Genomic DNA, 57,671 nt, shown 5'->3' with positions numbered 1-57,671 from the left:
ATAACCATTTATAAAGATTCTTTGCGTGTTTGCAATTACAATTTCTTCTTGCAGTGAAATATCTGTATTTACGTTCTTGAATCCATCAATGCTTAAAAAAGCAAGGTCCACTTCTGGGTTTACCATAACAACCTTTGCTACATGCCTATCTTTTTTATGGTCTTCAACGGCAACTATTTTTTCTCCTTTGATCACATGGTAATTGGTAATGATGTGGTCATGGCCGCTTACCGTAAACCCGCTTCCGGTTCCAGAGGCTGTTACTATTTTAAAAACTGATTTTCTTATGTTTTCCACGTTATTTGGTTTTTGGTTAGCTGAATAATTTTGAGAAGAGGCTCCTTTTTTCTTTTTGCTTTTGACCTGAATTCCCTGCCGTACCATTCAAAAAGGCATTGAATGTATTGAGCAAAATAGGCCTGGCATCATGCAGCTCCTTACCGGAAACTTTTTCCAAGGTATCGTATATAACATTTTGGTGATGCTCCTCCAAATTGTAATTGTAAATCATTTTTAAAAAGGAATATTGCAGATAATAGCAGAGCATCAAATTGTTATTTTCCTTTACATAAGAATTGACATATTGTTCCAAGTTCTTGGCATAGTCCTGCAAAATTTCGTTGGAACTTCGCCATTTGAGGGAAATCAATGCCTTGGCATGGTATATATCTTCCATAAACTCTTCTTTGGGTTTGGCAAGGAGCTTTTGCATAAAGTTCACTCCTTTATCAATCCTATGGTTAAAATCAATCTGCCCATCGAAGAGATTATTGACATATTCTTCCAATTTGGTTCTTAGCGTTCCATGGACACAGGGAATATTGACGATTTTCAACAAGGAAATCACGATAATGTCCCATTGGAAGTCGTTCCATCTTTTCTCTTTAAAAAAGAGGCTGTAATTGTTATAGTCTTCCAAAATATCACTGATTTGTTGCCATACGGTCTCCTTTTCCATTTCGGATAATGGAGTGATACTTGACTCTTTGTAGAACTCAGCCTTGTATTTTTCTATGAATTCATCATCATAATTATCGGCATAAACACTTATTTCCCTTAATAGGTCATATACTTTATAGGGTTGACAAAGCTCTAGTGGTGTTTCATATTCAAACCAAAGTACATTGTCCCTAAGATGGATTTGTGCCAATGTCAATGGATTGAAATTGATTTCTGCCACGCGCCGGAACAGGGCAACTTTGTTTGTTTGTTCAGTAACCTTAACAAAAGGTGCCCTGATTGTGAAGGTGTCTTGCGTAATCGAAATGGAAATCTCAGCGGAACCTTGACCTTGAGTAATTTGAATATCATCCTCCGTACTATGGTCTTTAAGTACATTTGAATTGATATAGTTGATGGTTTCGATCAATGCCGTTTTATAGTTTTTGGCATCGTAGGCATCAATAGCCTTGCTCCAGTAAGAAACGTCCATTAGTGGGTCGTCCTCACTTTTAATAGGTCTTGTGAACCTAGGAAGTACATGTTTCATTATTATAGGTTAAGAAATTACAAATCAGATTTGGGTGAGGTTGATTTGTATTTTTTAGTGAGGTCGTACTATAATAGTATGGCTAATATCGCCTTTTTTTTGAAAAAACCTATAGTTGGACAAATTATTTTGGATGGTAATATAAAGTAAATCAATTGACTAATGTTATTGACTTACCGCGGCCTCGAGTAAACGAAGTTGTTTTTTATAGGCGTTGAAGCTTGCTTCAATCCCAATAGGAAGTGTTGAGTTTTGGGGAATATGGCCAAAACTCATTCCATATACCGCAGGAATGTTCAAAGGTTTTATTCTGTCCATGATCACTTCTCTCAATGTAAAGTTTTCAGTGGTTCTTTTACGGTCACAGCCTTTGCAGACACCGAAGATAATCCCCTTGGCCTTTAAAAAACTGTCTACTTCAGAAAGTTGTGTCAACATACGATCCATTCGGTATGGCGCTTCTTCCACATCTTCCAAAAAAACAAGTTTATCCGTAAAGTCGAGTTCGTAAGGCGTTCCGATCATGGCGGTGACCAAGGTCAGACTGCCACCAATCAGCTCTCCTTGCGCAACGCCGGGAGTAATGGTGTAGCGGTAGTATTCGCTATTTCGATATTGCTTAGGATCCTTTAATATGGCATTTTTAATAGGCATAGTTTCTTGTGGCTCCATCAATACCTTTTTAAAATAAGCTTGACTGTACTCATCATCGAGTGTCTTGCCCACGGGGCCATGGAATCCCACAAGGCCTGTTTTTTTGTAAATGGTATTGATCAATGCCGTAATATCGCTGAATCCTATCAATGCCTTTGGATTGTCCTCGATAGCATCATAGTCCAGCATACCTAAAATGCGTGTACATCCATATCCGCCACGGGCGCAGAGAATTGCATCGATATCGGGATTTGCGAACATTTCGTTCAAATCGGCAGCCCGTTCCTCATCTGTATTGCTGAAATAACCATAGTTTCCTTTGATGCGGTCGGTATAGAAGGTTTTAAAACCCATTTTTTCCAAGGTGTCAACAGCAAGGTAGAGCTCTTCCAATTTTATGGCAAAACCTGGTGCCACTAGGCCAATGGTATCACCGGGGCTTAATTTTTTAGGCTTTACTTTGGTTTTGGCAAAGGAGTCGTTGCCCCAACTTGTTTGATGCAAAAGGGTTGCAGCTCCAAGGACTGTAGCGGATTTTAAAAAACTTCTTCTTTTGGACATTTACATTGGATTTTGGCAACGCAAGGATAAAAATGCACAAAAATTAGAAGAAAAACACGAACTAATCACTGTTTCTTTCTGACCGTCTTAACTGTCGTTGGATTTTTTTGATAGCAGATTCGATGGACTTTTCAGGTTCGATGATATTATACTCTCCCCAAAAGTCTGGGTCGGAAAACCCGGTGGCCTCATCACTCAGGATAATTGATTTTCGGATTCGCTGACGATACTTTGGTCTTTCGTCCTTGCTTACCGTTTCCCAGTCGGTAATGGCCATTTCAGCGGTCATACTATACTGTGAGTTGAACCATTTGTCTGCCCAATCCACTTTGAACTCCATAAAAACACTACTGTAGCCATAGTGCCATTTACCATTTTTTTCACGGTAATCCACCCGGTAAGATACTTCGGTGGGCCAAACATCTACTTTAGCAGGCTTTCTGCGAACAAAAAGTTGCGCGGCTTGGTCTCTATCGGTAATGTTCAATGAAAAAACGGCACCGGTCAGAATTTTATTCTCTACATCGATATACAGTTCCCCTTGGTACAATGGCTCCAAAATTCCTTCATGCTGGTTGAACCTGATGACATAGATCAATCTATCATTGGTTCTTACGGAACGGTCAAAAGTAAATTTGTAATTGGTAAGCGATTCTTCCGAGAATATGTACTCGGGATACTTCATCATATCCACGTAAAGTGTATTGTAGGGCCCTCCTTGCAGTTTCAGCGCTACAGTATCCAATTTACTGTAATCTGTACTTTTTCTGGCCTTGTAGAGCTCAACGGCATCTTCCCTGACTATATTATATGGCGTTTTGTATACATTCACAACCGCTTCGGCCAAGGAAACGTTCTTTCTACGTCTTTTTATGGTTTCCCTGTAAAATGCTGTCATTAATGATGGGTCCTGAAAGTAATTCTCGTCCCTGTTTTTCAGTGTTTCCTTCACTAGGCCCATGGCATCCTTGGGTGCATTGATATTTATTTCGGAAAGTTGTGTCACTGAAACTTCTAAGGATATTTCGTTGCCTTCACGTTCCAAGTCCGAAATGGGCAATGTTTTTGTTTTGTAGCCCAAAAAGGAGACTACCAAGTTTTTGCTGATATGCTCTTTGGGCACCTTAAGTAGAAAATTTCCCTCCGTATTGCTAATGGTACTAATGTTTGTACCCTCTACAGTGAGTGTAGCAAAGACAAGGGCTTTATTGCTCGAAGCTTCTTTAACCTCCCCACTATACTCATTGTAATCAAGCTCGGCATTATTTTGCTGAAATGCCAAGGATGACTGAGGCACTAGCATGACCAAGGCAGCAATTATACATAAGAATGTAGCCTTGAATTGTATGGGTGAAAACATTGATGGAGTTTTTATTGGCATATCCGCAATTTTTCCTTGTTACTTTTACTAAATGTACAAAAAAAAGGAGGTATGTATCAATGCTTTTTTCGTTAAAAAAAGCGAATAATACCCTCAAAATCAGATAAAAAAACTAATCTACCATAAAAATTGCATTGGCAAAGAACAATTTTCCGTTTTCCCAAAACCCTCTAAATAATGGATTGTCCACCATATAAATAACCTGGCCCCGGCCATGGTTTTCAATACCGAAGATTAATGACTCCGAAATCTTTTTCCTTGCTTCCGCTCCGGCAAAGCCTGAAAATGGTTTTGTGTTTTGTTCAAGATATACTGCATTCCCGTTGTCCAGATATTGATAAGCGCTGCTGCCCAGTTTTAGGGAGAAATAGTCAGAGCCATATCCGTAGGCTAAAGGGTTGGAGTTGTCTACTTTGGTTTTGAAGATAGCCCCTGTAATGGCCCCTTTGATACGTTCCCGCTCCCAGTCCTTGTATGGTTGTGGAGTGTTTTCATCATTTTCTGTTTCTTCCAATTTCTTTTTTTGGATGCCAAATCCTTTTTCGCCATCAAGGGCATCAATGGAGCCGCCCATAGCAATGATTTTTCCACCTTTTCTTACCCAACCTTTAAGCTCGGTAAGCTCGTCCTCATTAAAGTAGTTGCCGTAACGTCCATCAGGCAACACAAGGACATCGTATTCATATAGGTCTACTCGGTCGGCGTACTCATCGTCTATTACGGTAAGCGGGTAGTGCAATTGCTGTTCAAAAAAGTGCCAAATCTCACCAAATCGAAGTGTGGAGGTAGGCCCTCCGGACAATACGGCAATTTTAGGTTTGGAAATCATTTGAATGGATGAAGAACCAAAGTCCTTGCCCGAATCTACAAACCCTGTTCCTGTAGATGTAATGTCTTTTTTGAATTTTGTAGCAATGGATTGCAGGGTCGGAATAAAGTCTTCTTTATTTTCATTATCGCCCTTGGTGATGATCAACGTGCCTCTTTCAAAGGACCTCCCCTCAATAGTAAAAGGGTGGTCCGCTTTTCGAACCCTGATTCCTTCTTTTAGCAGAGCCGCTAAAAAGCGGGCGTCATCCATACTGTTCCAATCGGTCAAATAAGCATAGCTTCCACTCGCAATGTTCGAGGAGGGCACAGTTTCCTGGGTATTTTGCGAAGCAATTGCTGATGTTGATGCAATCGCATCCAAGCCGTATGCATAGGGCAACGACCACGCGGTAATGTCATAGGTCAACGAATCGGACAGTTTAGCGTTGGGTTCGAAAAGTACTTTTACCAATGTTCCCTTAGGTTGGTCTGTAGATACCACCATTCCATTTTTGTTGATGGAAAGGCTGCCGTTGCTTCCAGAACCATAGCTATGGCCCTTGTAAGACCCACTTGTAAGGTCGCCGTATTCAATGTTATGTTTTTCCAAAAGGGATTTAAGAGCATCCAATTTGTTCTTCTTTCCTTTGAGTACGTAGCTTTTATATTTAAAATCTTTGTTTTGATGGAACTCTCTGAATTCTTGGTTGAGTTTTTCCGCGTTTTGGGAAGATACTTCCACGGTAGAAAGCCCAGTGGTAAAGTGATGGGCAATTCTGTCTTTCAATGTTAGTGTATCGCCGATGGCGGTTACAATGCCCAAACCGGCTTGTCCGCTGCCCCCTTGTTCATAGGTCATGCCAATGGCGCCATTATAAATAGGGTAGGTGTCTCCGTAACTTGGGTAAAGCAGGTCAAAGACTTCTTTGGTAAAATAGAACCACCCGTTGGCATCAAAATATTTTGCGTGGTTTCTACCGAGGGTAACCTGAAAATCACGTTGAAAATCCGTTATCACTTCGTGATAGGGTTCCGCCGCTGGAGCAAAATAATATGGGCTGTTCACACCCTGCTCATGAAAGTCCACGTGTACATGGGGCAACCATTGATTGAACATTTTTAACCGTTGCTGGCTTTCAATCTGTGTGAGCCAGGCCCAATCGCGGTTAAGGTCGAACATATAGTGGTTGCTCCTGCCGCTCCACCATCCTTCGTGGTGCTCCTTACTGTTGGGGTCTACTTGGTAGGGCGTGTTTTTATATTGATTGTACCAATTGCTGTACCTGTCCCTGCCATCGGGATTGATACATGGGTCCATGATTACCACCGTATTTTCTAAATATGAACTTTTTTTGGTCAAAAGTTCATAAATGGTTTTCATGGAAGCTTCCGTGCTCACACTTTCGTTCCCGTGCACGTTATAGCTCAACCAAACAATTGCTTTGGAGGAATTTCCTGCACCCTCCGTGTCTTTTAAATGTTCCTGACGAATGGTCTCCAGATTGGCCAGGTTTTCCGCTGAAGACACATAGGCCAAAATCAATGGGCGGCGTTCGTTGGTCTTTCCGTAGACGGTAAGCTGCACCCTGTCCGGAGCGGACTCGGCCAAGTACTCATAGTAATCCACTACTTCATGGTGTCTTGTGAACTGGGTTCCGAGTTCATATCCCAAAAACTCGGATGGGGATTTTAACTGTTGTGCGGATAAAGAAATTGATGCTAATAGAATAAGGGAAAATAAAAATCTGGTCATGCTCGGTTTAATTGGTTTTACCAAATCTAATAATAAATTGAGCCAGAAACCTAATTTTATTGGGGTGGGACCGCTAAAATTGCATAAAATTCAATTAACGTATTTTTGGGATGAGAAATAAAGAAGAGACTTATCTTTGAACACCTCATTACTGTTTTAATGGAAGTAGAATGTATACCCTTTAAGGAGACCGGTTATTTTTCCCAATTAATTTGCGACTATTTAGATCAGAAAAAGGAACTGACATCCTTTTATAATAGGTTTCCCTTGTTGGAGAATTTTGAGGGCCAGATCAAAGAAAAAGCGTCCAACTACCCCAAGACAAACAGAACTGTTCTGGTCAATTCTTTGAAAAACCAGTATAAAAATATAGAGATCTCCAATGACACTCAGGAAAATATTGATGCGCTAAAGGATGAGAAGACCTTTACGGTGGTTACGGGGCATCAATTAAATCTTTTTACCGGCCCATTGTATTTTCTTTATAAAATTGTATCCACCATCAATTTGGCTAAAAAACTCAATCAAGAACATCCAGACCATCACTTTGTCCCGGTATATTGGATGGCCACTGAGGACCACGATTTTGATGAGATCAATTATTTCAATCTACATGGAAAAAAGGTGCTATGGAACAAAAAAGCATCTGGAGCGGTAGGAAGATTGTCAACAGAGGGGTTGGAAGATGTATTTGACATATTTGCAGCGGAACTTGGAAATTTAGGGTTGACGGATAGCCTAAAGGAACTTTTTAGGTCGAGTTATCTTGAACATTCCAACTTGACCGATGCCACTAGATATCTTGCCAATGCCCTTTTTGGGGAACAGGGATTGGTAATTGTTGACGGAGATGACAAGGATTTGAAAAAACTGTTGGTTCCCTATGCCAAAAAGGATATTCTTGAACATACACCATTCCAAAACATTTCTGAAACCATTGATGCCTTAGGAAAGGTGTCTACGGACTACAACATACAGGTAAACCCTAGGGAAATCAATTATTTTTATCTAAAGGATGGTCTGCGGGAAAGAATCGTGGAGAAAAATGGAAAATACGGGGTCGTTGGCACTCAAATCCAATTTTCCAAGGAAGAACTTCTTTCCGAGCTTGAAGCCAATCCTGAACGTTTTTCGCCCAATGTGGTGGCGCGACCATTGTACCAAGAAGTGATTCTGCCCAACCTTTGCTACATTGGCGGGGGAGGTGAGCTAGCCTATTGGCTGGAGCTCAAATCTTATTTTGATGAGATGGGGGTAACGTTCCCAATGTTAATGTTGCGTAATTCAGCCTTGTTGATAACGGAGAAACAATCTGAAAAAGTAGAGAAAATGGGATTGAAGGTTTCTCATTTATTTATGAAGCAGCATTCGCTCATCAACAAAAAAATACGTGATATTTCCAATATTGATATTGATTTTTCACCACAGAAAAGGTTGTTGGAAGAACAGTTTCAACATATGTACGATATAGCGGAACAGACCGATAAAAGCTTTTTGGGAGCAGTAAAAGCTCAGGAAGTAAAACAGAAAAAGGGGTTGGACGCCCTTGAAAAACGTTTGTTAAAAGCTCAAAAGAAAAAGCTGAAGGATCATGTGATACGATTGACCGACCTTCAAAATGAATTTTTTCCGAACCAATCTTTGCAAGAACGGCAACTGAACTTCTCTGAAATTTATTTGGAGATGGGCGATGCCTTGATTCCGATGTTATTGGATAAGCTAGATCCATTTTCCAAGGATTTTATTGTCCTAAGGCACACTTAGCCAAAGTTTATAGGACATCACTAAAAAAATCAAAAAAAAAATTAAACCTAGGTAGGGTATTTACATTTTGGATTGTTCCATAGGTGTAAATAGCTATGAAAATTTAAATTTTGAGTTGGTTAACTCATATGTTTAGGTTGGTTTTGATTTTATTGAAAAGCTCCGGAGTGGTTCCCGGAGTTTTTTGTTTTTATAATCAAAGCGCTTAAAATAAATCCTTGAAATGTGATTTTACCGCGAAGAGGGTTGCCTCCTTCATGGTGTCAAAACGTATATCGGCATGACCTACCCGTTCTTCTGGGCCAATACCTACGCTATGGAAGTTTCCTGCTTTTGCGGCATCGATTCCTTTTTCTGCATCTTCAAAAACAATACAGTTTTCAGGACGTAGTCCTAATTTTTCAGAGGCGAACAAAAAAATATCTGGAGCAGGCTTGCTCTTGGAAACACTGTTTCCATCACCGATTACATCAAAATAATGAGTGGCCTTGAGTTGTTGCAATACCTTGTTGGCATTTTTACTTGCACTTCCCAGCGCAACGCTGAAACCTTCCGACCGCAAATGTGTAAGCAGCTCCCTGGCACCTGGCAGGTAGTCCTCTTGGGTCATACCATCCAGGCTATTGACATAGATGTCATTTTTTTTGGTGGCAAGTTCAACTATCGTGTCTTCATTCAAGGATACGCCATTATGGTCCATGATGACCTTTATAGAATCCATTCTGGAAATACCCCTCAGTTTTTCGTTTACCTCGCGGTCAAACTCCCAGCCCATTTCATCCGCTAACTTTTTCCAAGCATCATAGTGCAGTTCGGCGGTGTCGGTTATAACACCATCCAAATCAAAAATGAATCCCTTAATCATGGTTGGTTCAATTTAGACCGCAAAGAAATAATGAAATCAATTAAGAAAAAAACTATATAAGAGAGAACGCTTATTAAAAATATAATGAGGAGCAGCCCAAACAAATGAAGTTGTTAATAACCCGTTGGAATTACTTTTGGGAAAAACTTGTCATAAATAACCTTTAAAAGATACTTTTGCAACTAAAGCAAATTGCTATTTTTGCCCATGCATAACAACGTACTCATCCTAGACTTTGGTTCCCAGTATACTCAGCTGATCGCAAGACGCGTAAGGGAACTCAACATTTATTCAGAAATTAAGCCGTACAATAAATTGCCCAAGGATTTATCGGAGTATAAGGCCGTTATCCTTTCGGGGTCGCCATCTTCGGTACGTTCCGAACAGGCGCCGCATCCTGATCTTTCAAAAATAAAGGGGAAAATGCCTTTGTTGGGGATTTGCTATGGTGCGCAATACCTGTCCCACTTTCATGGTGGAAACGTGGCACCTTCGGCAACACGTGAATATGGCCGAGCTAACCTCTCTTATGTAAAGGAAGGAGAGGATTTTTTAAATGGCATAGGTGAAGGGAGCCAAGTATGGATGAGCCACAGCGATACCATAAAAGAACTGCCCGAGGGAGCGGTTCGGTTGGCCAGTACCCACGATGTGGAGAATGCCGCCTATAAAATAGCAGGGGAAACTACCTATGGAATTCAGTTCCACCCAGAAGTATACCACACCACCGACGGAAAAAAACTGTTGGAAAACTTTTTGGTGAATATTGCTGGATTGCAACAGGATTGGACCCCTGATGCTTTTGTGGAAACAACCGTTGAGGAGCTTAAGAAAGAGATCGGAGATGAAAAAGTAATACTCGGTCTCTCAGGTGGGGTTGATTCCAGTGTCGCGGCCATGTTGCTGCACAAGGCCATAGGCGATCACCTATACTGCATCTTTGTGAACAACGGGCTTTTGCGTAAGAACGAGTTTGCAGATGTTTTGGATCAATATAAACACATGGGACTTAATGTAAAGGGTGTTGATGCTTCGGCACGCTTTTTGGATGCCTTGAAAGGTGAATCGGACCCAGAAGGAAAAAGAAAGATCATCGGAAGGGTCTTTATAGAGGTTTTTGATGATGAGTCACACAAAGTGGAAAATGCAAAATGGTTGGCACAAGGAACCATCTATCCAGATAGAATTGAATCCGTTTCGGCCAGTGGCGGACCATCAGCAGTAATAAAAAGTCATCACAACGTTGGAGGATTGCCCGACTACATGAAGTTGAAAATAGTGGAGCCCTTAAAAATGTTGTTCAAAGATGAGGTAAGGCGAGTTGGGGCAAGTATGGACATGTCCCCTGAAATTTTGGGAAGACACCCCTTTCCAGGACCTGGTTTGGGAATCCGTATCTTGGGGGATATTACAGCGGAAAAAGTGGCCATTTTGCAAGAAGTGGATGCCATTTTTGTTGATGGTTTGAAAAAATGGGGACTTTATGACAAGGTTTGGCAGGCCGGAGCCATGCTTTTGCCCGTAGATAGTGTTGGGGTAATGGGAGATGAGCGTACGTACGAAAAATGTGTCGCGCTTAGAGCGGTCGAAAGTACCGATGGTATGACCGCCGATTGGGTGAATTTGCCCTACGAATTCCTGCAAAAAACCTCTAACGATATAATAAACAAGGTTAAAGGCGTTAATAGAGTGGTGTACGACATTAGTTCAAAACCACCGGCAACTATAGAATGGGAATGAAAAAATATATGTTACAACTGGTTTTTACCATGGTGCTCTTTTTTGCTATGGTACCGGTTTCTGCGCAAAACTATGCAACACACGCTGTAAAAGAAGGGGAAACACTTAAAAGCATTTCCCAAAAGTACAGGGTTACGCCCTACAGCATATTACAGGCAAATAAAGAAATCAAGAGTGCTTCCGATGTCAAGGAGAATACAATTCTTATAATTCCTTTGAATGGCAAGCCTGTAGAAACTAAAACCAAGACCAAGGTAGAGGAGGAGCAAGAGGAAGAAGTGAAGCCAATCCGTTTTATACGCCACAGGGTAAAACGCAAGGAGACCATATTCGGTATCACAAAAAAATACAATATCACCCAAGATCAGTTAAAAAGATACAATACCAATTTGTATTCAGAGACACTTGATCGTAAAATGATTCTTCAGATTCCGGTTTTCCCGGAAGTTGAACCCGATGAAGAAAAGGAACTGGATTTTGAGGTTTATACCGTACAACCTAAAGAAACACGATGGAGTGTGGCGCACAAATACGGTATAAGTGTGGATAGCCTTTTGATTTTGAACCCCGAACTGGACAAGACCACCAATTATTTGGCAGCAGGTCAAGAATTGAAACTGCCCAGACCAAAGGGAGACAGCTTAAAAGGACAAAAAACAGACCTGTTCACTTCGTATACGGTGCCGCCTAAAATGACACTTTACAGCTTGGGAAGAGAATATGGTATTCCAACAGATTCCATAGTGAGGCTCAATCCTGAGATTATGAAACAGGGCGGTCTCAAAGAAGGCATGGTGGTAAGGCTTCCCAAAAAGAGAGATACCAAAGGAGAAGTAAATACGGAGAACTTTATTTTTTATGAAGTTAAACCCAAACAAAATATTTTTAGGATTACCCAAAACCTGAAAATCACGAGAGAAGAGCTATTCCGTTTGAACCCAGCGCTTGAAAATGGATTGAAGGCGGGAATGGTGCTAAAATTGCCCAAAGAAAAAGCCAAAGAGCTCGAAGTGAAGAATGCCTTGGTTCTGGATAAAATCAATTTGGTGGACAGTATCAATGTGGAGAATAGGCCCAAGTTGGTCTTTATGCTTCCCTTTAGATTGGACAAGGTAAACGTGGCGGATACCGAAAAAGCCGAGGAATTGATTAAAAACCGTAGAGATCTGGCACTAAGTCTTGGATTTTATACCGGCGCAATGGTCGCTTTGGATTCCATTAAAAAACTAGGGGTTTCAGTAGATGTGAAAACTTATGACACACAATTGGACCAAGCTAAAGTGAAGGAAATTCTTTTCAGGGAAAATTTGAATGGAGTTGATGCTATTATCGGACCATTGGCTGCCGGGCCGTTGGACGAGGTGGCCGTACAGGCCGCTGCAAAAAAAATTCCGGTGATCGCACCCATTTCATCGGATAGTAAGTTGAGCCATAACAATGTGTTCTTCTCCGTGCCAAGAGATGCCGTGCTCAGGGATAAGCTACTATCTTACATGGAAAAAATCCATAAGAACGAGAATGTAATCATCATTGCCGATTCTACCCATCAGGTAGCTCACGATTCTATTTTGAGCAAGTTTCCGGCAGCGCAAATTGCCAAAATCATTGACAACAAATCATTGCATTTGGACCGCTTCCTTATCCAACTTTCCAATGAGAAGGAAAACTGGGTTTTCTTGGAAACCGACCAGCCCAATATGGTGGCAAGTGTCACTTCCATATTGAACTCGGCCAATACTCGAATAGGAGAAACCGAAGAAGGAAAGCAAACAAAGGTGCGTATGTTCACTACCAGCTATAATGGGGCATTCGAGGACGATGCCGTATCAAAAACGCATTTGTCAAACCTTAGATTTACATATCCTTCATTTTACAAGGAAAGTGAAAACGATTCCTTTGTAAGAGCATATACAAAGAAGTACGATGGGCTCGTACCGGATAGATATGCGGTAAGGGGATTTGATGTGACAATGGATGTTCTGCTTAAGCTTGCCTACAAGAAGAATCTTTTTGAAACTTCCAAATATATCGGACTTACCGAATATGCAGGTAATGGTTTTGATTATTTGAATGATTGGACCTCTGGTTATTTTAACAGGGCATGTTATATCATGGAGTACAATAACTTAACGATTAAGGAAGTAGAGCAAAAAAATGACGTCAAAAGTAACTTATAACGGAAATCTTCGCACCACATGTGTTCATCTGCGCTCGGGTAACGAATATATTACAGATGCCCCTGTGGACAATAATGGTAAGGGAGAAGCCTTTTCGCCCACCGATACCGTGGCCACTGGACTTGCCAATTGTATGATGACCATGATGGGCATTAAGGCGCGTGATTTGGAAGTGGACCTGAACGGAGCCACCGCCGAGGTAACAAAGCATATGGCGGCCAATCCAAGGAGGATATCCAAAATCGAGGTGAAATTTGAAATGCCCTCAGCTATTTCCGAAAAGCATAGAAAAATATTGGTGCATACCGCCAATACCTGTCCCGTACATTACAGCTTGCATCCAGATATTGAAAAGGTAATCGAATTTAATTGGACAAAATAGCTCCCATAGTATGTATTTTTCTACTTGGTTTTTTTGGATTGGCGCAAGAAATCGAGCAGGGAGTTCCATGGAGCGAAGATATAAGGCTTACTTGGGCCGATTTTAAGGGAAAAGTACCTCCCGCAGAAGAATCTGCGGCCACCACTGCAAGTGGTATCAGCTATTCCTATTCCGCAAATTTACTGCATCACGAGGTTCATTTGGATTTTGAAGTGAATGCCTATTTCTATCCAAACGAATCGTGGTATAGGCCAAAGCTGTGCAATGAAAATACGTTGGCGCACGAACAGCTACATTTTGATATAACCGAGATCTTTGCCCGTAAGATGCGGGAAAAGCTACATAGAACATCTTTTTCCGATGATGTAAAGGCAGAGGTTAAGAAGATATATAATGATATCCTAAGAGAACTTCAAGAATACCAAGAGCGGTATGACTGGGAAACCAACTTTTCTCGAAACCGTGAGAAGCAGCAGGAATGGAACCAAAAGATTATGATGGCTCTTATGGATAGCTCAAGGCGCTGAATCATGAAAAAGGTCGAACGCCCACCATCCTAATTATTACTTGTTTTGGGCTCTTGGGCTAAATATCACACCTCGTAAAAGCATCTTTTAACGCCGCGATCTTATCCTCCCAGGTTACTATAAATTCTTGGGCCACATAGCCCTTGAAACCCGTTGCATGTATTGCTTTTATGATCGCAGGATAATAGAGCTCCTGTGTCTCATCTATTTCGTGTCTACCTGGAACTCCTGCACAGTGGTAATGTCCAAAATATGGATGGTAGTTTTGTATACTTCGGATGATATCGCCCTCTTGAATCTGCATATGGTAGATATCGAACAATAGTTTAAAGTTGTCACTACCCAAGTGCTTGCAAAGTTCTACGCCCCAAATGGAATTGTCGCACATATAGTCCGGGTGGTTTACTTGGTTAAATAGCTCCATCTGGATAACCACCCCATGTTTTTCTGCCAAGGGCATGATCTGCGATAGTCCGTCAACACAATTTTGCAGACCCACGTAGTCGTTCATGCCATTTCGGTTGCCGCTAAAACAGATAAGGTTGGTGTAACCGGCTTCGGCCACTTTAGGAATCATTTCCGTATAGTTTTTTATAAGCTGCTCGTGGTATTTGGGATTGTTCCAACCTTCGGTCAAACTAATTTCAGCCCCATTGCACATGGAACAATGTATGTCGTACTTCTTCAATATGTGCCATCTATCCGGTCCCACCAAATCAATGGCCTTAACGCCGAGCTCGTTGAGGGTCTTTAAAAAATCCTCCAAGGGGATGTCATTAAAGCACCATTCACAAACGCTGTGGTTAATATTGTTCTTGAGTTTAAATTCTTTGTTTTGGCCTTGGCCGTAAGCCATGGCAGAGGTTGAGGCCAGACCTGCGGACCCGACTGCGGCCGTGGCTATAAAATTTCTACGTTTCATTTTACGGATTTGTTCTGGGAAAGATAGTATTTTAGACCTAGATATGGAAATACACCCCGATTCAAAACAATTGTTGGAACTGGCACATTATAAGATGCCGTTCGGTAAGTTTAAGGGGCGCTACCTTGTGGATTTGCCTTTGCCCTATCTGGTATGGTTTCGTCAAAAAGGTTTCCCCGAAGGGAAATTGGGAAATTACTTAAATATCATGTTGACCATCAAGGATAACAACCTGGAACCCATCATTAGAAAGTTGCAAAAAGATTTTCCTCGTCAATCTACCTGATTTTTGCCCAGCAATTAGTAATTTTACGCCCCGTAATAGAATGATCAATATGTCAGATACCAAGTACATTTTCGTTACGGGAGGCGTTACCTCTTCATTGGGTAAAGGAATTATCGCCGCATCCTTGGCTAAATTACTACAGGCCAGGGGATACCGAACCACCATCCAAAAACTGGATCCATACATCAATGTTGACCCGGGAACACTTAATCCGTATGAGCATGGCGAATGTTATGTGACCGATGATGGTGCCGAAACCGACTTGGACCTTGGCCATTATGAGCGTTTTTTGAACGTACGTACGTCACAGGCCAACAATGTTACCACAGGTAGAATTTATCAAAGTGTTATTGAAAAAGAGCGTCGTGGGGAGTTTTTGGGCAAGACCGTTCAGGTTGTGCCACATATTACCAACGAAATTAAGGAACGCATCCAAATTTTGGGAAAAAGTGGCGATTATGATATCGTTATTACCGAAATTGGTGGAACCGTAGGGGATATTGAATCGTTACCTTACATAGAATCGGTTCGTCAATTGTTATGGGAATTGGGGGAACACAACGGAATTGTGGTGCACCTTACTTTGGTGCCTTTCCTTTCCGCTGCCGGTGAGTTAAAGACCAAGCCGACCCAGCACTCCGTTAAGACTTTGATGGAGAGCGGAATCAAGGCAGATATATTGGTATGTAGAACAGAGCACCATATCTCGGAAGACATTAAGGAAAAGCTGGCGCTATTCTGCAATGTGAAAAAAGAAGCCGTAATACAATCCATAGATGCATCTACCATTTATGATGTTCCTTTATTGATGCAAGAAGAAGGTTTGGATACTGTGACCTTGGAAAAATTGGCGCTCCCCAATACCACCGAACCCAATTTGGACCAATGGAAAGAGTTTTTACAGCGTCATAAAAATCCGAAGGACAAGGTTGTGATCGGGTTGATAGGAAAGTATGTCGAGTTGCCCGATTCATATAAGTCAATACAAGAAGCATTTATCCACGCTGGAGCGACAAATGAAGTGGAGGTTGAGGTAAAATCGATTCACTCCGAACACCTGTCCGCAAAAAATATTGAAAAGAAGTTGCAGGGGCTGGATGGCATTTTGGTAGCACCAGGTTTTGGTGAACGGGGTATTGAAGGCAAGGTAAATGCCGTTACCTACGCTCGTGAGAACAACATTCCTTTCTTGGGAATCTGTTTGGGCATGCAAATGGCCGTAATAGAATTTGCGAGAACCGTTCTTGGCCTAAGTCAGGCCAACTCTACTGAAATGAACAGTGAAACGCCGGACCCGGTCATTAGCTTAATGGAAGAACAAAAAAACATTACCGAAAAAGGTGGTACCATGCGTTTGGGAAGTTGGGACTGTCACCTTAAAGAGGGAAGTTTGGTCCATGGTGTATATGGCACTTCGGATATCGAGGAACGTCATAGGCATAGGTATGAGTTCAACAATAAGTACAAGGAACAATTGGAGGAAGCTGGTTTGGTCGCTTCTGGACTTAACCCAAAAACGGGTCTTGTGGAAGTTGTGGAAATTCCATCCCATCCTTGGTTCGTAGGGGTACAGTATCACCCCGAATATAAAAGTACCGTCGCAAGTCCGCATCCATTGTTCGTGGGCTTTGTAAAGGCAGTTCTGAACCATAAACAGAAACAAAACAGTGCCAGTTTGGCATAAAACAGGCTTTTGGGCATATATTTGTCACCTGAAATACCAATACATATTTCTACTAAATAATATTCATGGAAGAAAAGAAGCTGGATATTAAATCCATTATTGGATTTGTACTGATTTTTGGGATACTCATTTTTATGTTTTTCCAAAATCAGCCAACGCCAGAAGAGCTTGAAGCTCAAAAAGCAGAACAAGCACGAATAGAAGCTGAGGCAGCCAAGAAGGAACAAGAGGTCAAAACGGCTCCTGTTAAAGAAGCAACGACCGTCGACCTTAACGATTCCACTGCTGTTGCCAACTACAAAAATACAGTTGGGGCCTTTGGATTTACCCAAACTTCAGATGGGACCACCATTTTGGAGAATGAGGTGCTATATTTAGAAGTTGCCAATAAAGGGGGGCAGATAGTAGAGGCAAAAATGAAAGAATTTGTCACCTATGATTCCATTCCCGTTTATTTGGTGAAGGATGGAAATGCCAACTTTGCATTGAACTTTACCACATCGGATAACCGAGTATTGAGCACGGCCGATTTATATTTTGAGCCATCCCTAACCCAAAGCGGTGATAATAAGGTGCTATCCATGAAGGCAAAAGTTGCCAACGGCAAATTTTTGGAGTACCGCTACGAGATGAAGCCCAATGAATATTTGGTGGATTTTACCATGCGCTCCCAAGGTTTGAACGGGGTTTTTAACACCAGCAAACCTGTTACTTTGGAGTGGGACCTTAAAGGAATCCGACATAACAAGAGCGTACAGTACGAAAATAGATATACCCGTTTAACGTATAACCATGATGATGGTGATATCAGTAAACTTTCGGAGAGCAGTGATTTTGACGAAGAGACCGAGGAGGATGTAAAATGGCTATCGTACCGTCAGCATTTCTTTAGCTCCATTCTGGCAACCGACAACCATTTTAAAACTGCAGATTTAACTTCTACCAATTTGGTAGAGGAAGAAAGCAAAGAGCTACGTTTTACCAAAGAATATAGCACAAGGGCGCCTTTGGAATTCCAGGGGGGTGAAATATCGCAGAACATGCACTGGTATTACGGGCCTACGGACGTAAAAGTACTGGATGATTACAAGGATTTGGGATTGGCCGACTCCATTCCATTTGGATGGGGGATTTTCGGGTGGATAAACAGATACGTATTTACACCGTTCTACACCTTCTTAAGTTCGTTCTTGCCTTATGGAATTGCCATTGTGATTATGACCATTTTAGTACGATTGGCATTGTCGCCGGTGACCTACAAATCCTATTTGTCGCAGGCCAAGATGAAGGTGTTGAAACCTGAGATTTCGGAAATCAACGAAAAGTACAAGGACAACGCCATGAAAAAGCAGCAGGAGACCATGAAGGTCTACAATAAAGCAGGTGTAAGCCCTATGAGTGGATGTGTTCCCGCTTTATTGCAGTTGCCTATTTTCTATTCCCTGTTCATGTTTTTTCCAACGTCGTTTGCGTTGCGCCAGAAACCTTTTTTATGGGCCGAGGATCTATCATCTTATGACACCATTTTTGAATTGCCGTTCACCATACCATTTTATGGAGACCACGTTTCCCTGTTTCCGATTTTGGCATCCATTGCCATTTTCTTCTACATGCAGATGACCACTGGTCAGAGTATGCAAATGCAGCAGCAGCCCGGTATGCCGAACATGAAGTTCATTATGTATCTATCGCCTATTATGATGTTGTTCTTCTTCAACAACTATGCGAGTGGGTTGAGTTTATATTATTTTATCTCCAACTTGATTACCATCTTTATTATGTTGGCCATCAAGAACTACATTCTGGATGAAGAAAAGATTCATGCACAGATACAGGAGAACAAGAAAAAGCCTAAAAAAGAGAACAAGTTCCAGCGTAAGATGCGCGAAATGATGGAACAGGCCGAAGAGCAAAAGAAATCAGGAAGAAGATAACCTGAAAGTAGCTTTTGGCATAAAAAAGAACTCCCCCAAGGTTGCCTTGGGGGAGTTACCATTTACAGGTATAGTTTGGAAAGATTTGGGACTCCAAAGATGCGGCATTACCTAGACTGAAAAAATTAATAGTTGTAAAACAGTCGCTTTTTGTTGGTAAATATTCTGATGTTGATGTGTCATCGATAAACGGTAACCTGTATACGATAAAAAGCCCCCTCAATTAATTTTGAGGGGGCTTTTAAACACTATCTATCAATCAAAAATCAGTTAGTTTGATGTATCCGGTATAAGTACGGTATCCACTACATGAATAACACCATTGATGGCTTGTACATCCACGGCATCTATACCAATGCCTGTGTTTCCAGCACCATCAGTAATGTCTGCTATATTGTCTCCAGTACCTGGCAAGTTTATGGTAATCATATCACCTTCCAAAGTTGTTGCCGTAGCGCCGTCGCTGAGGTCGCCTGAGCGAACATTGGCTCCTGCCACTACATGATGCTGAAGTATCGGGGTCAAGTCAGCTTCACCAGGAATACTTGCAAGAGCAGCAAACGCATCATTTGTGGGTGCGAACACGGTAAATGGATCGCTACCCGCACCATCTTGAGCGGACAATACACTTACAAAATCAGTACTTGGCGTCAATTCAGTCAATGCTTGTACCAAAGTAGAGAAGGTAGGGTCGGCTGTAGCAAAGGTCACCACAGTAGGCAGGTCGATTACTGCATCTACAGTGTGAATAACCCCATTGCTGGCTACAATATCTGCCATTACCACATTGCTGGTTCCATTTAAGGTTACACCATCATCAGTATTAATGTAAAGGCTTAAATTTTCGTCCACATCAAATTCTGCCGCCGTAGTTACATACGAATTGGTTAAATCAGAGGAGAACGCTGCAGCTCCCACCACAACGTGGTTGGATAAAATTGCATTGATATCATTGGAATTTGGATTAGTAAATGCACTGAATGCATCATTTCCTGGTGCAAATACGGTGAAAAGCTCCTCTTCATCGGATAGCAAATCGGTGAATGTGGTATTTCCGCCATCTGTCAAAGCAGCGACTAAAGACGAAAGCCCTGGGTTGGCAACCGCATGGTTCACAATGTTAGGGATATCTATTACGGCATCCACCACATGAACAATACCGTTCAAAGCTTTAACATCCGGAGTTACAACAGAAGATACGCCGTTAAAGGTAACACCATCCGAAGTATCAAAGAACAAACTTACCATTTGGTCTCCAGCTCCTGTGGCCATAGTACTTGTATAACCAGAACCAAGCCCGGTCAAATCTTCCGAGGAAATTTCACCGCTAATAACGTGGTTAAGCAATACGTTGGTCAAAACGTCAACAGGGATGTCATCCAAAGCTGCGCCATCGAGGAATGTCTCGAATGCTTCGTCCGTGGGAGCCAATACGGTAAATGGTCCATCACCACGCAACACGGTTGGTAAATCTCCGTCGGCTGCGGTTAGTGCGGCCACCAAGTTTTGTAGATTTTCATTTCCCATGGCCAAATCTGTAATGGGAACAAGGATAATGTCGGCCAATTCGTCCAAAATGGCTTGAGGTAATAGCACCTTATCTATTACGTGAACCACCCCGTTGGAAACCTCGATGTCGGCATCAACCACTTGGGCAGGAACATCGGTAGCATCTTGAATAAATACATCACCATCGATTACCACTTGTAAGGAAGAACTTTGAAGAGTAGTAAGACTCATACCATCGGTTAAATCTGTGGAAAATGCAGCATCGGCCACTACGTGATAAGTAAGAATTACAGCAAGTAAATCTTGCAATTGTTGTGAACTAAAGTCATCGAGCGAATCAAAACCATCCAATTGGGCAAGCAAATCGTTGAATGCTTCGTTGGTCGGGGCAAATACGGTAAATGGTCCTTCACCACTAAGAGCTGTGATCAAATCGTTGTTGGCACTTTCATCTGCCTTTTGAAGCGCAGCAACCAAAGTACTTAATTCAGAAGTTGCTTGGGCTGCCTCTACAATATTGGCATCCTCTTCCATTGGTGGTGTTGGGCCGTTGTCGTCATTGGAGCAAGAGGTCACACCAATAAATAAGAGCAATAATGTCAGTCGGCTTAAGTGTTTTAGAGTTTTCATGTTGTTTAAAGATGTTTGTTTAACAATTTAAAAATAACATTAAACAAAATAAAAACAACAATGTTTAACATTTTCACTAAAAACTTTAACAAAAATTATGGTCTTGACATTGTGTGGGTTATAATTACCGTTTATACGCTTTAAGACAGATTTACAATTTTTAATGAATGTCAATTTGTATTTTTGTAGCCTTAATCAAATGCAATGAAAAAGGTTGTTGTTGGACTTTCGGGAGGAGTGGATTCGAGCGTGGCCGCTTACTTGCTCAAAGAACAGGGATATGATGTGATTGGTCTTTTCATGAAGAATTGGCATGATGATTCCGTTACCATATCCGAAGAATGTCCTTGGCTGGAAGACAGTAACGATGCTTTGATAGTTGCTGAAAAGTTGGGCATTCCTTTTCAGACTGTGGATTTGAGTGTAGAGTACAAAGAGCGTATAGTGGATTACATGTTCAATGAATATGAAAGAGGAAGGACTCCCAATCCGGACGTGCTGTGCAATCGTGAGATAAAATTTGATGTTTTCATGAAAATAGCACTGCAATTGGGTGCGGATTATGTAGCAACCGGTCATTACTGTAGAAAGGGAACCATCCAAAATGAAGATGGAACTGAAACCTACCAGTTGTTGTCTGGTAAGGACCCCAATAAGGACCAGAGCTATTTCCTTTGTCAATTATCGCAAGAACAATTATCCAAAACCTTATTCCCGATTGGAGAATTATTAAAGCCGGAAGTACGAAAGATTGCAGCTGAAAATAATTTGATCACTGCGGATAAAAAAGATTCCCAGGGTTTGTGTTTTATAGGAAAAGTACATTTACCAGAGTTCCTGCAACAAAAATTAAAGCCCAAAAAGGGGGTTATTGTGGAAGTCCCAAGCAATGCTTCTCAATTTTCTATGGTGATTCCAGAGTTTCAAAGTGAAAGGGAGAAACTTGCTTTTCGTGCAGAGAAACCAGTTTACAACGAATCGGATGGAAAGGTTGTGGGAGAACATCAGGGTGCGCACTATTTTACCATTGGACAGCGCAAAGGCCTAAATGTTGGCGGAACCAAGGAACCATTGTTCGTTATCGATACCGATGTGGACAAGAACATTATCTATACCGGTCAGGGAAAAGCACACCCTGGTCTGCTTAGAAATACATTGTTCATTAAAGAGGACGAACTCCATTGGGTACGCCCTGATTTAGCCTTGAAGGTAGATGAAACCATTGAGGTGATGGCACGTATTCGGTACCGACAGCCCTTGCAACCCGCAACCCTTTATAAAGTAGAGAATGGTCTGTTCGTTGATTTCAAGGACAAGCAATCCGCTATAACCGAAGGTCAGTTTGCGGCTTGGTACCTTGATGACGAACTGGTAGGCTCTGGGGTAATATCCTAAAGGAATTCCTTATTTATTTTCATTATTTTGGTGGAAACTAGAATCAAATTTCCATGCAGAATAAAATCACACGACTTTTCGGAATCGAACACCCCATCATTCAAGCAGGTATGGTATGGGCCAGTGGTTGGCGTTTGGCTTCAGCGGTTTCCAATGCAGGTGGATTGGGATTGTTGGGTGCGGGCAGCATGTATCCCGAGGTGCTGGAGGAGCATATCATCAAATGTAAAAAAGCAACCAGTAAGCCTTTTGGGGTGAATGTCCCCATGTTATATCCCGACATTGAAAAATTGATGGATATTATTGTAAAACACGAGGTGAAGATTGTATTCACATCCGCAGGAAACCCTAAAACCTGGACTTCATTTCTTCAAGGAAAAGGGATGACCGTCGTACATGTCGTCAGTAGCGTAAAGTTTGCCTTAAAAGCCCAAGAAGCTGGAGTGGATGCCGTTGTGGCAGAAGGTTTTGAAGCAGGTGGTCATAACGGCCGTGACGAAACTACGACCATGGTATTGATTCCATCCGTAAAGGAAAAAATTGATATCCCATTAATTGCCGCGGGTGGTATTGCCACGGGAAGAGCCATGTTGGCTGCCATGGTACTGGGTGCGGATGGTGTTCAGATAGGTAGCAGGTTCGTCGCCTCACCAGAAGCTTCTTCCCATGAATTGTTCAAAAAATGGGTGGTGGATGCCAAAGAGGGCGATACCCAGTTAACACTAAAGGAACTTGCTCCCGTACGATTGCTCAAAAACAAATTCTTCGACGACATTCAAAAGGCTTATGCTAGCGGAGCGACAAAAGAAGAATTGATCAAACTACTGGGAAGAGCAAGGGCAAAAAAAGGCATGTTCGAAGGTGATATGGAAGAAGGTGAACTGGAAATCGGACAAGTTTCCGGTTTGATTCATAACATAACTCCGGCAGCAGAAATTGTTCGTGAATTGATGGAAGAGTATCATCGGGCAAAAACTGAAATGCAAGAGTATTAGGTGGTTAGCAAAATTTTGAGAAACTTTTAATATATTTAGCCTGCGCAATGAGAACACTTATCCCCACACTACTCTTTCTTTTGCTCGCTTATAATTGCCATGCGCAAATAGGGCGGGACAAAGTGCTTCATTTTGTTGGCGGGAGTCTTTTTGGTCTTGCCGGGGCAGGAATTGCAAAGCATGCAACCGAGGGGAACCGGGTTTGGACCTTCGTTGGTGCCGTTACAGGAAGCGCCATAGCGGGTGTGGCAAAAGAAGCGATTGATGCCGGACAGCAGGACAATGGATGGGACAATGAAGACTTGGCAGCTACCATTCTAGGCGGTATTACTGTAGGTATCGCAATAGATTTATTTTCCAAGAAAGATAGCAACGGACGTTTGCGAGGTCGATATTCGACATTTAATTTCAACAAGAAACAATACCCAGCCCTACGAACATCAAAATTGGTGGTTTTGGATGGCGTGCCTCCATCCTTAAATACTTTGGGACTTTCCAACTACGAGCTTACCGCTAAATAATTCCCCTAGCTTTTATCTCCAAATACTTGTTGATCGTATTGACGGTCAGTGCTTCCGGCTTCGTCAAAATGGTCTGTATGCCATATTTTTGGAGTTCCTTTTGCATCAGTTTTTTCTCCAATGAAAACTTTTCGGCAATCGTTTTATGGTAAATGGATTGTAAATCCTCGGCATCCGTTGTAATCAAGGATTCCAATTCTGTGTTCTCAAAGAAAATAACGACCAACACATGTTTTTTTGCCATTGCCAAAATAAAGGGCAATTGTCGTTTAAGGCCCGATATATGCTCAAAATTGGTATAGAGCAATAAAAGACTGCGCTGGTTTACTTTTCGTTTCACGTGGGCGTACAACAGTCCAAAGTCCGAATCGGAATAGTCTGTTGATATATTGTACAGACTCTCCATTATGGTGTTCAAGTGCGTTATTTTTTGAACAGCAGGAACAAAAGTCTCAATCTTTTTGGAGAAGGTCAATAATCCCGTTTTGTCGTTTCTTTTGAGGGCGACATTGGAAAACGCCAAGGCGGAGTTAATGGCATAGTCCAATAAGCTCAATCCGTCAAACGGCATTTTCATTACCCTACCCGTATCAATGATAGAGTAAATAGGTTGGGATTTTTCATCTTGATATTGGTTTACCATTAATTGGCTCCTTTTTGCCGTAGCTTTCCAGTTAATGGTCCTAACATCATCCCCCTTAATATATTCCTTGATCTGTTCAAACTCCTGGGTATGACCGATACGTCTTATTTTTTTGAGTCCAAATTCTGTTAGCCGATTGCTCGTTGCCAAAAAATCATACTGCTGCATTTGTATGATGGACGGGTAAACGGGAACCATCTGGTCCTTTTGAAAGGTATATTTTCTTTTGATGATACGAATTGGCGAAGAAGCAAAAACAATCAAGTTGCCAAAAACATATTCTCCACGCTCTACGGGACGAACCGAGTATTCAAAAAAGTGGGGTTCTCCTTTTTGCAAATGGGTCTTATGTTCAAAATCCCTTTTTTGGAATTGGACGGGCAATTCGTCAATTACGGATGCCTCCGCTTTAAATGGGTAATTGGAACTTAGATGTACGGATAATATGTTTTCGTCGCTGTTTGAAAGTTTTTTTGGTGGATTCCGATGTGCTTTTATACCCATTTTGGTAGCATACATTAAATAGAGGTCCAGAAAGAAAAGCGCCAATAACACATAAACCAATAACCAAGCGATGGGGTACAGGTTCGGTACCCAATACGAAATTACAAAGCATGCGGACAGTACGGCAATGTACCGAAAGAAGGTATTGTGTATGTACAGTGACCGAAGAAATTTCATGCTTATCTGGGGATTTCAACGGATTCCATGATCATGGTGACCACATTTTCGGTGGTCATACCCTCCATTTCGCGCTCAGGTGTTAAAATGACTCTGTGGTTAAGTACCGGGACCAGAGCTTTTTTTACATCTTCGGGAATTACAAAATCCCTTCCGGAAATCGCAGCAAAAGCTTTGGCCGCTGTCAACGTTGCTATGGATGCCCTCGGTGAGGCGCCTAAATATAAATGCGGGTGATTTCGGGTCTGTGTGATGATGTTTGCGATATAATCCAGTATTTTTTGTTCCACCACCACTTCATGAATATTCTTTTTGAACTCTGCCAGTTTTTTTGGGGTCAGTACCGCTTTTATTTGATCTTGTGGTTTTTCACCTTTCCGTTCGTGATGGTTCTGTAGAATGATCACCTCTTCCTCGACAGAGGGGTAATCCACCTTAATTTTAAACAGGAAACGATCCAATTGAGCTTCCGGCAGGGCGTAAGTGCCTTCTTGCTCAATGGGATTTTGGGTGGCCAAGACCATAAATGGCTCTCCCATTTTGTAAGTGGTGCCGTCCACGGTGGCTTGTCTTTCTTCCATGGTCTCAAAAAGTGCGGACTGTGTTTTGGCAGGAGCTCGGTTGATTTCATCAATCAAGATGATATTGGAAAATATGGGTCCTTTTTTAAATTCAAACTCGGTTGTTTTGGAATTGAAGACGGAAGTACCCAAAATATCACTTGGCATAAGGTCCGGGGTAAATTGGATACGGTTGAACTCCGTTTTCAACGTTTTGGCAAAGAGTTTGGCAGTCACTGTTTTTGCAATCCCGGGTACGCCTTCTATCAAGGCATGCCCATCGGCCAAAATGGAAATGATCAATAGTTCTATAAAATCCTTTTGCCCCACAATTATGGTGGACAGTTCTTTTTTTACCTGTTCCACGGTGTCCCTTAATTCTTCCAAAGGAACCCTGCTATCAAAGTTCAAGTCATTATTTTCCATCAACGTTTGCTTTAAATGCTTCTATTTTTTTATTGAGATTTTTCAGTTCTTCTTGGGAGACCTGTTGTTTTTCCCTGAGTTTGATGATCATCCCTATTAAATTTTTCACCTCTTCCAATGTAGAGTTGCTACGCAGGGCCAAGTTTCTTATAAATTTTTCATCCTCCAAATCTTGTGTTGCAACCTGCAGTTTAGACCTGAGATATTCCAAAAAATAATCAATTTTATGCTTGGTGATAAGGGGCAGTTCCTTTTTTTCAAAATACATGTCCGCTATGGTGCGGGTGAATGCCAAGGTCTGATTTTGTACTGGATGCACCACCGGAATGGCCCTTTGCTTTCGCTTTCCTTCAAAAATAATGTAAACGATTGCCCCGATGAGAATGAGGTAGTAGGCCCATTTGAATTCATCCGTATTCAGGAACAAATACATGGGCGAGGTGTAAAACGATTTGCCGGATTTATGGAAATTATCCATGTAAATGGTGTGGTTACGGTCCAAATAGGATAACAGTCCCGCCGTGTATTCATTATTATCGTCCTTCAATATGAAATAGTTGGTAAAAGCTTTTGGGAAGCTGGAGAGAATAATTTCTCCATTACCGAAGGGCTGTTTTATGGTATTGGCATGTTTTGTTACGGTTCCCGTACTATCCGCATTGGTATACACTTGACCGAGAATCGTTGTCCGAAGGGTATCCAACCTGTCGAAGCTCGGAGTGTAATAATCTTTGGTGAACTTGACCTTTTGGTTTTTGAAAGCTGGATTGACGAGTTCAAAATAGAAAATAGGTTCCAATTGGCCGTCATTGTAAACAAAGCGCTGTCCTAAATTTAGGGTGTCCAATAATTTTGTCTCAAAAGAACTTGATGCTACAAATAGTTGGTTCCCTTGATTGACCCATTCCAAGATTGTATTGAGTTCTGCTTCTTCAAAAGAAACGTTTTCGTTCACAAAAAAATAGGCGCCTTTGATGGAGTCGGTACGGCTCAGGAATTCAAAAGGTGGTTTCTGGATTTGCTGGACTGCATCTGGAAAATGTTTTTCCATTACATCGTTCAGTACATAAGTCCCATAAGGTATTTTGTGGTGGGATACATAAGACGGAAACCAGTTGATTTTTTTTGGCTTGTTGTATTCCAAGGCGAACATGGCCGCCAAGGTCAAAATACCTATTGATATGTATATCCATCCTTTTCTAGACATCTGCTATCGATTTTTTTAAGGATGAAAATATAAGTTCGGCCTTTTGGTAGCGCTCAAGGTTCAGCTCAAATTCCCCGTACCAAACGTAATCGTACAGTAGGGTGGCTTTTACGAAATCATTTTTAAAGGAACTATCGGATAGCTCGGCCATGTAGTCATCGTTCGTCTTCTGTTGTTGCCAATCTATCAATTCCCGTTCCGACAGCAATTGAAGGATGAAGAGATAGTAATATCGAATAGCCAATCTATAGTTTTCGTCGGCCAGAGCCTGTTTTATCAATTCCTGAATGTCCTCGTTCTTAATAATGTGTTCTTCCTCGGAGAGGGTCACCACATTTGGATTTTTCTTGTTCTTGCCCATGCCCAGAATACTGGATTTTACAAAAAACCGAATCACCAGATACAGAAACAATGTAAGTAACAGATAGGGCAATATTTTTAAAAAGACAGCTAAGTAGCCTTCCGCATTACCTACACCAAATATCCATTCGAAAAAACGACGAAGAATATTGTAAAACCAATTGACGATATCCGTCCACCAACCGTTTTCGGTTTTTACTTCTTCGTAGTTGAAGTCGCTATCATTTCTGTAAGAGTCCAGTTCTTCCGAACTCAGCTCGATAGGTTGTAGGTCCGATTCATCATACTTGACCACGGAATCGTTCTGGGCAAAAATGATTGTCCACGATAACAGTAGGTATGATAAAATCAGTTTTTTGAACATTTATTCCTCCGAGGATTTTCCTAAATTTTCGATACGTTCAAAGGTCCCGGTAAAATTTTTCTTTTCGTTAAGATTGAAGAAAATCAACGAGGTGGCCACTAAAAAGATAATGTTCATCAGAAACTGCACCAGTGTGCTCAATATGTTTAGAAGTAAATAGATGGGGTCATTGAACACATTGAAGTTTTCGGCATCCATTTCACCCGAAAACACCCCCATTTTTATCCAACTGTATATAATGGTAGGTAAGCTAAAGGCATAAGATGCGATGGCTACAATTATATAGATAACAAATAGGGTGGCGAAGGTAATCCACCAATTTTCTTTGATCAAGGTGAAACTGTATTGGTAAGATTCCATAGTATCCTTTTTAAGAAAAACCAGAATGGCAAAGGAAACCGATAAGGGAACAGCCAAATAAATGCCAGGGATTAAACAGAACATTGCTCCGATAAATACGGACAACCCCACAATAATGCCCAGGCCTATCAAAGACCAAAAGGAACCGTAAACACCACTTCGTATTTCATCATAATTTGTAGAACCCCTATGGGAAATGTATGATTTTATATAATGTAACACAGTGCCCTGAGCCAATACGTATGCAGCTATCGAGCTCAAGAGCAGAGCAACCACGGCCAAAACCATAATCAATGGGGAATATGTGGAAACGGTGGTGTTTCCAATGGCGGTAAGATTAAAGATATCGCCAATGGTGTACATATAGAACCCCATAGAAACCAGCATGACCACTATATATGGACCTACGATTTTTAGGATGGTTCCCAAAAAGGGTTTGAACTCGTTTCGGATAAAAACAAAAGAATCGGAGAGGATTTCTCCCAATTCACGCTGTTTTTTAAACTCGATATAGTTATTCGGTGTCTGCATGTGTGGTTTTTCTATGGATTTGGTATGGATAAATGATATAATAAAAAACGATTAGGGATAGCGAGGTCAGAATGATAAAAATGGCAAGCCAGTCGGGCATTTCGGTATGTCTTGTAACAAAACCCTCCAAAAAGCCGGCAATGATAAAAAAAGGGACCGTGCTCACCATTATTTTTAGTCCGTTTTTGACTCCTCTTTTAAAAGATTCCAAACGGGTGTACGTACCTGGGAATAGAATACCATTGGCCAGTACCAGCCCTGCACAACCAGCGATGATGATTACCGAAATCTCTATAGTGCCATGAATCCAGATGGTCCTTGCGGATTCCCATAGCAGCCCTTTTTCATAAAAAAAGTACTGAAAACTACCCAGCATAATACCGTTCTGCAACATGATATAAAGTGTTCCCACACCCAAAAAAATACCAAAAGCAAAGGCATAAATGGCCACTTTGATATTGTTTATGGTGATGCCCAAAAACATATTAAAGGCACCTTGCTCTTTATATACCGCCATTGGGTCGCCTTTTTCAATATTTTCCAAGGTCATATTAACATAACCATTGCCCAAAATGGAACGGACGAAGTCACCTTCATTGGCCGAGGAGAAGGCTCCCACGATAACAAAAAAGGAGAACACTAGAAAGGAAATCAATAATTCGCGGTGATGGTCTTTGAACATGGTAGGGAACTCCGTTTTCCAAAAATGGACAATACGGTTTCTTGATTCCCGTTTGGTCTTATATATTTTTTGGTGCGCTTGGGAGGCAAGCGTGTTCAAGTAAATTTGGGTGTTGCTGCCAGGATAGAAGGTCTTTGCGTAACTTAGGTGGTCGGTAATCTCAATGTACAGATCCGAAAGCTCATCTGGATGAAGTTGGCCCTTATTGATCAGGGCATTTTCAAAAGCGGCCCATTTATCCTTATTTTGCCTTACAAAAGCGGCCTCGCGCATTCAATTAATGGTTTGTAGTAAAGAAACTAAAATATGGAACAATTTCAAATAGAAACGGCCCAAAATATAACCATCAATCAAAATACATCCCATCTCGGTGAACGTATGTTGGCTTACATCATTGATACCTTTATCATTGTGGTCTACACTATTTTGATGTTTGTTTTTTTGGCCTCCCTAGAGATTGATATGGGGGATCAATGGGCGTTCTACTTGATTCTTTCCCTACCGGCATTTTTATATTATCTGCTTTTTGAAACCTTGATGGATGGAAAAACCATTGGCAAGGGAGCCATGAACCTTCGTGTGGTGAAACTGGACGGGTCCAAGCCCAACTTCGGAAACTATTTTGTGCGATGGGCACTACGGATCATTGATGTGGGAATTACATCAGGAGGTGCAGCCGTTCTTACCATTTTGATTCGGGGCAAAGGACAACGAATCGGTGACATTGCTGCCGGCACCACGGTTATCAGTGAAAAAAAACACGTATCCTTAAAAGATACCTTGCTTAGGGAATTGCCAGAAGATTACAAACCTACCTTTCCACAGGTTACTGTTTTTAAGGACCAGGAAATGCGAACCATTAAGGAGTTGTACGACAAGGCAAGGCTCAATGGAAACCATAACGTAATTGTTTCTTTGGATAAGCGTATCAAGGAAGTATTGGGAGTGCAGACCGCATTAAAACCCATAGAGTTTGTGGATGTAATCATTAACGATTACAACTATTACACCCAAAAAATGTAGGTATGCTATACCAGACCATAGATATTTTAGGTACCATAGCCTTTGCCATTTCTGGGGTCTTGGTGGCCATGGAAAAACGATTGGATTTGTTCGGTGTGCTCATTATTGCCTTTGTAACCGCTATCGGAGGCGGTACGTTACGTGACCTGTTGATAGGAAACACACCAGTAGGTTGGATGCATGACCTTACTTATGTGGTCACCATTTTTATTTCGGTGGTTTTTGCCATCGTATTTGTGAACAAACTCAAATATCTTAGAAAATCTTTGTTCCTGTTCGATACGATAGGAATAGGACTTTATACCATGGTTGGTGTGGAGAAGGGGCTCGAAGCTGAACTTTTACCGGTTATCTGTATATTTTTGGGTACGATGACAGCTTGTTTTGGAGGAGTAATACGCGATATTCTATGTAATGAGATTCCCGTCATCTTCCATAAAGAAATCTATGCAACGGCATGTATATTGGGTGCCTTGAGCTACTTTTTGATCATACAGTTCCCGGTCAAGGATGAATATGCCTATATCGCAGCTATTTTAGTGGTGATCTTGCTGAGGTTATTGGCCGTTCGCTTTAAGATAACTCTTCCCAGTATCTACGGTAAACAAATGCCGTAACCTATCTCCTAAGTTTTTTACAACTGTGGTTAGTTGTTGTTTAGCACAATTAACCTATCGTTAATAAATTTTACTTTTTCGTTAGTCGAAACCGCTCGGCCTTACATCTACATTGCCTGCAATCATAAAAATTAACCTTTCGGGAGGTTGTTTGTCATCTTCAATTTCCCCAAACCAATCATTCAATCAGGTATGAGAACATCGCGATCATTAACTTTTACAATTTTGGGATTGATTTCCTTTTTTGGAGTCTATCGGGCAAATGCACAAGGGTGTGTGGCCATCAGACATTTTTCCTCATGTGTGGGAAATACTTTGGAAAACAATCTTTTGGGGCCGGGGGATATCCAAATAGGAAGTAACTACCGGTATTTTAAATCTTTCCGTCATTTTAGGGGAACCCACGAGGAACCCGACCGTGTTTCCAACGAAACTGAGGTAATCAACCATTCACATTCATGGGATTTCTTTTTGACCTACGGGATTTCGGACAGATGGTATGCCAGCATCACCATTCCAACGGTAATCAACACACGTTCTTCACTTTACGAGCATGGACGTGATGAGCGGAATACGACCTTTTCCCGTGGCTTGGCCGATATAAGGGCAGGAGTGGGTTATTGGCTCTTCGACCTTGAAAAATACCAGAACGGTAACGTTGCATTGGGACTGGGATTAAAAATTCCCACGGGAAGTTATAATGCTTCTGACATTTTTTACAATGTTGGTCCGGAGGGCGGACCTGAGGTCAGACCGGTGGACCAGAGTATTCAGCCAGGAGACGGAGGTTTTGGAATTACGGTAGATTTTCAGTTTTACCAAAAAATTGCAGAACGCTTTTTTGCCTACGGAGGTGGTTTTTATTTGATCAATCCAAGGGAGGTAAATGGAACGAGGACCTTTAGGGAAACTTTGAGCCCAATTCTCCAAAATGAGGCGATCATGGCCGTTCCGGACCAGTTTTCCGTTAGGGCAGGGGTAAGCCATAGTTTGAGCAATACCATTTCTGCTTCATTGGGGGCTCGGTACGAAGGTGTACCGGTCAAAGACCTGATCGGGGGGAATGAAGGATTTAGAAGACCGGGAAATGTACTTTCCATAGATCCAGGAATCGCTTTTATGAAAAATAACTTTTCCTTGAACCTCAATGTGCCTTTTGCGGTAAGAAGGGAGCGTCCGCAGAGTGTCACAGATTTGCAGACCGAACAAGCAACAGGAGAGCCTCGAATGGGGGATGCCGCATTTGCTGATTATTTGATCAATGTTGGAGTGTCCTACCGGTTTACAAACAATAAGGTCAAGGTGAATCCAGAACTTATGAATGAATTCAATAATTAAGCTGTCAACATAAATGCACTTTACAATTGCCCAACAAATAAAAAAGTTATCATTTATATGTATTTTACTCTTTGGTCTTCTGGGAAGGAGTCAGGAAAATCTCATAGGAAAGGTGGTCGATGCCACAGATGGTCAACCCTTGGTCGGAGCACAAATAGTGCTTAACCCAAGTCAAAAGGGAACTTTGACCGATGAGTTTGGATATTTTCAAATTGCTGTGGATCCAGGTGACAGTTCTATAATTGTGAGGTATTTGGGCTATGAGGAACAAAAAATGTCCATTTCAAATATGCTGGAATTAGGTACCATAGCATTGAAGAGGTCCAATACCACATTGAGCGAAGTAATTGTAAGTGCATCACCCAAAAATTTTAAAAGTGAATTTAAAGGGAGCAATTTTAGAATCAATCCTATTTCATTAAAAAATAGTAATCCGTTGAGTACAGAGGAAGTGCTCCGGACGATTCCCGGTGTTAATATTGTTGGGGACATGGGATTATCCAACCGACCTAACATAAGTATTCGGGGTTCGTGGGGCAGGCGCTCCAAAAAAGTGCTTTTGATGGAAGACGGGACACCGGCGGCACCGGCACCGTATATAGCTCCAGGTGCTTACTATAATCCGGTTAGCGACCGTATCACCTCTATAGAAGTATATAAAGGGGCGGATTTGCTACGGTACGGCCCCAACAACATGTACGGCGCTGTCAACTATATTACCGCGCTACCACCTCAAAAACCAACTTTGCGGCTTAAGTTGACAGGAGGTCAGCGCAATTATACCTCCGGCCTGTTTTCATACGGAGGAACTTGGAACGATATAGGTGGTTTGGTGGAAGGTGTTTACAAGAAGTTTGATGGGTTTACCGATAACTCTTCAGTGGAGATCTTGAACCTGAATGCAAAGATATTCGCCAAACTGTCCGACAGTCAATCACTTTATTTTAAGGTGAGTGGACAGTTCGAGGACAATCAGGCTTCTTTAAGTTCCCAAACACCGTTCACATTTGAAGCTGACCCGACACAAAATCCGTTGGATGCGGACCAATTTACCATGAGGCGCTATGGTGTGGATATTATCCACAAATGGCTGCCCAATGATGATTTGAGCTTCACTACAAAAGTGTACGCCTCGGATTTTGAACGGGATTGGTGGCGTCAGGTCACTGCGAAGGTCAGGGCATCGGAAGTCCAAGATTATGTAGGCGATGAAATTTTTACTGATAGATATGGATATTTATCAGGAAGAACCTTTGATGATGAAGACTATGTGATCGTTGGGCGTGTGGAGAATGGATTGGAGAGCACTACGGACAGTCGGTGGATCTACCGTGTTTCCGGAATCAAGGAAACGGTCAACGCGAAATGGCAAGCTTTTGGTGCTCCGAGTGCTTTCGAAGGTAGCATCAATCTGCACCGTGAAACCTTTAAGGATGTTTTCCTGGAAGCGGACAACTCGCGATGGGCCAGATATGGAACCGCCACCAAAGATTTGTGGTACAGGTTGTGGTCGGCCAATGGCTATATTCGCAATGAGTTCAATTTTGGAAAAGTTGAGGTAACGCCCATTCTTCGTTTTGAACATGTGGATATGTTTAGGCAAGACCTCTTGGCCTTGGCCCAGCAGCCTGATTTGGAAAGCACGTTAGAAGGCAGGGAACCAAATGTATACAATCAATTTTTGCCAGGAATCACGATAAGTTATGATTATGGTAACAGTGAATTTTATGGTAGTGTGTATCAGGGAATGATCGCTCCTTCCAAAGTATTCGGGTTTTTGGTGGAACAGGATGGTGTGGTGACCAACCCGTTGGCGGGACAGAGCATCAATATTGACCCAGAGTTAAGTTGGAACAAGGAAATTGGTTGGCGAGGCGGCTTGTTGGATAATTTTATCCAGGGGCAACTGGCCTATTTTCACAATGCGAGCAGAAATTTTTATGCAGGGGGGCGTAACGAAGTATTTACCGAGTTGGGCGAAATAAATGTTCAAGGAGTGGAAATGGCCATCAATGCCAAACTTTTGAACACCAATGGCCATCAATTGCACTTTTTGGGCAATGTTACCTACATGAAATCCAAAGTTAAATCGGGCAAGTTGGAGGATAGGGACCTATTTGCACAGGTGATACATGGTACCGCTACACAAAATGAGTATGTGTCCATGGTAAATGCAAATCGGAATGCTTATGAAGTATACGTGGATAATGGGGAAGGGGAAACCTTGTTGCCTGACCAACCCATTGATGCTTCCCAATTTGGCAATATTACAAGAAGTGTTGTTACCTATGGTGATGAGGGGCTTTCGGATACCGAGGCACCTTATACGCCCCGTATCAATATGAGTTTGGGACTCAATTACGATTGGAACCAGTTATCGAGCGGGTTTAATGTGCATCATGTGGGCAAGCAATACACGGAGTTCCACAATTTTGAAAATGAATCTGCCGATGGGGCTATTGGTCAGCTGCCTTCTTACACAACCATTGATGCATTCGTGAACTACGATTTGACAATTGGTAAAAAAATCGATGCCACCATTTTTGTGAATGGTAAGAACATTACCGATAAGATATATAGGGCCTCGCGTTTGAACAGGGCGACCTCTGGGGTTTTCGGAGGAGGTTTCCGTCAGATTATAATTGGGATTAACATGAAGATTTAAAATGCTGATATAGGCACCAATTTCAGTGAAAAAATTCCTTTTTGTACCCAGGTATGTGGTTGATTTATTTACGGTTCGGGACGATAGTATCCCGAACCGTTTTTTTATACAGTAAAATGCCGGCTTAATGCTTTGTTTTCTTTTTAATCATCAATCTGCGAAGACTTCTTGGAAAAAGTTGGTCATTCTTGTCCAAGAACGATCAGCGGCCAGTGGGCTGTACATCATTCCATCATCCGGGGCATTGGCATTGGGGTTGGTAAAGGCATGTCCTGTTCCGCCAAAAACATCCATTTCCCATACTGCATTTCTATCGGTAAGTTCATACCCCAACGAAACCACATCCTTGGGAAATGCCATGGGGTCTTCCCAACCGTGAAGCACCAATACTTTTGCTTTAACGTTCTCCTCTTCCTGTTCCAATCCATTTGGGTCCAAGAGTCCGTGGAAGGAAACGGCGCCTTTAAAATCAGTTCCGGAACGCGCTAGGTCCAAGGCACATTTTCCGCCGAAGCAAAACCCGATGATGCCCACTTGTTTTGGGTCGGCCAGATCATGCTCCTTAATGTTGTCGAACGCCAGTAGGATTCGGTCGAGCAATTTCTGTCGGTCTGTGGCCACTTCGTTCATAAGTTCTTCCGCTTCGGTGTTGTCTTTTGCTCTTTTTCCCTCGCCGTAAACGTCTATGGCAAACGCTAGATAACCGAGTTTGGCAAGTTCGATGGCCTTGTCCGTTTCAAATTGGGATTGTCCGGCCCATGTGTGGGCCACCAAAACCACTGGTCGTTTTCCTTGAATGCTATCATCATGGGCAACAACCCCCGAATAGGATTGCCCATCATCTGCATAGCTAAAATTGTTAGTTTGAATCATGCTGAGTTTAGTTATGTATTGAGAGCCATTAAATTATATTATTTTTTGATTCCTTTACAAAACTTCGGCCTTTAGTATGTATATATTTTGCCATGGCCAATCACCGTCCCCAACGCGCACATTATTTATGGCATCCACTACATCCATACCTTCAATTACGCGACCAAATGGGGTATACGAACCGTCCAAATGATAAGATCCTGGGTCTTTCACCACAATAAAGAACTCATAAGGGGAGGCCAATTTATGGGGATTGTCCCTTTCGCTGCTGGGCATGGATATGGTGCCCCTGTGGTGTTTATGTCCCTTGTTGCCATCAGGGGGCAGCAGATATCGCCCAATATCACCTCGTTTACGGGCCGTTTTTCGGTCGTCGGAATTTCCTCCTTGAATTATAAAGTCTTTGACCACCCTATGAAATTGGGTGCTGTCAAAATATTTTTGTCTTGCCAAAAAAATAAAATTGGCTTTATGATAAGGAACATTATCATAAAGTTGCACGGTAAAACTTCCCATGGTCGTTGTAATTTTCACCTTGTCCTTTTTAAGTTTTTTGGAATAATTGAAAAAGAAGTCGATGGCATTTTCCTCGGTAAGTTTGAAAGGTTCTTCCTCTTCTTCCTCGATTGCGATGGAATCCAATTCGGTTTTTGGAACAGTGTCCGAGTTTGCAATATTTTCCTGAACTTTGTCCTTCTCCTTTTTGGGGGATTCTCCGCAGGAAGCCAATAATAGAAATAATATATACGTAGTAGCTAAAGCCGATTGTCTCAACAGTATGGATTTTAATGAATTTTACGAACTAGCTTTAAAATTAAAAAATCTTCCACTTCCCGGGGAGGATTCCCATAATAAAATGTCACCGCAGTTGCGTATCCAGTGGTTGAAGGATAACAAGGTTAAGGATGCCAACCCTAAAAGAGCAGGGGTAATGGCATTGTTTTATCCGGACGTTGAACAGGAAACCAGACTGCTTTTGATTCTAAGAAAGGTATATCAAGGTGTTCATTCCAATCAGATTGGGTTTCCTGGAGGGAAAGTGGAAAAAATAGATAAAAATTTAAAGGAAACCGCTCTGCGTGAAACTCATGAAGAGGTCGGTGTGCCACCAAGCGAAGTTGAGGTGATAAAAGAGTTGAGCGAGGTCTACATTCCGCCAAGTAATTTTTTGGTTAAACCTTATATAGGACTTTATCCGAGTCCGCGCCCATTTGTGAAAGAAGATTTTGAAGTGGAAAGCCTTGTAGAGGTTTATCTCAAAGATTTTTTGGACGATTCTAACCATATTAATGAGGTTTTGACAACTTCTTATGCAAAAAATATAGATGTACCAGCCTTTAAACTAAATGGTTACACGGTGTGGGGCGCTACTGCAATGGTATTGAGCGAGATCAAAGAGCTTTTGCGTCAAGTGCTTTAAGTGCTATTTTGTAAATTTGCCGTCAACAATCAACACATTACATGGGTCTGTTCAAAAAAAATCCCTTTGGTCATATTTTGTTCTTAAAACGATGGCTGATTCGTATTGCGGGCATGATGACGCACCAACGCTACAAAGGATTTAATACTTTAGAGATTGAAGGTTCACAGATAATCCGTGACCTTCCCGAAAGCAATGTCCTCTTTGTAAGCAACCATCAAACCTATTTTGCCGATGTGGTGGCCATGTTCCATGTCTTCAATGCCAGTCTAAAAGGGAGGGACGATAATATAAAAAACTTAGGTTATTTGTGGAACCCGAAACTGAACATTTACTATGTGGCCGCCAAAGAGACCATGGGAAAGAGTCTGCTGACCAAGGTTTTGGCCTATGCTGGTTCCATAAGTATTGAAAGGACCTGGAGGGCAGATGGCCAGAATGTGAACAGACAGGTGAAGTTCAGCGATATTTCCAATATTGGAAAGGCATTGGACGATGGCTGGGTAATTACTTTTCCGCAGGGAACTACGACTCCATGGAAGCCATTGCGAAAAGGTACTGCGCATATCATCAAAAAATACAAACCTGTTGTAGTCCCTGTTGTTATTGATGGTTTCCGACGTTCTTTTGATAAAAAAGGGTTACGGGTAAAAAAGAAAGGGATTTTGCAATCCATGCAAATAAAAGAGCCCTTGGATATTGATTACGATAACGAATCCATTGATGCAATTTTGGAAAAGCTGGAATATGCCATTGAGCAACATCCATCATTCCTTAAGGTGATTTCGGAAAAGGAACTTCTTGCCTATGAAGAGGAAAACCAGAAAAGGCGTTATAGTTACAAGGGCAAAATAGATGGTTAGACCTCTAATCGTTTGAGTTCGTTGTAATTCTTTCTTAATTTTTTTAGCAGAATACCGTAAAGCAATTTATAGAACAACCAAATAACAGCCAATACGGCCGTGGTAATCGCAATCGAAACGATGATTATCAATGCCCAAAACTCAGTACTATCACCGTCTTGGGCAGCGGCGTTCACCAATTCTTGGCCTTCCGGCGTATACAATAGTACACCGTATGCGTAAATAATTGCACTAATGGTGAAGATAATTAGATTGAACCATACATATTGGGTCACTGTTCGTTTTACCTTTAGAATGGTTCGCATCAAATTTTTGGAGGAATCGGTAAAGGAGATTTTTCTATAATTGGTATAGAACTTATAGATAAAGTAAAGGATGATGGCGTAGTTGATGACATTAAGGGCCATAACTACCTTGTAAATATGCATATCCTTAAGCTCCTGCATGGTATCGGGGCCATTAAAAATAATATTGATACCTGCCCAGAAAACAAATTCTATGATACTGATATAAAAAATCCATTTTACTATGGACGATGACTTCTTCTTGGTCATCGGGTATATTTGCTCATAGGACAACTTGGGGAGGTTTGCTTCCCGCTTCTGCCAATCCTTCTTCAAGAGCTCCAGTTCATCCAGCATAATCACGGATTTAATATTGTTCTTAATTTGTTTTTCACCCTACTCATCTTCACTCTTGCATTTACTTCGGAAATTCCCAAAGTTTCGGCTATTTCAGAATAATCCTTGTCTTCCAGATAAAGAAAGACCAAGGCCTTATCAATATCGCCAAGTTGTTTTACCGCATCGTACATCAACTTTAATTGTCGTTCCTCGGTATCATCATAATCGGTGGCTTTTATTTTATAAAGTACCGAATCAAAATCCTGGGTCTTCACCCTTTTCTTGGATTTCCTGTACAATGTTATGGCTGTATTCAATGCAACGCGGTACATCCATGTGCTAAACTTGGCATCTCCCCGAAACTTTGGGTATGCTTTCCACAACTGTATAGTGATTTCTTGGAACAGGTCGTTATGCGAATCCTTGTCGTTGGTATATAGACTACACACCTTATGGACAATGTTCTGATTGTCCTCAAGTTCCGTCACAAATTGATGTTCCAGTTCTTTGTTCACTAAACGGTTGGTAAAGTTTGCTTTATCTATTGGTATCGATAAAACAACTTTTGTTACAATGATTGGGTAAAAATTTATTTACGGTAATCCAATGCAGGTGGTCTGTTGCCCAACATGGGAACATATTTAAAGTCCTTGCCACGTCTTTCTTCCAATTCTTTTTTTGCAGCCTCAATGGTTTTTGGACTTTCAAAAATATCCATGGCCGTAAGTGCCAATGTTTTTGCAGCGACCATCATTCCTTTGGAACCAATGCTCATACCGCCGGCGGCAACTGCTTGCCAGCTATGTGCGGGAGTTCCGGGAACCCAAGTTGCAGTTCCCAGACCTGCTGTGGGCACGGTATAACTCACATCACCGACATCGGTAGAACCGTAGGCTTGAGCAGTCTCTTTGTAGGGCTGAACAATTTGTGCGGTAGAAATGTCAGGAGCGCCCTTGCCCAACGTTTCGGATATTTTTTCGGCAAACGCCTTTTCTTCATCATTATAAGTTACCCCTCCAACTTTTACCAAATTGTCGTACATGATCTTTTGAACCGTAAGGTTGGGCAAAAGTTCGTGAGTTCCACCGATCATCTCATACTCCATGGTGGTCCCGGTTCCCAATGCGGCGCCTTCAGCGGCTTTTACCATACGGTCAAAGATATCCACAACGACCTCCCTGGTGTTATGTCTTGCATAATAGTACACCTCTGCAAAATCGGGGACTACGTTAGGCGCTTTTCCACCATTTGTGATAACATAATGTATCCTTGCATCCTCTGGGACGTGCTCTCTCATCATGTTCACCATGGCGTTCATGGCCTCCACGCCATCAAGGGCGGAACGTCCTTTTTCCGGTGCTCCTGCAGCATGTGCGGAAACCCCATGAAACCTGAATTTAGCTGATTTGTTGGCCAAGGCAGCACCGGCGCTTGCAGCATTTCCTGAACCTGGGTGCCAGTGCAGCGCAACATCTACATCGTTAAAAACTCCCTCCCGGACCATATAAACTTTTCCTGAACCACCTTCTTCAGCAGGGCATCCATAAAATCGAATGGTTCCTTTGATGTTGTTTTTTTCCATCCATTCCTTTACAGAAATAGCAGCGGCCGTGGATGCTGTACCAAAAAGGTGATGTCCACAAGCGTGTCCAGCTGCACCACCAGCAGATTTTTTCTCGGGAACGGCTTCTTGTGAAAGTCCGGGCAGCGCATCGTACTCACCCAAAATGGCGATTACCGGGTAACCCGAACCATATTCAGCCTTAAAAGCCGTTGGTATACCGGCTATGCCTTTGTCGATACTAAAACCGGCGCTGGAAAGGGTTTCTTGTAAAAGTGCGGAGCTTTGCTCCTCTAGATAACCCATTTCAGCAAGACCCCAGATTTTGTGAGCTATTTCACTGTATTTTTCAGATTTGGAATCCAAATCCTTGATAACATCGTTCTTCTTTTTTTGGGCTTGCAGGCCCATGGAGCACAATAGCAGGATTGCGCCTATTGGGAGAAATTTTCTCATGGGTTGATTATTTTGAGTTAGGCTCTAAAGATAGGAAAAAACTGTACTTAACGTCCATTACACTGCTTTGGATTGATTAAATTTGCCGGTATGTCGAGCATGAACATTCCTCAATCCAGCAATCCAAGAGTCGTGATAGTAGGCGGCGGTTTTGGAGGTATAGCACTAGCCAAAAAATTAAGCAAAAAGGAAGTCCAAGTGGTTCTATTGGACAAACACAACTACCATAACTTTCAACCATTGCTGTATCAAGTATCCACTGGCGGCTTGGAACCAGATTCCATTGCCTACCCCATAAGAAAGGTACTACAAGGGTATCCAAATTTCTTTTTTCGATTGGCACAGGTACAAGAAGTGAAAACGGAAACGAAAAGAATCAGGACCAATATTGGCGAGATTTTTTATGATTATTTGGTGGTAGCCACGGGTTCTGAGACCAATTTCTTTGGAAACAAAGGAATCGAAACCAAGGGAATGGCCATGAAAACCATCCCACAATCTTTGAACTTACGTAGTTTGATCCTCGAGAATTTTGAACAAGCTCTTTTAACGGACGACCTCCATGAGCGGGATGCCCTGATGAATTTTGTAATCGTGGGCGGGGGACCAACGGGAGTGGAGCTTGCTGGTGCATTGGCCGAAATAAAAAAGGGAATCCTTCCCAAAGATTATCCAGATTTGGATACGCGTAGGGCACAGATAAATTTGGTGCAGAGCGGAGATAGGCTCTTACCTGCGATGAGTCAAAAGGCATCGGAAAAAGCGGAAAAATTTTTAGAAGAATTGGGTGTGAATGTTTGGAAGAACATTCGCGTTACCGATTATGATGGCAAACGGGTAACTACAAACACCAAAACCATTTTTGAAGCAGAGACCTTGGTATGGGCAGCTGGTGTAAGGGCCGTTGGCCTTAAAGGCTTGGATGCCGAACAGTTGCTCGCGAGGGGCAACAGGTTGCGGGTTAACGAGTTTCATCAAGTCATAGGTTTAGAAGCTGTTTTTGCAATCGGTGATGTAGCCCAGATGGAGACAGAAAAATTTCCCGAAGGCCATCCCATGATGGCCCAACCAGCCATGCAGCAAGGAAAAAGTCTTGGGGAAAACCTGGTCCGTATGATTGAGAACAAACCCATGAGGCCCTTTGTTTACAAGGATAAGGGAAGTATGGCCACGGTGGGGCGAAATAAAGCTGTAGTAGATATGCCCAACTTTAGATTTCAAGGCGTGTTCGCGTGGTTTGTTTGGATGTTTGTCCACTTGTACTTTCTTATAGGATTTAGGAATAGGCTAGTGGTATTCATCAATTGGGTGTATAACTATATCCGTTTTGACCGCGAGGCCCGTTTGATTATCCGACCTTTTAAAAAGCAAAACAAAGTAGAACGTCATAATTTGATGCGCGATTAGTTTTCCGATTTTCTAGGGTGGAACTCTTTCAATATGTTCGCCAGATGCGACCGGTTTACATGCATATACACCTCGGTGGTTGTTATGCTCTCATGACCTAACATTTGCTGTATAGCCCTAAGGTCTGCTCCATTTTCCAACAGATGTGTTGCAAAGGAATGCCTAAAAGTGTGTGGACTGATACTCTTTTTTAGTCCGATTTCTTCAGCTAGCTTTTTCACTATGGTGAAAATCATGGCACGGGTCAGTTGTTTGCCCCGACGATTTAGAAAAACAAAATCTTCATGTTCTTTTTGAATGGGCAAATGTACCCTAACTTCCTTCCGGTAAATATTGATGTATTTCTGGTTGATTTCACTGATAGGAACAAAACGCTGTTTGTTTCCTTTGCCCGTTACTTTAATGAAATCTTCATCAAAATAAAGATCGGATAGTTTTAAGTTGATAAGTTCCGAAACACGGAGACCACAACCGTACAAGGTTTCCAGGATGGCCCTGTTCCGCTCCCCTTCAGATTTGGATAGGTCAATGGCGGCTATCAATTGATTAATTTCATCTTCCGAAAGGGTATCGGGCAACTTTCTACCGATTTTTGGAGTTTCAATAAGGTCCATGGGGTTGTCTTCGCGGTAATCTTCGAAAACCAGATAATTGAAGAATCCTTTGAGGCCAGAAATGATACGTGCTTGAGTTCTGGGGTTTATCACTTTGGCAATCTCATAGATAAACTGTTGTACAATTTCTTTGTCTATCGTGATAGGTTTATCATCTACGCCTTGTTCATCGAGATAACCGGCAAGCTTTTTAAGGTCCATGGTATAATTGGAGATGGAGTTTTGGGAAAGTCCCCGTTCTATCTTCAAATAGTTTTGGTAATCTTTTATTGCTTGCTGCCAATTCATACATTCAAATATAATGACATAATCACATCACGGTTGCTTAAAAATAGCCATCTGTCAATTCAAAATACCGTTTGGTCAATTGGCGTGGTTCAAAAACAATTGATTTCAATACTTTTCAATAAGAATTAGTAAGATTAGAGCCAAGTGAACTTAGTTTGTAAGAAAATTATTTCAATCAGGCACTTTTTTTATCATCGTTGCGTTTTTCTCTTAGTAAAATTTTAACAATGAAGAAAAAGACATTTGTATTGGTGATCATAGCAATGGTTACCGTAAGTTTTTCGTCCATGGCGCAGCAGGTGGACCGAACAAGTTTTAAAGCCGGAGTGCACGCGGGACTTCCCGTTGGCGATGCTTCCGATTATTCAAGTTTTAGCCTTGGGGTCGACCTTGGTTATCACTGGGGGGTATCCGAGCTTATCGATGCAGGTATTGCAACAGGGTTTATCAACGCGTTTGGTGATACATCGACCATTGATATTGGACCAGTTGGCCAAGATGTGGATTTCCCGGATATACAGTTCATCCCCGTCGCTGGAGCTTTTCGACTTTACCCTACCTATGATTTTAAGTTGGGTGCCGATGTAGGTTACGCGGTCGGTGTTAATGAAGGAAATGACGGAGGATTTTATGTTCGTCCAATGATTGGATACAATATATCCGGTAATACAGAACTTAATGTTTCGTACATCAATATTAGCAATGGCGGTAGTTTTTCCGTCGCTGCCTTGGGACTTCTATTTTTATTTTAAAAAAAGCAACTGTAAATAACCCCAAATCTTACAGTTTAAACCATGAATATTAACCACTAATTACACTTAAAATGAAAAAATTACTTTTAGTTATCGCATTTGTTATGTTGAGCCATTTTGCAGCAAAGGCACAGATCAGTTATAAGGGCGCTCTTGGTTTGGGCATAGATCTTTATGACGAGGCTACCTTTTTTGGAGCTACGGGAAAATATTTTTTCTCGGATAACCATGTGGGTCAAGCAGATTTAGGTTTTGAGGACAATGCAACCATGGCCACGTTCTTATATTCCTATCATAAGGGATTTTATAGGGCCCCAGGTCTGCGCTGGTATGCTGGAGTTGGACCAAGCATTATTTTTATAAAGGATTTTGACAACATTTTTGCCTTGCGTCCGCATTTGGGGCTTGATTTTAAGATTGATGGAGTGCCTTTTGTACTCAATTTTGATTGGCGTCCATCTGTCGTGTTGAGCGATGTTGGAGATAATGAGGTTGCAGCCTTTGGTTTTGGCCTCCAGTTTGCCATCAATTAGAACAATGCACCATATTATATGAAGGGCGGGTATTCCCGCCCTTTTCTTTTTATTGTATTTTTGATGGTATGAAACTAATCATCATCAACGGACCCAACTTGAACCTTTTGGGAAAACGTGAGCCCGAAGTGTATGGGAGCACCACTTTTGAAGACTATTTTAAAACGCTGCAACAAAAGTTTCCCGATGTGGAACTGGAATATTATCAATCCAACATTGAGGGTGAACTCATAGGAAAGATTCAAGAAGTAGGGTTTGATTATGATGGCATTATTCTAAATGCAGCGGCTTATACGCACACTTCGGTTGGAATCGGAGATGCCGTAAAGGCAGTGGAAACCCCGGTAATCGAGGTACATATTTCCAACACGCACCAGCGCGAAGAATACCGTCATGTATCTTTTATTTCGCCAGGGGCCAAAGGGGTTATCCTTGGATTTGGACTCCAAAGCTACGATTTGGCCATTCAGAGTTTCCTAGGCTAAATCTTTCAAGTATTTTTTGTCGGCATAAAAAGTACCAAAGGGGAGAAGGGATGCTACAAAAAGGATGATAAACCTTTTGAGCTTCCATTTGCGTTCCCAACAAAAAACTATGGCCACCACTACGTATAGAATAAACAATATGCCATGAGCCATACCAACAACTTGGTTTGGTTCAGGAATATCTGCCCAATGCTTCAACGGCATGGTCATTCCGAAAAGGAGTAGATAGGAAATACCTTCTAAAATAGCAGTGGCCCTAAAAATTTTAAGCATACCTTATAGGTGGATTACTTCATCATAGGCATCAGCAACAGCTTCCATAACCGCTTCGCTCATGGTCGGGTGGGGATGCACAGCTTTAAGCACTTCATGACCTGTGGTTTCCAATTTTCTGGCAACCACTGCCTCGGCAATCATGTCTGTAACACCGACACCAATCATGTGGCAACCTAGCCACTCACCATATTTGGCATCAAAAATTACCTTTACAAAACCATCTGGGGTTCCAGCAGCTTTGGCTTTACCACTTGCGGAGAATGGGAATTTACCAATCTTAAGGTCATATCCTTTTTCTTTGGCCGCTTTTTCGGTCAATCCCACAGAAGCTACTTCAGGAATACAGTAGGTACACCCTGGAATATTACCGTAATCTAGGGCTTCAACGTGCATTCCAGCCAATTTTTCCACACAAAGAATTCCTTCAGCAGAGGCAACGTGTGCCAAGGCTTGCCCGGGAGTAACATCTCCTATGGCAAAGTAGCCGGGTATGTTGGTCTGATAATAATCGTTTACCAAAATTTTATCTCTGTCCGTGGCAATTCCAACATCTTCCAATCCGATGTTTTCGATGTTCGTTTTGATTCCCACAGCGGATAGCACAATATCGGCTTCCAAAACCTCTTCTCCTTTTTGTGTTTTTACAGTGGCTTTTACACCATCTCCGGAAGTATCAACTTTAGTGACCTCGGCAGAAGTTTTGATTTTTACCCCAGCTTTTTTGAAGCTGCGCTCCAACTGCTTGGAGATATCTTCGTCCTCAACGGGAACAATGTTCGGCATGTACTCCACAACGGTCACTTCGGTACCCATGGAGTGGTAGAAATAGGCGAACTCCATTCCAATGGCTCCACTACCTACCACGATCATTTTCTTTGGTTGTTTTTCCAAGGACATGGCCTCGCGGTAACCGATCACCTTTTTTCCATCTTGTGGAAGGCTAGGCAACTCGCGGCTACGCGCTCCTGTTGCAATGATGATATGGTCTGCGGAATATTCGGTAGTTTCTCCGCTTTCCGCTTTTACTTCAACTTTTTTGCCGGGTTTTACCTTTCCAAATCCATTGATGACCTCGATTTTGTTCTTTTTCATCAAAAACTGGACACCTTTGCTCATTCCCTCGGCAACACCACGGCTTCTTTTAACAACGGCACCAAAATCGTGCTCGACATCCTTGGCGCTCAAACCGTAGTCTTCGGCATGCTTTAAATATTCGAAAACCTGAGCAGATTTAAGAAGGGCCTTGGTCGGGATACAACCCCAGTTAAGACATACACCTCCCAAACTTTCTTTTTCTATAATGGCTGTTTTGAAACCTAATTGTGATGCCCTTATGGCGGTAACATATCCACCTGGACCACTTCCCAAAACAATTATATCGAACTTGCTCATTAGATTTTGATTTTAGTTGTTAGATTGAAAATATGCCATCGATTGGCAGGTGCAAAAGTACGGAAATCAATCCCCATTTCCCAAGGTGAAAAAAATCAAATGTCGGTTTGTTTGTGAAATCAGGCTTTGCCTGTACCAAACATCTTTTTGTTGAAGGCTTTAGACTCGCCTTTTGGGATGGATAATGACGTCCAATCCGAGCCTTTGATCATTCTTCCGATGAAGACAATTTGTCCTACATGGCTGGCGTAATGTGCCAGTTGACGGTTGATGGCCTCAACAATGCTATGCTCTTCATTCCTTATCTTGATCTTGTTTTCAAAATTAGAGCTGTTGATGCTGTCCAGGGCATCAAAAAGGCATTGCCATCCTTTTTCCCATGCAACGAGCATTTCCGCTTTTTCGGAATAGGGATTTTCGAACTCCAAATCCCGTTCCCGCCAGATTTTTTCACCATCTTCCGTTAAAAAATTGGTCCAACGGCTCAGCATATTCCCTACCATATGCTTTACAATGATGGCGATGGAATTATCGGAATCCGAGTATTTCCAATGAATGTCGGTATCAAGAATTTGAGCAAAGGTTTGGTCTCCCATGCTTTTGTAGCGCTGGAACTCGAATCGAACGTTGCTCAAATAATTTTCTTGGAAATCCATTTATTCATTTGGGTCAAAATCAATGCTCACGGAGTTGATGCAGTAGCGTTGCCCGGTAGTTTCTTTGGGTCCATCGTTAAAAACATGGCCTAAATGGCTGCCACAATTTGCGCAAACCGTTTCTGTGCGGATCATGCCATGACTGGTATCGCGAATATATTCGATGGCGCCTTCGACCGCTTGGTCGAACGATGGCCAGCCGCAACCACTTTCAAACTTGTGCTCGCTCTCGAACAATTTGGCGTTGCAAGCTTTACAATGGTAATCGCCATTTTCAAAATGAAGATCAAACTTGCCAGTGTACGGACGTTCGGTTCCTTTTTGGCGTAGCACATAATATTCTTCTGCGGAAAGTTGTTGCTTCCACTCCTCGTTGGTCTTATCTACGCTATATTTTTTCTCCATTGATTTTTTACTGTAATTTATTGCTTTTCGGGAACAAAATCGAGGGCTGCTCCATTAATGCAGTGCCTTTTGCCTGTTGTGTTACGAGGGCCATCGTTAAAAACATGACCTAAATGACCGCCACAAGTGGCACAATGCTCTTCGGTACGGGCCACACCGATTTTATAGTCGGTATCGAAAGCGACGTTTCCTTCGATTTCTCGATCAAAACTGGGCCATCCGGTTCCCGAATCAAATTTGTGTTCACTTTTAAATACTGGGGTGCCGCAGCCGGCACAAACGTAGGTACCCTTTTCCTTGATGTCCAGTAAATCACTTGAAAAGGCATTTTCTGTGGCCTCTTTTCTCAATATGTAATATTCCATTTCGGTAAGTTCCGCACGCCATTCGGCATCGGTTTTGTTGACCTTGAAAGCAGCTTCTTTACTATTTTCTTTTTTTTCTTCCTGTGATGTTCCCTTGCATCCGGTAAAGATGACAAGAGCAATCAATAGCAATCTTTTTCCCATGTTTCTTTTTTTACTAGTTGGACGTAGATTGATTCGATTCCTTTCAAAAGAAACCAAAAAAAAGTCCCATTGTTGACCAATGAGACTTAAGATACTATTTTTTGTTGGGACTAGTTCAAATCCAATTTCATGACTTCTCCTTCATCTATTTGGAGTTTGGACATTACGCTATTGAGGTTGGCGGCATCAAAATCTGGAGATTCTGCAAACTCGCTGGGCACAAAAACTATTCGGAACAATTGATTGTCAGTAAAGTCAGTGCTAATGGTAGATAGGTCAAAATTTCCATCGATAAAGAGTTCAACGTCCACAAATGTGTGAGCGAAAACGTATTGCATGGTACCTTCCGGTAAGAAATAATTTTGAGGCAGTTGTGTCCATGCATCGGCGGTGGAACCATCACTAAGGTCGATTAAACCGTCATGTCTATACACCAAAACGGCGTCAGATTCAAAAACTTCAAAGTCGGTGACATCGGAAAAAGTAATCAAGGCGGAAAAAAGATTGTCTTCGGCAAAATAATCGAAGTTTACACCTTCTACCTCGACCACCTGTCCTTGGATACCGTCGGCGCCTGGCGCACCCGGAGCTCCATCAAGTCCATCGAAACCCGGAGGACCTTGGGGGCCTTCGCAAGCTGCAAAGACAAAAACGATTACTGCGCCTAAAATTGTACTAAATTTATTCATGATTTTGGATTTTGAATTTGTGTTCATTTAACTCTTGTTGTAAGGAAATCAAAAAGCGTTCCATTTTTAAAAAAATGTTGTTTCTAATATCAAACCTGTTGTCATAATCGTATTCTTACTTAAAGATGCTTATTATTGTATAGTACTAAACCCGCATATATGTCCAAGGTAGTTCCACACAGTTTTTTTACAGAGTTTGACATCAATCTTTTTAAGGGCGGCAAACATTTTCGGCTCTACAACAAGTTAGGTTCTCACCTAACAGAGGTCGATGGTGTCAAAGGTACGTACTTTGCCGTATGGGCGCCTTCGGCAAAATCGGTCAGTGTTGTGGGTGATTTTAATTATTGGAACGCCGGGGAACATCAATTGAATGTACGTTGGGACAGTAGTGGTATCTGGGAAGGGTTTATTCCCGGAGTGGACAAGGGTACCAAGTACAAATACAAGATACACTCCAACAACAATGATGTTTGGACGGAAAAAGCCGACCCGTTTGCGCGCTTTTGCGAGCAACCACCGAACACGGCTTCAGTAGTATGGGACGATAACCATCAATGGAGGGACGGCAAATGGATGGAAACCCGTGAAGAAAAAAACGGGCTGGATAAGCCGTATTCCGTTTATGAGGTGCATTTGGCATCTTGGAAGAAAAAGAATGGGTGGGAATCGCTCAGCTATCTTGAGATGGCGCAGCAGTTGGCGGATTATGTGGAGGAAATGGGTTTTACCCATGTGGAGTTTATGCCGGTCATGGAATATCCGTACGATCCTTCATGGGGATATCAAATCACGGGGTATTTTGCCCCGACCTCGAGGTTCGGGAAACCTTCGGACTTTAAAGTTCTGGTTGATGCCCTTCACCAAAGGGGTATAGGTGTGATTTTGGATTGGGTGCCCTCGCATTTTCCGGAAGATGCACATGGTCTTGGATTTTTTGATGGTTCGCATCTCTATGAGCATCCGGATAGGAGAAGAGGGTACCACCCCGATTGGAAGAGCCTTATTTTTAATTATGGTAGAAACGAAGTTCGTGCGTTTTTGATCAGCAACGCCATTTTCTGGCTGGATCAATACCATGTGGATGGGTTACGGGTAGATGCAGTTGCCTCCATGCTCTATTTGGACTATTCACGGGAAGATGGCGAGTGGGAACCCAATATGTACGGAAACAATGAAAACTTGGAAGCCATGTCCTTTTTAAGGGAAATGAACCAAGAGGTTTATGCCAGTTTTAAGGGCGTACAGACTATTGCCGAAGAATCTACGGCATTTACCGGGGTTACCAAGCCGGTACATTATGGTGGACTCGGTTTTGGGATGAAGTGGATGATGGGATGGATGCACGACACCCTTGAGTTCTTTAAAAAAGACCCGATACATCGTTCGTACGACCTGAACATGATCAGTTTTGGTCTTACTTATGCCTTTACCGAGAACTTTATGTTGCCATTTTCACATGATGAAGTCGTGTACGGCAAACAATCGTTGCTCTACAGGATGCCTGGGGACGAGTGGCAACGTTTTGCCAACTTAAGGATGCTTTTCGGTTACATGTTCACTCATCCAGGTGGCAATTTATTGTTTATGGGAGGTGAATTTGGGCAATCGGCTGAGTGGAACTTTCAAGAGAGCCTGCAATGGCATTTAACCCAATATGATTTTCATTCCGGCATACAAGAAGTGGTCAAGGATTTGAACAAGCTGTACAAAAACAGTCCAGCACTGTATCAAAAGCAGTTTAAACCAGATGGGTTTCAATGGATAGAGTACAATGATCAAGAGAACACGGTGATATCGTTTATGAGAAAGGGGAACGACCCCAAGGATGATTTGATCGTTGTTTGCAATTTTACCCCCGTCCCTCGCGAGAATTACCGATTGGGGGTGCCGAAGACTTCCACAATGAAACTGGTATTTAACAGTGATGATAAAAAGTACTCTGGTAGTGGCATGGGCAAGAAAACAGTGAAGCCCTCTAAAACACCATGGAACGGATACGAGCAGTCTGTTTTATTGAACCTGCCACCTTTGGGAGTGGTTGTTTACAAGTAAAAAAGCAACTAAAACGATATAGTTAATTGCTTTTCAAAACATATTTTTAATTATTCAGGCTTTTGTATTTCTTTTGTGAGCCTCAACTGATTACAGATGATAACCAACACGGAAATTGCAACTAGAGGGAATCAGTTCCCCAATCATATCGTAGACTTTAAACAAGAAAACGATAAAATATATTTTACTACCCAAAACGGTGTAATTCTTCAAGTTACTATTCTAAGGGATAGTGTGGTCCGATTCAGGTATGCTACCGAGTATGTTTTTGAACCCGACTTTTCTTATGCCATTAGTGAAGATGTCAACCTTGGGTACAATGAGTTGACTGTCAAGGACGAGATACCGGAATATGTCATAACCACTTCAAAAATCAGGGTTTACATCAACAAGGCCAATCTAAAGGTGCAGATTACCGATTTGGACAATGTGATCCTGGCCGAGGATGAGCTCGGCTTCCACTGGGAAGAGAACTTTGATTACGGTGGAAATGTGGTAAAAATGAGCAAGGTCTGCCATTCGGGCGAAAGCTATTATGGCATGGGCGACAAAGCATCGCATACCAACCTTAAAGGAAAGCGTATCAATAATTGGGTTACCGATTCCTATGCCTACGGCAAGGACCAAGAACCCTTGTACAAGTCCATACCATTTTACATAGGACTTAAGGAAAGCAAGGCCTATGGTGTGTTTTTCGATAATTCCTTCAGTACTTATTTTGATTTTGCCGCAGAAAAAAGGAACGTAACCAGTTTTTGGGCCGATGGAGGGGAAATGAACTACTATTTTTTCTACGGTCCTCAAATGAAGGAGGTCGTGGAGTCCTACACCGACCTAACCGGTGTTCCCGAACTTCCACCACTTTGGGCGCTAGGTTTCCATCAATCCAAATGGAGTTATTTCCCAGAACAAAAGGTGAGGGATATCGCCTCTAAGTTCAGGGAATTGAACATTCCCTGCGATGCCATTTATCTGGATATCGATTATATGGAAGGGTTCCGTTGTTTTACTTGGAATAACCAGTACTTCCCAAATCCCAAAAAGATGATCGAGGAAATGGAGGAAGATGGCTTCAAGGTGATTACTATGATAGATCCCGGTATTAAAATTGACCGTGATTATTGGGTATACCAACAAGCCATGGACAATGGCTTTTTCTGCCGTAGGGCCGATGGACCACATTTTAAAGGAAAAGTATGGCCGGGAGAATGTAAGTTTCCGGACTTTACGAATCCCGAAGTACGGGAATGGTGGGCTGGACTCTACAAGGAAATGATAGCCGAAATGGGGGTCAGTGGTGTTTGGAACGATATGAACGAACCGGCCGTGATGGAAGTTCCTACCAAAACCGCCAATCTGGATGTGCGCCACGACTATGATGGCCATCCCTGCAGTCACCGAAAAGCGCATAACGTCTACGGAATGCAGATGGTCCGTGCCACCTACGAGGGCGTTAAAAAATTTATGTTCCCCAACAGACCTTTTGTGTTGACAAGGGCAGCCTATTCCGGTACGCAACGTTATTGTGCTACTTGGACCGGTGATAATGTGGCCACTTGGGAACACTTGTGGATCGCCAACGTGCAAATGCAGCGTATGTGCATGAGCGGATACTCTTTTGTTGGTTCCGATATTGGTGGATTTGCCGAACAACCCAATGGCGAACTTTTTGCCCGTTGGATGCAGTTGGCCGTTTTCCATCCATTCTGCAGGGTACACTCCAGTGGAGATCATGGCGACCAAGAACCGTGGTCTTTTGGGGATGAAATTACCGACATAGTAAGGGAATTCATCAATTTGAGGTATCAATTACTCCCTTACTTGTATACCATGTTCTATAATTACATTAAAGAAGGGTTTCCTATGCTTCAATCCTTGGTGTTTTATGACCAAGAGGACCATCAAACACATTTCCGTACGGACGAGTTCATCTTTGGTCAACAAATGTTGGTGTGTCCCGTGCAGGAACCGAATTCCCAGGGAAGGAGAATGTACTTCCCAAAGGGAAACTGGTACAACTACTGGACCGATGAATTGACGGAAGGAGGGATTGAAAGATGGGTATCGGCGGAGATTCACCGAATTCCCCTCTTTGTGAAGGAAGGCGCCATGATCCCCAAATATCCTGTTCAACAATACATCGGAGAAAAGGAAATTGAAAAATTGAACATCGATGTGTATTACAAAGCGGGTACGGAAAGATCCCAAGTATACGAAGACCAGCAAGATGGATATGACTATAAAAAAGGTAGGTATAGTCTAAGACGCTTCAAGTTGACGGGAAAGGAGAACGAATTGATCATTCAGCAATTCAAGGATGGGAACTTTATCACTTCGTATGATAATTTTAAAATGTCGTTCCATGGATTGCCCTTTACCATAGATACGGTTGAAGTCGACAACGAGGAAGTGGATTTGGACTCAATCAAATTAAATGGTAACAATTCCATAGAGGTTGGCAAGGATTTCACGGAACTCCATATTTTTGGAAAATAAAATTTCGTAAATTCAATTGCACAAAACACGTATTACCATATGAAAAAGATAATATTAACTGGATTGGTTCTTTTGGCGGTTACCGCTTGCAAGACCAATCCTTTTACAGGAAAAAGCACATTAAACTTTTATCCGAACAGTCAAGTTTTCCCTACTGCGTTTGCGCAGTACGACCAATTTTTAGAATCCAATAAAGTGGTCAAGGGCACATCCGATGCACAAATGATAACCAAGGTAGGACAGCGTATAGCCTCCGCCGCGGAGCGATGGCTGAATGCCAATGGATATCCAGGTTATCTGAAAGATTATAAATGGGAATATAATCTGGTACAGGACGAAACTGTAAACGCTTGGTGTATGCCAGGTGGAAAGATTGTTTTCTATACAGGAATATTGCCTATTACCCAAGATGAAACCGGTGTTGCCGTTGTTATGGGCCACGAAGTGGCACACGCTTTGGCCGATCACGGTGCTCAGCGTATGAGTGCAAGTACCTTACAGCAGCTCGGAGCTGTTGCAGGGAATGTAGCTATTCAAGACGAGAAGACACTCGGGTTGTTCAATCAAGCCTACGGAGTTGGTTCCCAAATAGGGGTAATGCTTCCCTTTAGCCGTGGCCACGAAACCGAAGCGGATAGAATCGGGCTTCAAATTATGGCGATTGCGGGGTACGATCCCAGTGAGGCGGCAGAACTTTGGAAGCGAATGAAAGCTAACTCGGGAGGACAGGCGCCACCGGAGTTTTTGAGCACACACCCGTCCAACGATACAAGAATTAACAATTTGACTGCTTGGGCCCCGGCCGCAAAACAAGAGGCGCGAAAATTTGGGGTAACCTCCTTCGAATAGATCTATAAACAAGGAACTGTAAATGTCACTTCGAAACAGACGAAAGATCCAACCGACATCAAAAAGGGTTTTTCACAGGGATTCGAAGTGACATTTTTTTTGCAATAAAGTTATGGTACAGACATTGGCATTAAAGGGAAGTAAAAAACTGTTGAATGCGTGGGCATTTTATGATTGGGCCAATTCGGTTTACAGCTTGGTGATTTCCTCGGCCATTTTTCCACTTTTTTATGGACTGTTGTTCAGAACTGCCGGTATTGAGCAAGTCACAATTTTTGGTGGCGAAATAGCAAGGGCCCCTTTGATCAGTTATGTGACATCCTTGGCCTTCGTGTTTATTGCCATAGTAACCCCCTTGATATCTGGCGTAGCCGATTATTTAGGGAACAAAAAGATTTTTCTAAAGTTCTTCTGTTATTTGGGGGCGGCTTCATGTATTGGCCTGTATTGGTTCTCTTTGGAGCATATTTATTTTGGATTGATCTGTTATTTCTTCGGACTTGTAGGTTTTTGGGTGAGCTTTGCCATCAACAATTCTTATTTGCCCGACATCGCTTTTCCAGAGCAACAGGATAGCATCAGTGCCAAGGGATTTTCTTTGGGATATGTAGGAAGCGTCATTTTATTGGTTTTTAATCTATTTATGGTGATGGAGCCCGATTTCTTTGGCATAACGGACAGTGGTGGAGAAGTTGCCGAAATCAAGGCCATGAAGTATTCATTCATCTCAGTAGGAATCTGGTGGATTCTTTTTAGCCAGTATACCTTTGCACATCTGCCCAAGGGATACAAAAGGGAAGGGGAGCGGAAGCATGTCATTTTAAATGGTTTTAAGGAATTAAGACAGGTATGGCACCAGCTTGGCGAGAACAGAAAATTGAAGCGATATCTAGGGGCATTTTTCACTTACAGTATGGCCGTACAGACCATTATGCTTATTGCAACCTATTTTGGCGAAGAGGAAATTGTTTGGGGCTCGGACGATGAGCGTACCATGGGATTGATCGTAAGTATTCTCTTGATACAAATTGTTGCCATTTTAGGGGCAACTGTTACCGCAAGGGCATCCAAAGCTTATGGAAATATACATACACTTATCGTTATCAATGTAATTTGGGGATTGCTATGTGTGTACGCCTATTTTTTACAGACCCCAATGGATTTTTACATTGCAGCCGGTTTGGTAGGAATTGTTATGGGAGGCATTCAGGCACTTTCTCGAAGCACATATTCCAAGTTTTTGCCCGAGACTACAGATACCACTTCGTTTTTCAGTTTTTATGATGTCGCCGAAAAAATAGGCATCATCATAGGTACGCTTATGTACGGCATAGTGGCCCAACTTACGGGTAGCATGCGTAACAGTACCATCTTTTTGGGAATCTTCTTCTTGATAGGCATTTTTCTTCTCCTCAGGGTGAACAAGGTCAAAACACCGAATTAAAGGCATAAAAAAGCCCCGAGGGTTTCAGGGCTTTTTCAGTTTTTGATTGATGATAAACTCGAGTTTATACCTTGGTGATATCTCCAGAACCTGAAGATTTTGAATTTACTTTCTTGGGATTTCCTCTGTATTGAATGTCACCGGAGCCTGAAACCCTAGCTTCAAGCGATTGGTTCGCGGTAACCTTAATATCGGCCGACCCGGAGACCGTAGCTTTTACAAAATCAGCTTCCAAATCGAAAGCCTTGATATCGCCCGAACCGGAAACCGAAACCGTGAAATCCGTTGCCCTTCCAGAAAGATTGATATCCCCAGAGCCCGAGAGAGCGGCGTCCATTTCTTCCGCATCCACAGTAAGGGTAACATCACCAGAACCGGACATTGCGGTACTGAACTGTCTTGCCTTAATCGTGGTTTTGCCAACCAAATCTCCTGAACCCGACAGGCTCACGGCATTAATTGACTCTATGGGCACAGTAACATAAATGCCACTTTTCCAGTTAGATGGTCTAAGGTTCATGCCTTTCTCTACCTTAATGGTCAGTTTGCCATTTTTTACCTCGGTAACAATATGTTCCAATAAATTGGACTCTCCTTTTAACGTTAGTTCTCCCTCGCTACCAGATACCAGCTCTACATCGAACCAACCGGCCATGGCCACTTCGTCATAGTCCCCAACGGAACGTTCAATGGTAACTACATCACCGTTCCCTTGTATTTTTCTTCCCCATTGCGCGCAAGAAACTGTAATCATTCCCATTGCAAGCGTAAGCGTGATAAATTTTTTCATGATCTTGTGTTTAATTTAAAGTTTTTGAATTGATGTTAATTTCTGTAAAATGATATGCCTCCGTAGTCACTGGTAATGCTCACCTTATTTCCAGAGTTTGGACTTCCGTAGTAACCACTATAATATTTTTCGGTGGATTTTTCTTTACTGATATTGATTTCGAAATCATCTTTACCGCTTACTCCAGCGTACTCGGTAGCAATTTCGAAGTCAAAGTGATAGCCGGAATCGTAACCTATTTTAATGCCTGTGTAATCGGTACGTATTTGTACATTTCCGGCATCAGGGGCCAATCTATCAATTTTAATGGAGCCGTAATCGCTTGTAATGGACACATTGCCGTGTACGTTCCCCAGTTTAACTCCGATATAATCTCCGTTACCATCCACATTCTTCACGTTTCTAACATCAATGGAGCCATAGTCGCTGGAATATTGGAGGTTATCCATTTCTTCCACAACACCGTTGGTATAATCGGCCTTAATAGTAAGGTTTCCTGCTTTATCGATGGTGAAACCGGAATAGTCAGCAATGATTTCAGCACTGTTTATGTACCCAAAAGTAGAACGTGAGGTGTAATCGAACCGTAGCTCATTATTGCGGCCGTGTAGCTCACCAATGTCCATTTTGCCATAGTCACAACTAATTTTGGCATGACCATCAATCCTATCCAACATGATATTGCCATAGTCGTTACTAAGGTTGACGCTGTTTTTTACAGGAAGCTTTATGGTGTAGTTGACTTGTACACTCACACTTTTTCTTTTGCCCCAGTTCCAATTCCAACCACTGTTCCTGT

At 42.2% G+C, this 57,671-nt stretch carries 53 protein-coding genes (2 of these 53 cut by a window edge); 25 read left to right on the top strand and 28 right to left on the bottom strand.

Going from position 1 to position 57,671, the window contains the following annotated elements:
- The 5 genes from GUA46_RS16715 to GUA46_RS16695 all read right to left on the bottom strand — a co-directional run.
- A protein-coding gene (locus GUA46_RS16715) for a trypsin-like peptidase domain-containing protein (protein ID WP_176621434.1) crosses the window boundary here: on the bottom strand, positions 1 to 297 show its beginning. 783 nt of this gene lie to the left of the window's left edge; only the first 297 of its 1,080 coding nucleotides appear in the window; its start codon is at positions 295 to 297; the stop codon falls past the left edge of the window.
- A gap of 16 nt (positions 298 to 313) precedes the next feature.
- Positions 314 to 1,489, bottom strand: coding sequence for a type III secretion system chaperone family protein (locus GUA46_RS16710; RefSeq protein WP_176621433.1), 1,176 nt, complete (start codon positions 1,487 to 1,489; stop codon positions 314 to 316).
- Positions 1,490 to 1,654: 165 nt separating this feature from the next.
- Positions 1,655 to 2,704, bottom strand: a complete 1,050-nt coding sequence (locus GUA46_RS16705) for a S66 peptidase family protein (protein ID WP_176621432.1) — start codon at positions 2,702 to 2,704, stop codon at positions 1,655 to 1,657.
- 61 nt (positions 2,705 to 2,765) lie between these two features.
- Positions 2,766 to 4,064 carry a carboxypeptidase-like regulatory domain-containing protein gene (locus GUA46_RS16700; protein WP_229418545.1) on the bottom strand — a complete coding sequence of 433 codons (1,299 nt, stop codon included), beginning with the start codon at positions 4,062 to 4,064 and terminating at the stop codon, positions 2,766 to 2,768.
- Between the two features lie 133 nt (positions 4,065 to 4,197).
- Positions 4,198 to 6,648, bottom strand: a complete 2,451-nt coding sequence (locus GUA46_RS16695) for a M14 family metallopeptidase (RefSeq protein ID WP_176621430.1) — start codon at positions 6,646 to 6,648, stop codon at positions 4,198 to 4,200.
- 159 nt (positions 6,649 to 6,807) lie between these two features.
- Here GUA46_RS16695 and bshC point away from each other — a divergent pair, with 159 nt between their 5' ends.
- Positions 6,808 to 8,412: a bacillithiol biosynthesis cysteine-adding enzyme BshC gene (gene bshC, locus GUA46_RS16690; RefSeq protein WP_176621429.1), complete on the top strand. Its 1,605-nt coding sequence runs from the start codon at positions 6,808 to 6,810 to the stop codon at positions 8,410 to 8,412.
- Between the two features lie 205 nt (positions 8,413 to 8,617).
- Here bshC and pgmB read toward each other — a convergent pair whose 3' ends face one another.
- Entirely contained in the window at positions 8,618 to 9,277 is a 660-nt protein-coding gene (gene pgmB, locus GUA46_RS16685) for a beta-phosphoglucomutase (RefSeq protein WP_176621428.1), read from the bottom strand.
- Positions 9,278 to 9,484: 207 nt separating this feature from the next.
- Here pgmB and guaA point away from each other — a divergent pair, with 207 nt between their 5' ends.
- From guaA to GUA46_RS16665, 4 genes are read left to right on the top strand one after another with little or no spacing between them, the layout of a single operon-like run.
- The gene (gene guaA, locus GUA46_RS16680; RefSeq protein ID WP_176621427.1) at positions 9,485 to 11,017 is read left to right on the top strand and encodes a glutamine-hydrolyzing GMP synthase; all 1,533 of its coding nucleotides are present in this window, start codon (positions 9,485 to 9,487) and stop codon (positions 11,015 to 11,017) included.
- On the top strand, positions 11,014 to 13,194 hold the full coding sequence (locus tag GUA46_RS16675) for a LysM peptidoglycan-binding domain-containing protein (RefSeq protein ID WP_176621426.1): 2,181 nt from the start codon (positions 11,014 to 11,016) through the stop codon (positions 13,192 to 13,194). Before guaA ends, GUA46_RS16675 begins: the two co-directional genes overlap by 4 nt.
- Positions 13,172 to 13,576 carry an OsmC family protein gene (locus GUA46_RS16670; protein ID WP_108247249.1) on the top strand — a complete coding sequence of 135 codons (405 nt, stop codon included), beginning with the start codon at positions 13,172 to 13,174 and terminating at the stop codon, positions 13,574 to 13,576. The genes GUA46_RS16675 and GUA46_RS16670 overlap by 23 nt, the downstream gene beginning before the upstream one ends.
- Entirely contained in the window at positions 13,564 to 14,103 is a 540-nt protein-coding gene (locus tag GUA46_RS16665; RefSeq protein ID WP_176621425.1) for a DUF922 domain-containing protein, read from the top strand. Before GUA46_RS16670 ends, GUA46_RS16665 begins: the two co-directional genes overlap by 13 nt.
- Positions 14,104 to 14,161: 58 nt before the next feature.
- Here the strand turns inward: GUA46_RS16665 and GUA46_RS16660 are convergent, their stop codons facing one another.
- Positions 14,162 to 15,025 carry a hydroxypyruvate isomerase family protein gene (locus GUA46_RS16660; RefSeq protein WP_108247247.1) on the bottom strand — a complete coding sequence of 288 codons (864 nt, stop codon included), beginning with the start codon at positions 15,023 to 15,025 and terminating at the stop codon, positions 14,162 to 14,164.
- A 43-nt stretch (positions 15,026 to 15,068) separates the two neighbouring features.
- Here GUA46_RS16660 and GUA46_RS16655 point away from each other — a divergent pair, with 43 nt between their 5' ends.
- From GUA46_RS16655 to yidC, 3 genes are all read left to right on the top strand, one after another.
- The gene (locus tag GUA46_RS16655; RefSeq protein WP_176621424.1) at positions 15,069 to 15,311 is read left to right on the top strand and encodes a DUF3820 family protein; all 243 of its coding nucleotides are present in this window, start codon (positions 15,069 to 15,071) and stop codon (positions 15,309 to 15,311) included.
- 49 nt (positions 15,312 to 15,360) lie between these two features.
- A complete protein-coding gene (locus GUA46_RS16650; protein ID WP_176621423.1) occupies positions 15,361 to 16,995 on the top strand; it encodes a CTP synthase in 1,635 nt (544 codons plus the stop codon).
- A 65-nt stretch (positions 16,996 to 17,060) separates the two neighbouring features.
- The gene (gene yidC / locus GUA46_RS16645) at positions 17,061 to 18,929 is read left to right on the top strand and encodes a membrane protein insertase YidC (protein ID WP_176621422.1); all 1,869 of its coding nucleotides are present in this window, start codon (positions 17,061 to 17,063) and stop codon (positions 18,927 to 18,929) included.
- 270 nt (positions 18,930 to 19,199) lie between these two features.
- Here yidC and GUA46_RS16640 read toward each other — a convergent pair whose 3' ends face one another.
- The gene (locus GUA46_RS16640; protein WP_176621421.1) at positions 19,200 to 21,068 is read right to left on the bottom strand and encodes a fasciclin domain-containing protein; all 1,869 of its coding nucleotides are present in this window, start codon (positions 21,066 to 21,068) and stop codon (positions 19,200 to 19,202) included.
- A gap of 204 nt (positions 21,069 to 21,272) precedes the next feature.
- On the opposite strand from GUA46_RS16640, the gene mnmA reads away from it, so the two are divergent.
- From mnmA to GUA46_RS16625, 3 genes are read left to right on the top strand one after another with little or no spacing between them, the layout of a single operon-like run.
- Positions 21,273 to 22,463 carry a tRNA 2-thiouridine(34) synthase MnmA gene (mnmA, locus tag GUA46_RS16635; RefSeq protein WP_176621420.1) on the top strand — a complete coding sequence of 397 codons (1,191 nt, stop codon included), beginning with the start codon at positions 21,273 to 21,275 and terminating at the stop codon, positions 22,461 to 22,463.
- 53 nt (positions 22,464 to 22,516) lie between these two features.
- On the top strand, positions 22,517 to 23,458 hold the full coding sequence (locus GUA46_RS16630) for an NAD(P)H-dependent flavin oxidoreductase (protein WP_176621419.1): 942 nt from the start codon (positions 22,517 to 22,519) through the stop codon (positions 23,456 to 23,458).
- A gap of 47 nt (positions 23,459 to 23,505) precedes the next feature.
- Positions 23,506 to 23,979, top strand: coding sequence for a YfiM family lipoprotein (locus GUA46_RS16625; protein ID WP_176621418.1), 474 nt, complete (start codon positions 23,506 to 23,508; stop codon positions 23,977 to 23,979).
- Here GUA46_RS16625 and GUA46_RS16620 read toward each other — a convergent pair.
- Genes GUA46_RS16620 through GUA46_RS16595 form a run of 6 tightly spaced genes read right to left on the bottom strand, consistent with a single transcriptional unit; the run spans position 23,972 to position 30,066 of the window.
- The gene (locus tag GUA46_RS16620) at positions 23,972 to 25,303 is read right to left on the bottom strand and encodes a DUF58 domain-containing protein (RefSeq protein WP_176621417.1); all 1,332 of its coding nucleotides are present in this window, start codon (positions 25,301 to 25,303) and stop codon (positions 23,972 to 23,974) included. The genes GUA46_RS16625 and GUA46_RS16620 overlap by 8 nt on opposite strands.
- Positions 25,304 to 25,305: 2 nt before the next feature.
- Positions 25,306 to 26,289 carry an AAA family ATPase gene (locus GUA46_RS16615; RefSeq protein WP_176621416.1) on the bottom strand — a complete coding sequence of 328 codons (984 nt, stop codon included), beginning with the start codon at positions 26,287 to 26,289 and terminating at the stop codon, positions 25,306 to 25,308.
- Positions 26,279 to 27,496 (bottom strand): DUF4350 domain-containing protein, encoded by a 1,218-nt coding sequence (locus GUA46_RS16610; protein WP_176621415.1) that lies wholly within the window; start codon positions 27,494 to 27,496, stop codon positions 26,279 to 26,281. The genes GUA46_RS16615 and GUA46_RS16610 overlap by 11 nt, the downstream gene beginning before the upstream one ends.
- Positions 27,489 to 28,220 (bottom strand): DUF4129 domain-containing protein, encoded by a 732-nt coding sequence (locus GUA46_RS16605; RefSeq protein ID WP_176621414.1) that lies wholly within the window; start codon positions 28,218 to 28,220, stop codon positions 27,489 to 27,491. The genes GUA46_RS16610 and GUA46_RS16605 overlap by 8 nt, the downstream gene beginning before the upstream one ends.
- Positions 28,221 to 29,111: a hypothetical protein gene (locus GUA46_RS16600; protein ID WP_176621413.1), complete on the bottom strand. Its 891-nt coding sequence runs from the start codon at positions 29,109 to 29,111 to the stop codon at positions 28,221 to 28,223. It lies immediately after the preceding gene.
- Positions 29,095 to 30,066, bottom strand: a complete 972-nt coding sequence (locus tag GUA46_RS16595; RefSeq protein WP_108244984.1) for a stage II sporulation protein M — start codon at positions 30,064 to 30,066, stop codon at positions 29,095 to 29,097. Before GUA46_RS16595 ends, GUA46_RS16600 begins: the two co-directional genes overlap by 17 nt.
- Before the next feature lie 33 nt (positions 30,067 to 30,099).
- Here GUA46_RS16595 and GUA46_RS16590 point away from each other — a divergent pair, with 33 nt between their 5' ends.
- The 4 genes from GUA46_RS16590 to GUA46_RS16575 all read left to right on the top strand — a co-directional run bounded on the left by GUA46_RS16590 (position 30,100) and on the right by GUA46_RS16575 (position 35,436).
- Positions 30,100 to 30,816, top strand: coding sequence for an RDD family protein (locus GUA46_RS16590; RefSeq protein WP_108244985.1), 717 nt, complete (start codon positions 30,100 to 30,102; stop codon positions 30,814 to 30,816).
- Between the two features lie 2 nt (positions 30,817 to 30,818).
- Positions 30,819 to 31,433 (top strand): trimeric intracellular cation channel family protein, encoded by a 615-nt coding sequence (locus GUA46_RS16585; protein ID WP_176621412.1) that lies wholly within the window; start codon positions 30,819 to 30,821, stop codon positions 31,431 to 31,433.
- Positions 31,434 to 31,625: 192 nt separating this feature from the next.
- Complete coding sequence (locus GUA46_RS16580) at positions 31,626 to 32,771, top strand: hypothetical protein (protein ID WP_176621411.1); 1,146 nt, start codon at positions 31,626 to 31,628, stop codon at positions 32,769 to 32,771.
- A gap of 13 nt (positions 32,772 to 32,784) precedes the next feature.
- Positions 32,785 to 35,436, top strand: a complete 2,652-nt coding sequence (locus GUA46_RS16575; RefSeq protein ID WP_176621410.1) for a TonB-dependent receptor — start codon at positions 32,785 to 32,787, stop codon at positions 35,434 to 35,436.
- A gap of 150 nt (positions 35,437 to 35,586) precedes the next feature.
- Here GUA46_RS16575 and GUA46_RS16570 read toward each other — a convergent pair whose 3' ends face one another.
- A complete protein-coding gene (locus GUA46_RS16570; protein WP_176621409.1) occupies positions 35,587 to 36,309 on the bottom strand; it encodes a dienelactone hydrolase family protein in 723 nt (240 codons plus the stop codon).
- Positions 36,310 to 36,363: 54 nt separating this feature from the next.
- Positions 36,364 to 37,083: a peptidylprolyl isomerase gene (locus tag GUA46_RS16565; RefSeq protein WP_176621408.1), complete on the bottom strand. Its 720-nt coding sequence runs from the start codon at positions 37,081 to 37,083 to the stop codon at positions 36,364 to 36,366.
- 4 nt (positions 37,084 to 37,087) lie between these two features.
- Here GUA46_RS16565 and GUA46_RS16560 point away from each other — a divergent pair, with 4 nt between their 5' ends.
- Both GUA46_RS16560 and GUA46_RS16555 read left to right on the top strand, forming a co-directional pair.
- Positions 37,088 to 37,729 (top strand): NUDIX hydrolase, encoded by a 642-nt coding sequence (locus tag GUA46_RS16560; protein WP_176621407.1) that lies wholly within the window; start codon positions 37,088 to 37,090, stop codon positions 37,727 to 37,729.
- 41 nt (positions 37,730 to 37,770) lie between these two features.
- Positions 37,771 to 38,592 (top strand): lysophospholipid acyltransferase family protein, encoded by an 822-nt coding sequence (locus GUA46_RS16555; RefSeq protein ID WP_176621406.1) that lies wholly within the window; start codon positions 37,771 to 37,773, stop codon positions 38,590 to 38,592.
- Here the strand turns inward: GUA46_RS16555 and GUA46_RS16550 are convergent.
- The 3 genes from GUA46_RS16550 to GUA46_RS16540 all read right to left on the bottom strand — a co-directional run bounded on the left by GUA46_RS16550 (position 38,589) and on the right by GUA46_RS16540 (position 41,232).
- Positions 38,589 to 39,233, bottom strand: a complete 645-nt coding sequence (locus GUA46_RS16550) for a hypothetical protein (RefSeq protein ID WP_176621405.1) — start codon at positions 39,231 to 39,233, stop codon at positions 38,589 to 38,591. The genes GUA46_RS16555 and GUA46_RS16550 overlap by 4 nt on opposite strands.
- 2 nt (positions 39,234 to 39,235) lie before the next feature.
- The gene (locus GUA46_RS16545) at positions 39,236 to 39,730 is read right to left on the bottom strand and encodes an RNA polymerase sigma factor (protein ID WP_108244994.1); all 495 of its coding nucleotides are present in this window, start codon (positions 39,728 to 39,730) and stop codon (positions 39,236 to 39,238) included.
- A 74-nt stretch (positions 39,731 to 39,804) separates the two neighbouring features.
- Complete coding sequence (locus GUA46_RS16540) at positions 39,805 to 41,232, bottom strand: amidohydrolase (RefSeq protein ID WP_176621404.1); 1,428 nt, start codon at positions 41,230 to 41,232, stop codon at positions 39,805 to 39,807.
- A 99-nt stretch (positions 41,233 to 41,331) separates the two neighbouring features.
- Here GUA46_RS16540 and GUA46_RS16535 point away from each other — a divergent pair, with 99 nt between their 5' ends.
- Entirely contained in the window at positions 41,332 to 42,639 is a 1,308-nt protein-coding gene (locus GUA46_RS16535; RefSeq protein ID WP_176621447.1) for an NAD(P)/FAD-dependent oxidoreductase, read from the top strand.
- Here the strand turns inward: GUA46_RS16535 and xerD are convergent.
- The gene (gene xerD / locus GUA46_RS16530) at positions 42,636 to 43,541 is read right to left on the bottom strand and encodes a site-specific tyrosine recombinase XerD (protein WP_176621403.1); all 906 of its coding nucleotides are present in this window, start codon (positions 43,539 to 43,541) and stop codon (positions 42,636 to 42,638) included. The genes GUA46_RS16535 and xerD overlap by 4 nt on opposite strands.
- Positions 43,542 to 43,768: 227 nt before the next feature.
- On the opposite strand from xerD, the gene GUA46_RS16525 reads away from it, so the two are divergent.
- The 3 genes from GUA46_RS16525 (at position 43,769) to aroQ (ending at position 45,311) form a co-directional block, all read left to right on the top strand.
- Entirely contained in the window at positions 43,769 to 44,293 is a 525-nt protein-coding gene (locus tag GUA46_RS16525; protein WP_176621402.1) for a hypothetical protein, read from the top strand.
- A 71-nt stretch (positions 44,294 to 44,364) separates the two neighbouring features.
- Positions 44,365 to 44,826 carry a hypothetical protein gene (locus GUA46_RS16520; protein WP_176621401.1) on the top strand — a complete coding sequence of 154 codons (462 nt, stop codon included), beginning with the start codon at positions 44,365 to 44,367 and terminating at the stop codon, positions 44,824 to 44,826.
- Positions 44,827 to 44,894: 68 nt separating this feature from the next.
- Positions 44,895 to 45,311 carry a type II 3-dehydroquinate dehydratase gene (gene aroQ, locus GUA46_RS16515; RefSeq protein ID WP_176621400.1) on the top strand — a complete coding sequence of 139 codons (417 nt, stop codon included), beginning with the start codon at positions 44,895 to 44,897 and terminating at the stop codon, positions 45,309 to 45,311.
- Here the strand turns inward: aroQ and GUA46_RS16510 are convergent.
- From GUA46_RS16510 to GUA46_RS16485, 6 genes are all read right to left on the bottom strand, one after another.
- Positions 45,303 to 45,584, bottom strand: coding sequence for a DUF3817 domain-containing protein (locus GUA46_RS16510; protein WP_176621399.1), 282 nt, complete (start codon positions 45,582 to 45,584; stop codon positions 45,303 to 45,305). The two genes, aroQ and GUA46_RS16510, sit on opposite strands and share 9 nt — an antisense overlap.
- 3 nt (positions 45,585 to 45,587) lie before the next feature.
- Positions 45,588 to 46,979 (bottom strand): dihydrolipoyl dehydrogenase, encoded by a 1,392-nt coding sequence (gene lpdA / locus GUA46_RS16505; RefSeq protein ID WP_176621398.1) that lies wholly within the window; start codon positions 46,977 to 46,979, stop codon positions 45,588 to 45,590.
- A 119-nt stretch (positions 46,980 to 47,098) separates the two neighbouring features.
- On the bottom strand, positions 47,099 to 47,635 hold the full coding sequence (locus GUA46_RS16500; protein WP_176621397.1) for a DUF1572 family protein: 537 nt from the start codon (positions 47,633 to 47,635) through the stop codon (positions 47,099 to 47,101).
- On the bottom strand, positions 47,636 to 48,040 hold the full coding sequence (gene msrB, locus GUA46_RS16495; protein ID WP_176621396.1) for a peptide-methionine (R)-S-oxide reductase MsrB: 405 nt from the start codon (positions 48,038 to 48,040) through the stop codon (positions 47,636 to 47,638).
- A gap of 17 nt (positions 48,041 to 48,057) precedes the next feature.
- On the bottom strand, positions 48,058 to 48,549 hold the full coding sequence (gene msrB / locus GUA46_RS16490) for a peptide-methionine (R)-S-oxide reductase MsrB (RefSeq protein ID WP_176621395.1): 492 nt from the start codon (positions 48,547 to 48,549) through the stop codon (positions 48,058 to 48,060).
- Positions 48,550 to 48,659: 110 nt separating this feature from the next.
- Complete coding sequence (locus GUA46_RS16485; RefSeq protein WP_108245111.1) at positions 48,660 to 49,238, bottom strand: collagen-like triple helix repeat-containing protein; 579 nt, start codon at positions 49,236 to 49,238, stop codon at positions 48,660 to 48,662.
- 159 nt (positions 49,239 to 49,397) lie between these two features.
- On the opposite strand from GUA46_RS16485, the gene glgB reads away from it, so the two are divergent.
- From glgB to GUA46_RS16465, 4 genes are all read left to right on the top strand, one after another.
- Positions 49,398 to 51,293: a 1,4-alpha-glucan branching protein GlgB gene (gene glgB, locus GUA46_RS16480; RefSeq protein WP_176621394.1), complete on the top strand. Its 1,896-nt coding sequence runs from the start codon at positions 49,398 to 49,400 to the stop codon at positions 51,291 to 51,293.
- Between the two features lie 96 nt (positions 51,294 to 51,389).
- Positions 51,390 to 53,789 (top strand): glycoside hydrolase family 31 protein, encoded by a 2,400-nt coding sequence (locus tag GUA46_RS16475; RefSeq protein WP_176621393.1) that lies wholly within the window; start codon positions 51,390 to 51,392, stop codon positions 53,787 to 53,789.
- Positions 53,790 to 53,828: 39 nt separating this feature from the next.
- Positions 53,829 to 54,638, top strand: a complete 810-nt coding sequence (locus GUA46_RS16470; protein WP_176621392.1) for a M48 family metallopeptidase — start codon at positions 53,829 to 53,831, stop codon at positions 54,636 to 54,638.
- 112 nt (positions 54,639 to 54,750) lie between these two features.
- Positions 54,751 to 56,082 carry an MFS transporter gene (locus GUA46_RS16465; protein ID WP_176621391.1) on the top strand — a complete coding sequence of 444 codons (1,332 nt, stop codon included), beginning with the start codon at positions 54,751 to 54,753 and terminating at the stop codon, positions 56,080 to 56,082.
- Positions 56,083 to 56,146: 64 nt separating this feature from the next.
- Here the strand turns inward: GUA46_RS16465 and GUA46_RS16460 are convergent, their stop codons facing one another.
- Both GUA46_RS16460 and GUA46_RS16455 read right to left on the bottom strand, forming a co-directional pair.
- Positions 56,147 to 56,872 (bottom strand): head GIN domain-containing protein, encoded by a 726-nt coding sequence (locus GUA46_RS16460; protein WP_176621390.1) that lies wholly within the window; start codon positions 56,870 to 56,872, stop codon positions 56,147 to 56,149.
- Positions 56,873 to 56,907: 35 nt separating this feature from the next.
- Positions 56,908 to 57,671 carry the 3' portion of a DUF4097 family beta strand repeat-containing protein gene (locus GUA46_RS16455; RefSeq protein ID WP_176621446.1) on the bottom strand. 334 nt of this gene lie beyond the right edge of the window, so 764 of the gene's 1,098 nt are visible here — the last part of the coding sequence; its start codon lies off the right edge, out of view — the gene reads right to left on this strand; its stop codon occupies positions 56,908 to 56,910.

The sequence above is a fragment of the Flagellimonas chongwuensis genome, assembly GCF_013376415.1.
In the GTDB taxonomy this organism is placed as follows: Bacteria; Bacteroidota; Bacteroidia; order Flavobacteriales; family Flavobacteriaceae; genus Flagellimonas; species Flagellimonas chongwuensis.
Note: the sequence above shows the minus strand (reverse complement) of the source record. Positions and strands in the feature narration are given on the sequence as shown.

Excerpts from the sequence above, each read along its gene's own strand:
- GUA46_RS16710 (WP_176621433.1), bottom strand. The coding sequence starts at position 1,489 with ATGAAACATGTACTTCCTAGGTTCACAAGACCTATTAAAAGTGAGGAC.
- GUA46_RS16705 (WP_176621432.1), bottom strand. The coding sequence starts at position 2,704 with ATGTCCAAAAGAAGAAGTTTTTTAAAATCCGCTACAGTCCTTGGAGCT.
- GUA46_RS16700 (WP_229418545.1), bottom strand. The coding sequence starts at position 4,064 with ATGTTTTCACCCATACAATTCAAGGCTACATTCTTATGTATAATTGCT.
- GUA46_RS16695 (WP_176621430.1), bottom strand. The coding sequence starts at position 6,648 with ATGACCAGATTTTTATTTTCCCTTATTCTATTAGCATCAATTTCTTTA.
- bshC (WP_176621429.1), top strand. The coding sequence starts at position 6,808 with ATGGAAGTAGAATGTATACCCTTTAAGGAGACCGGTTATTTTTCCCAA.
- pgmB (WP_176621428.1), bottom strand. The coding sequence starts at position 9,277 with ATGATTAAGGGATTCATTTTTGATTTGGATGGTGTTATAACCGACACC.
- guaA (WP_176621427.1), top strand. The coding sequence starts at position 9,485 with ATGCATAACAACGTACTCATCCTAGACTTTGGTTCCCAGTATACTCAG.
- GUA46_RS16675 (WP_176621426.1), top strand. The coding sequence starts at position 11,014 with ATGAAAAAATATATGTTACAACTGGTTTTTACCATGGTGCTCTTTTTT.
- GUA46_RS16670 (WP_108247249.1), top strand. The coding sequence starts at position 13,172 with ATGACGTCAAAAGTAACTTATAACGGAAATCTTCGCACCACATGTGTT.
- GUA46_RS16660 (WP_108247247.1), bottom strand. The coding sequence starts at position 15,025 with ATGAAACGTAGAAATTTTATAGCCACGGCCGCAGTCGGGTCCGCAGGT.
- GUA46_RS16655 (WP_176621424.1), top strand. The coding sequence starts at position 15,069 with ATGGAAATACACCCCGATTCAAAACAATTGTTGGAACTGGCACATTAT.
- GUA46_RS16650 (WP_176621423.1), top strand. The coding sequence starts at position 15,361 with ATGTCAGATACCAAGTACATTTTCGTTACGGGAGGCGTTACCTCTTCA.
- yidC (WP_176621422.1), top strand. The coding sequence starts at position 17,061 with ATGGAAGAAAAGAAGCTGGATATTAAATCCATTATTGGATTTGTACTG.
- GUA46_RS16640 (WP_176621421.1), bottom strand. The coding sequence starts at position 21,068 with ATGAAAACTCTAAAACACTTAAGCCGACTGACATTATTGCTCTTATTT.
- mnmA (WP_176621420.1), top strand. The coding sequence starts at position 21,273 with ATGAAAAAGGTTGTTGTTGGACTTTCGGGAGGAGTGGATTCGAGCGTG.
- GUA46_RS16630 (WP_176621419.1), top strand. The coding sequence starts at position 22,517 with ATGCAGAATAAAATCACACGACTTTTCGGAATCGAACACCCCATCATT.
- GUA46_RS16625 (WP_176621418.1), top strand. The coding sequence starts at position 23,506 with ATGAGAACACTTATCCCCACACTACTCTTTCTTTTGCTCGCTTATAAT.
- GUA46_RS16620 (WP_176621417.1), bottom strand. The coding sequence starts at position 25,303 with ATGAAATTTCTTCGGTCACTGTACATACACAATACCTTCTTTCGGTAC.
- GUA46_RS16615 (WP_176621416.1), bottom strand. The coding sequence starts at position 26,289 with ATGGAAAATAATGACTTGAACTTTGATAGCAGGGTTCCTTTGGAAGAA.
- GUA46_RS16610 (WP_176621415.1), bottom strand. The coding sequence starts at position 27,496 with ATGTCTAGAAAAGGATGGATATACATATCAATAGGTATTTTGACCTTG.
- GUA46_RS16605 (WP_176621414.1), bottom strand. The coding sequence starts at position 28,220 with ATGTTCAAAAAACTGATTTTATCATACCTACTGTTATCGTGGACAATC.
- GUA46_RS16600 (WP_176621413.1), bottom strand. The coding sequence starts at position 29,111 with ATGCAGACACCGAATAACTATATCGAGTTTAAAAAACAGCGTGAATTG.
- GUA46_RS16595 (WP_108244984.1), bottom strand. The coding sequence starts at position 30,066 with ATGCGCGAGGCCGCTTTTGTAAGGCAAAATAAGGATAAATGGGCCGCT.
- GUA46_RS16590 (WP_108244985.1), top strand. The coding sequence starts at position 30,100 with ATGGAACAATTTCAAATAGAAACGGCCCAAAATATAACCATCAATCAA.
- GUA46_RS16585 (WP_176621412.1), top strand. The coding sequence starts at position 30,819 with ATGCTATACCAGACCATAGATATTTTAGGTACCATAGCCTTTGCCATT.
- GUA46_RS16580 (WP_176621411.1), top strand. The coding sequence starts at position 31,626 with ATGAGAACATCGCGATCATTAACTTTTACAATTTTGGGATTGATTTCC.
- GUA46_RS16575 (WP_176621410.1), top strand. The coding sequence starts at position 32,785 with ATGCACTTTACAATTGCCCAACAAATAAAAAAGTTATCATTTATATGT.
- GUA46_RS16570 (WP_176621409.1), bottom strand. The coding sequence starts at position 36,309 with ATGATTCAAACTAACAATTTTAGCTATGCAGATGATGGGCAATCCTAT.
- GUA46_RS16560 (WP_176621407.1), top strand. The coding sequence starts at position 37,088 with ATGGATTTTAATGAATTTTACGAACTAGCTTTAAAATTAAAAAATCTT.
- GUA46_RS16555 (WP_176621406.1), top strand. The coding sequence starts at position 37,771 with ATGGGTCTGTTCAAAAAAAATCCCTTTGGTCATATTTTGTTCTTAAAA.
- GUA46_RS16550 (WP_176621405.1), bottom strand. The coding sequence starts at position 39,233 with ATGCTGGATGAACTGGAGCTCTTGAAGAAGGATTGGCAGAAGCGGGAA.
- GUA46_RS16540 (WP_176621404.1), bottom strand. The coding sequence starts at position 41,232 with ATGAGAAAATTTCTCCCAATAGGCGCAATCCTGCTATTGTGCTCCATG.
- GUA46_RS16535 (WP_176621447.1), top strand. The coding sequence starts at position 41,332 with ATGAACATTCCTCAATCCAGCAATCCAAGAGTCGTGATAGTAGGCGGC.
- xerD (WP_176621403.1), bottom strand. The coding sequence starts at position 43,541 with ATGAATTGGCAGCAAGCAATAAAAGATTACCAAAACTATTTGAAGATA.
- GUA46_RS16525 (WP_176621402.1), top strand. The coding sequence starts at position 43,769 with ATGAAGAAAAAGACATTTGTATTGGTGATCATAGCAATGGTTACCGTA.
- GUA46_RS16520 (WP_176621401.1), top strand. The coding sequence starts at position 44,365 with ATGAAAAAATTACTTTTAGTTATCGCATTTGTTATGTTGAGCCATTTT.
- aroQ (WP_176621400.1), top strand. The coding sequence starts at position 44,895 with ATGAAACTAATCATCATCAACGGACCCAACTTGAACCTTTTGGGAAAA.
- GUA46_RS16510 (WP_176621399.1), bottom strand. The coding sequence starts at position 45,584 with ATGCTTAAAATTTTTAGGGCCACTGCTATTTTAGAAGGTATTTCCTAT.
- lpdA (WP_176621398.1), bottom strand. The coding sequence starts at position 46,979 with ATGAGCAAGTTCGATATAATTGTTTTGGGAAGTGGTCCAGGTGGATAT.
- GUA46_RS16500 (WP_176621397.1), bottom strand. The coding sequence starts at position 47,635 with ATGGATTTCCAAGAAAATTATTTGAGCAACGTTCGATTCGAGTTCCAG.
- msrB (WP_176621396.1), bottom strand. The coding sequence starts at position 48,040 with ATGGAGAAAAAATATAGCGTAGATAAGACCAACGAGGAGTGGAAGCAA.
- msrB (WP_176621395.1), bottom strand. The coding sequence starts at position 48,549 with ATGGGAAAAAGATTGCTATTGATTGCTCTTGTCATCTTTACCGGATGC.
- GUA46_RS16485 (WP_108245111.1), bottom strand. The coding sequence starts at position 49,238 with ATGAATAAATTTAGTACAATTTTAGGCGCAGTAATCGTTTTTGTCTTT.
- glgB (WP_176621394.1), top strand. The coding sequence starts at position 49,398 with ATGTCCAAGGTAGTTCCACACAGTTTTTTTACAGAGTTTGACATCAAT.
- GUA46_RS16475 (WP_176621393.1), top strand. The coding sequence starts at position 51,390 with ATGATAACCAACACGGAAATTGCAACTAGAGGGAATCAGTTCCCCAAT.
- GUA46_RS16470 (WP_176621392.1), top strand. The coding sequence starts at position 53,829 with ATGAAAAAGATAATATTAACTGGATTGGTTCTTTTGGCGGTTACCGCT.
- GUA46_RS16465 (WP_176621391.1), top strand. The coding sequence starts at position 54,751 with ATGGTACAGACATTGGCATTAAAGGGAAGTAAAAAACTGTTGAATGCG.
- GUA46_RS16460 (WP_176621390.1), bottom strand. The coding sequence starts at position 56,872 with ATGAAAAAATTTATCACGCTTACGCTTGCAATGGGAATGATTACAGTT.